The 49882-nt window shown below is 67.5% G+C and carries 35 protein-coding genes; 15 read left to right on the forward strand and 20 right to left on the reverse strand.

Annotated features, from left to right (window positions below):
- The coding region (locus M4578_RS14070) for a ParB/RepB/Spo0J family partition protein (protein ID WP_258093917.1) at nucleotides 1–1036 on the reverse strand (1036 nt) is incomplete at its 3' end.
- Nucleotides 1033–2337, reverse strand: coding sequence for an AAA family ATPase (locus tag M4578_RS14075; protein ID WP_258093918.1), 1305 nt, complete (start codon nucleotides 2335–2337; stop codon nucleotides 1033–1035). The genes M4578_RS14070 and M4578_RS14075, both read right to left, overlap by 4 nt.
- Nucleotides 2338–2890: 553 nt before the next feature.
- On the opposite strand from M4578_RS14075, the gene M4578_RS14080 reads away from it, so the two are divergent.
- Nucleotides 2891–3577 (forward strand): hypothetical protein, encoded by a 687-nt coding sequence (locus M4578_RS14080; protein ID WP_258093919.1) that lies wholly within the window; start codon nucleotides 2891–2893, stop codon nucleotides 3575–3577.
- Nucleotides 3578–3581: 4 nt separating this feature from the next.
- Here M4578_RS14080 and M4578_RS14085 read toward each other — a convergent pair whose 3' ends face one another.
- The 7 genes from M4578_RS14085 to M4578_RS14115 all read right to left on the reverse strand — a co-directional run bounded on the left by M4578_RS14085 (nucleotide 3582) and on the right by M4578_RS14115 (nucleotide 17433).
- A complete protein-coding gene (locus M4578_RS14085) occupies nucleotides 3582–4253 on the reverse strand; it encodes a Crp/Fnr family transcriptional regulator (protein WP_258093920.1) in 672 nt (223 codons plus the stop codon).
- Complete coding sequence (locus M4578_RS14090; RefSeq protein ID WP_258093921.1) at nucleotides 4250–5263, reverse strand: hypothetical protein; 1014 nt, start codon at nucleotides 5261–5263, stop codon at nucleotides 4250–4252. The genes M4578_RS14085 and M4578_RS14090 overlap by 4 nt, the downstream gene beginning before the upstream one ends.
- Nucleotides 5260–5775, reverse strand: a complete 516-nt coding sequence (locus M4578_RS14095) for a (2Fe-2S)-binding protein (RefSeq protein WP_258093922.1) — start codon at nucleotides 5773–5775, stop codon at nucleotides 5260–5262. Before M4578_RS14095 ends, M4578_RS14090 begins: the two co-directional genes overlap by 4 nt.
- Nucleotides 5772–8558, reverse strand: coding sequence for a xanthine dehydrogenase family protein molybdopterin-binding subunit (locus M4578_RS14100; RefSeq protein ID WP_258093923.1), 2787 nt, complete (start codon nucleotides 8556–8558; stop codon nucleotides 5772–5774). Before M4578_RS14100 ends, M4578_RS14095 begins: the two co-directional genes overlap by 4 nt.
- Before the next feature lie 154 nt (nucleotides 8559–8712).
- Complete coding sequence (locus M4578_RS14105; RefSeq protein WP_258093924.1) at nucleotides 8713–9732, reverse strand: hypothetical protein; 1020 nt, start codon at nucleotides 9730–9732, stop codon at nucleotides 8713–8715.
- A 21-nt stretch (nucleotides 9733–9753) separates the two neighbouring features.
- On the reverse strand, nucleotides 9754–10302 hold the full coding sequence (locus M4578_RS14110) for a hypothetical protein (protein WP_258093925.1): 549 nt from the start codon (nucleotides 10300–10302) through the stop codon (nucleotides 9754–9756).
- Between the two features lie 30 nt (nucleotides 10303–10332).
- Nucleotides 10333–17433, reverse strand: a complete 7101-nt coding sequence (locus tag M4578_RS14115; protein ID WP_258093926.1) for a LamG-like jellyroll fold domain-containing protein — start codon at nucleotides 17431–17433, stop codon at nucleotides 10333–10335.
- A gap of 486 nt (nucleotides 17434–17919) precedes the next feature.
- Here M4578_RS14115 and M4578_RS14120 point away from each other — a divergent pair, with 486 nt between their 5' ends.
- The 3 genes from M4578_RS14120 (at nucleotide 17920) to M4578_RS14130 (ending at nucleotide 19567) form a co-directional block, all read left to right on the forward strand.
- Nucleotides 17920–18159 (forward strand): type II toxin-antitoxin system ParD family antitoxin, encoded by a 240-nt coding sequence (locus tag M4578_RS14120; RefSeq protein ID WP_258093927.1) that lies wholly within the window; start codon nucleotides 17920–17922, stop codon nucleotides 18157–18159.
- On the forward strand, nucleotides 18160–18459 hold the full coding sequence (locus M4578_RS14125) for a type II toxin-antitoxin system RelE/ParE family toxin (RefSeq protein WP_258093928.1): 300 nt from the start codon (nucleotides 18160–18162) through the stop codon (nucleotides 18457–18459).
- A gap of 181 nt (nucleotides 18460–18640) precedes the next feature.
- Complete coding sequence (locus tag M4578_RS14130; protein ID WP_258093929.1) at nucleotides 18641–19567, forward strand: dihydrodipicolinate synthase family protein; 927 nt, start codon at nucleotides 18641–18643, stop codon at nucleotides 19565–19567.
- A 93-nt stretch (nucleotides 19568–19660) separates the two neighbouring features.
- Here M4578_RS14130 and M4578_RS14135 read toward each other — a convergent pair whose 3' ends face one another.
- The 4 genes from M4578_RS14135 to M4578_RS14150 form a co-directional block, all read right to left on the reverse strand.
- Nucleotides 19661–20449 (reverse strand): SDR family oxidoreductase, encoded by a 789-nt coding sequence (locus M4578_RS14135; RefSeq protein WP_258093930.1) that lies wholly within the window; start codon nucleotides 20447–20449, stop codon nucleotides 19661–19663.
- Between the two features lie 23 nt (nucleotides 20450–20472).
- Nucleotides 20473–21825 (reverse strand): dihydroorotase, encoded by a 1353-nt coding sequence (locus M4578_RS14140; RefSeq protein WP_258093931.1) that lies wholly within the window; start codon nucleotides 21823–21825, stop codon nucleotides 20473–20475.
- Between the two features lie 31 nt (nucleotides 21826–21856).
- Entirely contained in the window at nucleotides 21857–22513 is a 657-nt protein-coding gene (locus tag M4578_RS14145; protein WP_258093932.1) for an aspartate/glutamate racemase family protein, read from the reverse strand.
- A 120-nt stretch (nucleotides 22514–22633) separates the two neighbouring features.
- The gene (locus tag M4578_RS14150; protein WP_258093933.1) at nucleotides 22634–23350 is read right to left on the reverse strand and encodes a GntR family transcriptional regulator; all 717 of its coding nucleotides are present in this window, start codon (nucleotides 23348–23350) and stop codon (nucleotides 22634–22636) included.
- Between the two features lie 259 nt (nucleotides 23351–23609).
- Between M4578_RS14150 and M4578_RS14155 the strand changes: the two genes are divergently transcribed.
- From M4578_RS14155 to M4578_RS14190, 8 genes are all read left to right on the forward strand, one after another.
- A complete protein-coding gene (locus M4578_RS14155) occupies nucleotides 23610–23987 on the forward strand; it encodes a hypothetical protein (RefSeq protein WP_258093934.1) in 378 nt (125 codons plus the stop codon).
- 10 nt (nucleotides 23988–23997) lie between these two features.
- Nucleotides 23998–24864 (forward strand): creatininase family protein, encoded by an 867-nt coding sequence (locus M4578_RS14160; RefSeq protein WP_258093935.1) that lies wholly within the window; start codon nucleotides 23998–24000, stop codon nucleotides 24862–24864.
- 10 nt (nucleotides 24865–24874) lie between these two features.
- On the forward strand, nucleotides 24875–26179 hold the full coding sequence (locus tag M4578_RS14165; RefSeq protein ID WP_258093936.1) for an NAD(P)/FAD-dependent oxidoreductase: 1305 nt from the start codon (nucleotides 24875–24877) through the stop codon (nucleotides 26177–26179).
- A gap of 33 nt (nucleotides 26180–26212) precedes the next feature.
- On the forward strand, nucleotides 26213–27802 hold the full coding sequence (locus tag M4578_RS14170) for a gamma-glutamyltransferase family protein (protein WP_476748715.1): 1590 nt from the start codon (nucleotides 26213–26215) through the stop codon (nucleotides 27800–27802).
- A 468-nt stretch (nucleotides 27803–28270) separates the two neighbouring features.
- Nucleotides 28271–29857, forward strand: a complete 1587-nt coding sequence (locus tag M4578_RS14175; RefSeq protein WP_258093937.1) for an FAD-dependent oxidoreductase — start codon at nucleotides 28271–28273, stop codon at nucleotides 29855–29857.
- Between the two features lie 131 nt (nucleotides 29858–29988).
- Nucleotides 29989–30873: an ABC transporter substrate-binding protein gene (locus M4578_RS14180; RefSeq protein ID WP_258093938.1), complete on the forward strand. Its 885-nt coding sequence runs from the start codon at nucleotides 29989–29991 to the stop codon at nucleotides 30871–30873.
- Nucleotides 30874–30953: 80 nt separating this feature from the next.
- Nucleotides 30954–31904 (forward strand): amino acid ABC transporter permease, encoded by a 951-nt coding sequence (locus tag M4578_RS14185; protein ID WP_258093939.1) that lies wholly within the window; start codon nucleotides 30954–30956, stop codon nucleotides 31902–31904.
- Complete coding sequence (locus M4578_RS14190; protein WP_274705633.1) at nucleotides 31901–32665, forward strand: amino acid ABC transporter ATP-binding protein; 765 nt, start codon at nucleotides 31901–31903, stop codon at nucleotides 32663–32665. Before M4578_RS14185 ends, M4578_RS14190 begins: the two co-directional genes overlap by 4 nt.
- A gap of 17 nt (nucleotides 32666–32682) precedes the next feature.
- Here the strand turns inward: M4578_RS14190 and M4578_RS14195 are convergent, their stop codons facing one another.
- Nucleotides 32683–33219 (reverse strand): carboxymuconolactone decarboxylase family protein, encoded by a 537-nt coding sequence (locus M4578_RS14195; protein ID WP_258093940.1) that lies wholly within the window; start codon nucleotides 33217–33219, stop codon nucleotides 32683–32685.
- Between the two features lie 152 nt (nucleotides 33220–33371).
- Nucleotides 33372–37556 carry an ExeM/NucH family extracellular endonuclease gene (locus M4578_RS14200; protein ID WP_258093941.1) on the reverse strand — a complete coding sequence of 1395 codons (4185 nt, stop codon included), beginning with the start codon at nucleotides 37554–37556 and terminating at the stop codon, nucleotides 33372–33374.
- A 289-nt stretch (nucleotides 37557–37845) separates the two neighbouring features.
- Between M4578_RS14200 and M4578_RS14205 the strand changes: the two genes are divergently transcribed.
- Entirely contained in the window at nucleotides 37846–40140 is a 2295-nt protein-coding gene (locus tag M4578_RS14205; protein WP_258093942.1) for a hypothetical protein, read from the forward strand.
- A 4-nt stretch (nucleotides 40141–40144) separates the two neighbouring features.
- Here M4578_RS14205 and M4578_RS14210 read toward each other — a convergent pair whose 3' ends face one another.
- Nucleotides 40145–41362 carry an MFS transporter gene (locus M4578_RS14210; RefSeq protein WP_258093943.1) on the reverse strand — a complete coding sequence of 406 codons (1218 nt, stop codon included), beginning with the start codon at nucleotides 41360–41362 and terminating at the stop codon, nucleotides 40145–40147.
- A 256-nt stretch (nucleotides 41363–41618) separates the two neighbouring features.
- Here M4578_RS14210 and M4578_RS14215 point away from each other — a divergent pair, with 256 nt between their 5' ends.
- Complete coding sequence (locus M4578_RS14215) at nucleotides 41619–43793, forward strand: DEAD/DEAH box helicase (protein WP_258093944.1); 2175 nt, start codon at nucleotides 41619–41621, stop codon at nucleotides 43791–43793.
- 12 nt (nucleotides 43794–43805) lie between these two features.
- On the opposite strand, the gene nadC is transcribed toward M4578_RS14215, so the two are convergent.
- From nadC to nadA, 3 genes are read right to left on the reverse strand one after another with little or no spacing between them, the layout of a single operon-like run.
- The gene (gene nadC / locus M4578_RS14220; RefSeq protein WP_258093945.1) at nucleotides 43806–44654 is read right to left on the reverse strand and encodes a carboxylating nicotinate-nucleotide diphosphorylase; all 849 of its coding nucleotides are present in this window, start codon (nucleotides 44652–44654) and stop codon (nucleotides 43806–43808) included.
- A complete protein-coding gene (locus M4578_RS14225; RefSeq protein WP_258093946.1) occupies nucleotides 44654–46216 on the reverse strand; it encodes an L-aspartate oxidase in 1563 nt (520 codons plus the stop codon). Before M4578_RS14225 ends, nadC begins: the two co-directional genes overlap by 1 nt.
- Before the next feature lie 4 nt (nucleotides 46217–46220).
- A complete protein-coding gene (gene nadA / locus M4578_RS14230; RefSeq protein WP_258093947.1) occupies nucleotides 46221–47273 on the reverse strand; it encodes a quinolinate synthase NadA in 1053 nt (350 codons plus the stop codon).
- Between the two features lie 224 nt (nucleotides 47274–47497).
- Between nadA and ggt the strand changes: the two genes are divergently transcribed.
- Nucleotides 47498–49291 (forward strand): gamma-glutamyltransferase, encoded by a 1794-nt coding sequence (gene ggt / locus M4578_RS14235; protein ID WP_258093948.1) that lies wholly within the window; start codon nucleotides 47498–47500, stop codon nucleotides 49289–49291.
- A 21-nt stretch (nucleotides 49292–49312) separates the two neighbouring features.
- Here ggt and M4578_RS14240 read toward each other — a convergent pair.
- Nucleotides 49313–49882 (reverse strand): AAA-type ATPase lid domain-containing protein (locus M4578_RS14240; RefSeq protein ID WP_274705634.1); only part of this gene is annotated, 570 nt, incomplete at its 5' end.

A 49882-nucleotide genomic window follows, 5' to 3' on the forward strand; every position in this document is an offset into this window, starting at 1 on the left:
GCCGGTGCCGGTCGATGCTCGAGAAATCGCGCTCCATCAGCAGCTCCACCTTCCCGTCGCGCGCGGCACAGCGCACTGTCCCCGCGGGGACAGTGCAGCGCAGCACCGTCTTGGCGGCGCTGTCGGCGCTCTTGCCCGGGCTGCGTTCGGCCTTGCGCTCGGGCTTCGGCTCGGGCGTCAGCAGCGCCTGAAGCTGCGCCAGCTCCCCCTCGGCATCCGTGGCCGGCGCCGCGACAAGCGCCGCCCGCAGCCGTTCGGCAAAGCCCCCGCCGGCGCCGATCTCGCGCACCAGATCGAGCCCCAGCTTGCGCGGGATCGCCTCCGGGTGGCGCAGCAGATCGCCGACCGTATCCAGCAGCGTCGCGAAATGCCGGATGTAGCTGCGCTTCTGCCGCCCCGCCGAGGCATAGAGCAGCGCCACCGCCCCCTCGACATCATCGACACCGGTCTGCGGATCGCGCGCAAAGTTCAGTGCAAGCTGCGCCATCTCGGCAAAGGACACGCCGCGCCGCACGAGGTTCTCATCGACCATGCGCCGATACAGCCCCTCCAGCGCCTCGCCGCTGGCCACCAGACCGGCGGGGATCCGGGCAAAGGCCTCGTCCCCGGTCTCGGCATAAAGCTCGCGAAACGCGGTCAGCCGGCGAAACCCCTGAACCAGCTCGAACCCGTCGCCCGCCGGCTCCACCCGGATCGGATTCGACAGCCCGATCTCGCGGATCGACGCCTTGAGCTCGCCGATCTCCGGATCGGGCGCCTGGCTGCGGTCGCGCGTCAGCTTGTCGGTGCGGATCGCGTCGAGCGGCACCAGATCGGTGATCAGCCCCGCCCGTTTCAGCCGCACATGCTCATGCGCCAGCCGGTCGTTCTCTTCCCGGATCGCCTGTTCCGCTGCGGCGCGCTCGCGCAGCGCATCGGCATTCTCGCTGATGGCCGCCGCCATCGGCCCGCGCCGCGCCCCCGAGACCCGCCCGCCGGTATAGCTGCCATCCGCCGTGGCCGGAAAGTCGATGTCGAATCCGCGTTTCTTGCTCATGCCTCATCCTCCAGCGCGCTCCAGGCCTCCAGCGCGTGGCCCCGGAACTCCTCATACGCCCGGTCGAACGACGCCCTTGCCCGGCGCCATGTCTCGCGGGTCATCTCGCGATAGTCGATCTCGTAGATCGAGCTGAGGAACCGGCCCGATTGCTCGACGGCGCGGGTCATCTCGATCGGGTGCTCCGTCACCCTGTCCCCCCAAACCTTTTCAAACGCCGAACGCATCGCGCGGTGCAGATCGTTGCCCGGCTCATAACGGGTCAGCAGGAAGCGGATGTCGTGGAACACCTTCGGCAATTGCAGCGTCCCCGCGGGGACAACCCCCTCGAAGCCGCTGAGATCGGCGAGCGCCTCAGAGAGCTGACCGATGAAGGAGGTGGTGGAATCGTATTCCCAATAGCCCGGGCCAGAGGGGATATAGAGCATGTCGGCGGCGAAGACCGCATTCATGCTCTGATACCCGATGGCCGGCGGACAATCGAAGATCACCATGTCATAGGCATCGACCGGCAGCGCATCGAGATAGCGCGACACGGCGGCAAAGAACGACCATTCCGGATTCAGGTGCCGGTATTGCGCACTGGCGAATTCGACAAAGGCGGCGTTGGCGCAGGAGGGCACCACGTCGATCGTCGGCCAGCTTGTGGGCTTGATGAAATCGGCGACCCGCAGGTCGCGCAGCCCCATGCCGGTGATCGCCTCGGGCAGCCGCCGCTGGGGCAGGGCAGAGCCGCTTTCAGCCCCCTGCGCGGCGGCGTTCATGCGCTCGGTCTCGCGGATGAGGTCGCGCGCCATGATCCCCCAAACGGTGTATTCCTCGGTTACGTCGCTGAGGCCCATGGAATGGCTCAGCGTCGCCTGCGGATCGAAATCGACGCAAAGCACCCGGTATCCGTCAAGCGCGGCGGCATGGGCGAAATGCAGCGCCACGGTGGATTTGCCGGCGCCGCCCTTGAAATTCGCGATGGCGGTGCGGAAGGCGCGTTTGCCGGCAGGGCGGGGCGGCATCAGGCTCTTGCGGTTGACCTTGAGCCGGCGGCGGATCTCGTTGATCTCTTCCAGCGCATACCAGCGCTGGCGGCCATCCTCTTCCACCAGCCCCTGAGGCAGCGTGGCATCCGCCGCCATCCGGCCGCGCAGCGTGGACTGGTTCACCTTCAGGATCAGCTCGGCCACCTCCCAACTGGAAAAGCGGCGGAGGGTCTTGGTCATCTCCGGCGAAAAGGTCTGCTGCCGGATATAGCCCTGCATCTTGAGCGACTGCGCCTGCAGTCGCGACAGGTCTTCATGCGTGTACATCTTGCCTCCTGTCCCCGCGGGGACGCTCCGTTATATGTCCCGACCGGGACAGGGATCCGTCCTTCTCTTGCACCGAACGCCGGCGCTACGGGACGTAAATTTCTCACAGCTTCGTTTTTACGATGGATTTGCGTTCGCTGCAAAACGAATTATCCTCAAGAGAGGATTTTTACGTCCGCAGGAAAAACCCGCGCGCTCAAGGCGCTAAAGCGCCCTGACAAACGCCAGGCGATTCGCGGGGCCCCTGCGCAGAGCCCGAAAATAATGCGGGACAGATCCGCCGCCGACCCCACATATTGGGGGACATTTTTGACAGAATAGGGGACAGCTAATATGTCCCCCAATACCAGACTACCGATTTTTTCTTTCAGATTTTGGATCGGAACCGGACGCTTTTCCGGCAATGCTTGACAGAATCGTTTCTCCGGACGCTAATAGGCGAAGATCGGGAAAGAACGCTGAGAAACAGTGGCGCCGATTCACAGGGCCGCCAAAGAGCCCGTATATTCGAGGCAGTCCCCGCGGGGACGGACAGATGCAAGGGGCAGCGGCAATGCTTGCCATGAAACCGGTCGGGCGCAATGCCGCGGCCCTGAAATACGACCTGCTCACGGTGATGGGGGCATATGCGCTTGCGCAGGACAAGGGGCGGCAGCGTCTCGTCCTGCGGCTGATGACGCTGGTCACCGCCCGCTACAACTGGGCTCGCGACGAACTTGCGGTCGGCCAGCGCGAAATCGCGCGGCTCTGGCAGGTCGATGAACGCACCGTGAAACGCGAGATGGCCAAGCTGCGGGCCATGGGCTGGCTGCGGGTCACGCGCCAGGGCGCGCGGGGGCGGGTCACCGAATACAGTCTCTGTATCGCCCGGATTCTCGAAGACGGGCGCAACCGTTGGGCGGATGTCGGGCCCGATCTGGTGCAGCGGCTCGACGGCAGCGCCGCAGAGCCGGACCCCAAGGTCGTGCCGCTGCCGCTCAAGGGCAGGGCAGAGCCGCCGGATCTGTCGGAAGGGACGGAATGGGCGCTGGCCAAGGGGATGCTGCATGCCGAGGATCCGGCGCGCTACACGGCCTGGATCGCCGGGCTGGAGCGCCGCGGACGGGACGGGGGGCGGTTGTCGCTCATCGCGCCGTCGCGCTTCCATGCGACCTATGTGGCGACCCACCTGACCGCCTGGGTGCTTGCCGCCGCGCAGGCGGTGGATGCCGGCGTGGCGGAGCTTGTGGTGGAATGGTGACGTCTCAGCGGATCGGATGCCGCCGGTCGTCCGACAGCGCCTCGGGGCGCAGCACCCGGACCTCGCCCTTGCGGATGTCGATGATCCCCTCGTCGCGCAGACGGCCCAGCGACTTGTTCATGGTCTGACGCGAGCAGCCGACCATCTCTGCCAGATGCGCCTGGCTGGCCTTGATCCGGTCGCTGCCGTCGCAAAGCTGGCGCAGCCGCGAACAGATCTTCTGATCGACCGACTGGTGCTGATCCATCGCCTTGAACTGGTTGTCCCGCGCCATGCGGATGGTGAAGACCGCCGCGAGGTTGCGGATGAACACCGGCTGGGTGAGGAACTCGTAAAGCAGAGGCGTCGGGCAGAACAGCAGCGTGGTGACGGGCAGCGCGGTGCAGGTGGCCACGCAGTCCATGCCCGAGGTCGCCTCGATCTCGCCGACCACATCGCCTGGGCCGACATGGCAGAGGATCGTATGTTCGCCGTTGCGGCCCCGATGCGAGACATCGACCCGGCCATGGGCGACCAGGAACATGCCCGTGGGGCGCTTGCCCTGGGTCAGAATGTCTTCGGTGCGCTGGATCACCCGCACCGAACACTGGTTCAGAAAGGACATCTTCTTTTCGGTCGGCAGATCCGCAAGGATCTTTGCCTTCATCAGATGTGGGTAGCTGACCGAATTTTTCATTTCTCGGAAAAACCGTCGAGATAGGATCGGATCGGTGTCAGCGCGCAGATCTCCTGCGTCGGGTCCGCGCAGCAGGATTGGACCATGGCCGAGGATTGCGCATAGATCACGTTCCAGGCGTCTTCTGTCTGGCCGAATTCCGGCGGCATGGCGTGGCTGAGCGGATAGGCGGCGGCCTGGACATCGGCGCCGGCGGGGGTTGCGAGCCCGGTCATCCAGGCGGCGAGCTGGCCGCAGGAGCCGGGTTTTTCGGCGCTCGGGTCGGGCGGGTTCAGCAGGCCGGAGCCGATGCGGTGGCAGCCGGTGCAGGTGCTGTCGCGCATGTTCATTGCCTGCGTCGGCCAGGCGGCAAAGCCGAAGCCGGGATCGACATGGCCATAGGGGCCGAACGGATTCACCGGCACATGCGCCCAGACCTGCCCGACAAAGGGCGAATACATGAACGGGTCGTTATCGTGGCAATTGCCGCAGCCATCGGCGACGACGCTTTCGGGTGTCTCCCAGAAGCTGGCATCGACCGCGTCGGTGGGGGAGGGCACGGCGACGCCGCTCACCGTCTCGCCGGGCGCCGCCTTGGCCTGGAACCAGCAGGTGGCGCCGCTGGCGGGGTTGTGGGCGATGACGTCGATCTCGTCATAGTCGGTGCTGCCCTCGGCGCGGTATTTTTTCTGCCGGCACATGACCGAGATCTGTGCGGTCTCGGTGGACAGGTTCAGGATCCGCGAAAACGGCACGCATTGCCCGTCGGAGCCCGCGCCATTGTCGAGCAGGGCAGGGCGGTCGCAGGTGGCGGGGGCGCGATCGGTGACCGCCATGCCGTCGACGGTGACCGGCACGGTCACGCCCTCGGCGCAGTCGAAAGACGGGATCGCCGCAATGTCGGCCGTGCAGCTCTGGCCATAGATCTGCGAGGCGCTTTGCGCGGCGGCGGGATCCGGCGCGGTCAGAAAGGTGACGGCCAGCGGTGTGACGGCGGCGAGGGCAAGGGCGGCGACGGCGAAACGGTTCACAGCTCGGCCCCTCCGGCATTGGCGGCGAGCGCCAGCGGTTTCAGCGCCTCGAAATAGCGGACATAGCCGGTGCAGCGGCAGATATGCGAACCGATCGCCTCCATCATGGCGCCGTCGATCTCATCCTCGGGGATCGGCTGGGCGCGCAGCCCGTCGAGAAAGATCCGCGCCGCCATCACGAAGCCGGGGGTGCAATAGCCGCATTGAAAGGCGAAATTGTCGAGGAACGCCTGTTGCACCGGGTCCGGAACGCCCCCGTTCGCGACGGATTCGATGGTCGAGACCTCCGAGCCGTCGAGTGTGCCGAGCGCGGTGGAGCAGCTGATCACCGGCGAGGGGGCGGGGTTGGGCGGTTTGCTGACCTGCACGGTGCAGGCCCGGCAAACCCCTATGCCGCAACAGAATTTCGTGCCGGTAAGGTTCAGGTCGTCATGCAGGAAGTCGATGAGCCTATCGCCCGAACGGCTGTCGTCGAGCTGATAGGCGGTGCCGTTGACGGTGATGGCGATCATTGTCCCAGACCCTCCAGGATTTTCGCGGGCGTGATCGGCAGCGAGGTAAAGCGCTTGCCGGTGGCGTCGCGCAGGGCGTTCGAGATCGCCGGCGGTACCGAGCACATGACCGCTTCGGCGATGCCGCGCCCGGCGGGCGCCTCTTCCTGCGGCGGGGGCAGGGCGATGAGCTGCTGGCCGCGCGCGCCCGGCGTGTAATCGGTGCGCAGCGGTACGTCCTGCGCCCGGGCGAGGTGATAGCGGTTGAGGTTCCACATGCCGTTGGCGGGGCCCTCCATGCCGGGTGGCATGTCTTCGAGCAGCGTGTAGCTGATCGCCATGGCGACGCCGCCCTGGCTCTGGCCCGAGACAAGCTGCGGGACGTGGATTTGCCCGGCGTTCAGCACGCTCAGCACGTTCTCGACCTGCACCGTGCCGCTGGAGGTGTCGACAGTGAGCTCGACGACATTGACGCAGGGCGCCCAGACATAGCGCGAATAGCGTTTGCTGGCACTGTCGGGGCCCACGGTGTCCTGCCTTGTGACCGGGACCGGGGCGCTGCCGTCGGGCGGGTAGAAGGCCAGCCCGTCCAGTTGCAGCGACAGGAACCCGGCGGGGGTGGGGAAGCTGGCCTCGGCCCAGCTATCCTGGAAATAGGCATGACCAAGCGTGCCGACGGGCAGTTTGCGGGCATAGATTGTCTCGGCGAGCTGGGCGAGGGGCAGGGGGGGCACCCCGCCGGCGTTGCGCACCAGCGCGCCCTCCTGCCAGGAGACATCGGCCGGGGTCAGCCGCGCGCCGCCCCAGATCAGCGCGGCGGCGGGCAGGATCGCGCCCTGGAACAGCGCCTGCGCGGCCTGTTGCACGGTGTGGACCTGATGCAGCGCGGTGAGGCAGGCCGAGGAGGAGCCCACCGATTTCGCCGTCCAGTTCGGGTTGTCCCAGCGCTGGCCCTCGGGGTCGCTGGTGGTGAGCCCGGTCATGCCGAAAAGCGTGTAGCAGCCCATATCCACCTGCGCCGCATTGGCGCCGAGGATCGGGCCGATCACGACGCCCAGCGTGGTGGCAGAGCCGTTGCCCATATCCACCGCGTCGGATTGCACGGTCAGGCTGCCGTCGCGGTTCAGCAGCACCGAGGCGACCATGCCGTCGCCCGAGGTGCCATAGGCCTGCAAGGACAGCGCCAGCCCGGTGCCATAGGTCAGCCCGCGCGCCGCATAGTCCTGCCGGATCGTCTCGCGCTCGGCCCAGAGCGGCTGGCTGCGTGTGATCTCCAGCATCTCGGCGAGGCTCAGGCTCTGTTCCACCGGGCCGCCGACCACGGTGGTGTCGCCCTCGGTGAGCAGGTTGGCGGCGCGCAGCTCCAGCGGATCCCAGCCCTGCGTGGCGGCGAGATCGTCGAGCGCGGTCTCGAAGGCGAAAAACGCCTGCGGCCCGCCGAAGCCGCGCTGCGAGCCGCCGGAGACGTTCTGGGTGTGGACCGCCTCGGCATAGATATTTGCCATCGGGATCGTGTAGGAGCCGCCGGCGCAAAGGGCGCCCAGCGAGGCGACATAGGGGCTGAGATTGCGCCGCCCGCCGCCGTCGAAGGTCAGCGTCATCTGCACCGATTGCAGGCGCATGTCGGGGTCGGCGGCCAGCTCGCCCGTCAGATCGGCGCCGTGGCGTTTCAGCCCGACGCGGAACTGGTCGAAGCGGTCATGCGCCAGCCGCACCGGGTTGCCGCCGGAATAGGCCCCGGCGAGCGCCAGCATCAGCGAAAACGGCGAACTGTCGCGCCCGCCGAAGCCGCCGCCGGGATAGCAGCTTGTCAGGTTCACCGCCTTGAGCGGGAAGGGCGCGTCGGTGCTATCATACATCGACAGGATATTGGCGATGTCGCCATCGGGCGATTGCGTGCCCAGCACCAGATGCATGGTGTCGAGCCCGGTGTCGATCCAGACCAGCCCGGCCTCGGGCTCCATGAACATCGGGTCCATGGCGCGCATCTCGGCGCTGAAGGGCTGGCGGATGAGGGTGGGGTCGGCGGCGAGCGTGTCGTTGATCCTGTCCTGCCATTGCGGCACCTGCGCCATGTAGGTGTCGGGGTCGGCGGTGGCATAGCTGAACTGGTCGCCGTATTTCACATAGGTGGTCTGCGGCGAGAAGGCGCTGCCGAGCGGCGGGCCGTCCTGATTGCCCGCGCCGTAGCGCTGATAGGCGGGGTCGTTGAAGGCCATGGCCCGGCGCGCGGCGCGGTAGCCGGCGAGGCTGTCGAAGAGCAGCAGCGCCACCGCCTGGCCGAGAAAATTGGGCACGTTGCCCGGCACCACGATCAGATCGAAGAGCAGCTCGTCGGGGAGGTTGAAACTGCCCACATCGCCGCCGCTGTTGCGCGCCTTGAGCCGCGCGGCGCGTTCCTCGGCGATGCGGTCGTCGATATGCAGGTCGCGGTTGAGATTGAGCTGCGGCGCGCGCATGGCCGGGCTGAGCTCGTTGCCCAGAACCACCCGGGTCGGCTGTGCTTCGGGGGGCAGCGAGGAGAGGTCGATCCCCTCGAAGGCCCGGTCGGTGGTCAGCGCGGCGAGATAGAGCGCATACCATTGCGTGGCCGGCCAGCCGGGCATGTCGCGGGCGTTGAAATCGCGGGCATAGACCTTTTGCCCGGTCACCTTGGCCAGCCCGTCGATGCGCTGGCTGGCGACGCCCGGCACCGGCGAGCCGTCGGTGCCGATGTCGGCGGGCCCCGAGGTGGCCGCCGGGGAGGGCAGGGGCACCCCCATCACCGTGAGCGCGACCGCACTGCCGGTGGATGTCAGGAACATGCGTCGTGTGACCGCCGCGCCCCCTGCTGGTGATCGAAGCGTCATCTTGTCCCTCCCCGGCGCAACCGGTTGGAAAACCGGTGCAAAAACACAACCAAAAGGCGTTATTTTGTTAGTATTGACGCCTTTCGGTTGTGCGTCAAGTTCCCTTGCGTCAGCTTGGTTCGACGTCCGGCATGATGGTCTTGACCGAGCCGACGGTCACCAGCCGGACCGGCCCGCCGCGGCTGGACATCCGGGTTCTGCCGGTGGCCGGATCGGTCGCGTCCACCCCCAGATGATAGAGCGGATCGCCGTCTTCCTGCACCAGCTCGCCACGGATCTCGACCGAGGGAATGGCGTCGGGCGGGATGCCCGACCAGTCGCTGCCGAAGGTCAGCGTATAGTTGAACATCGTCACCCATTGTGCCGGGATTTCGAGATCGGTCCAGGCATATTTGAAATTGTTGTCCTGGGTGTTGGAGTCGCTGTGCGACAGCGCCATGCCGTCGAGCGGCGTGCCGGAGGAGATGGTGTAGCTGCTGCCCTTGGGAATGTTGCTGAACACCACCGCAAGATCGACCGTGGCGCCTTCGGAGCCCTGATCGTAGCGCGCCTGCGACACGACCTGAGGCACGTTGCCCCGGATCATCTGCACGTTGCGCTGCGCGATATTGGCGTTGTTCGACATCACCTCGGCAAGACTGTTGATGTTGTTGACCCCCGAGACGGGGTTGCCGTGATCGGGCGTCGCGGCGACGGCGACCAGGCAATAGTGGTCCGACACGTTGGGCGGCACCCAGGTGAAGGGATCGGTCGAGGCGCCGATGGCGCCGGCCTCGATGGTGAAGGGCGGGTTCTTGTCGCCGGCCGAGGTGGCGAGCTGGTTCTGTTCCCACAGATAGGGGTAGAGCAGGATATTGGGCTCGGCGAAGAACAGGTTCCAGTTCCCTTCGAGCGTGGCGTCGGTGTAGTTCTTGCCGCGCACATAGAGATAGTTGGGCAGCCCGATATAGAGCGAGTTGGGATAGGATTGCCCGTAATTCGCCGGATCCTCCAGAAAGGCCGGATCCTCGTAAGGCGTGGTGCCGGAAATCAGGATGTCGGGCGAATTCGACGAGGCGCTGCGCGGGGTGGTGCCGTCTTCGCTCGTGGTGCAGCGCACGACGATTCCGGGCCAGGTTTCTTGTGCCATGGGTGTGTCCTCCGTAGGGGCTTAGCTGAGGGTGAGTTCGGTCTTTTCGAGCAGGGTCTTCTTGACCGGGCCGCCGCTGCCGCCCTCGATCTTCGACAGCGCGACGGTGATGTCGGAGCCGCGCGACAGCTCGCCGGGCTTGGCGATCCAGAGCATCACGTCGAGGGTGATCTCGGTCGGGTCCAGATTGGTGGTCGAAGAGCCGATCAGGCTGGAGCCGGTGACGTTCTGCCGCGAGATCGACAGCGACGGGACGGAGCTGGCCACCTGCGCCTCGGTCTCGACCGGGATGTCATTGTAGCGCAATTCCAGATCGAGCTCGTCGAAGCTGACATCGCTGGAGAAGAGTAGCGACAGCTTGACCGAGGGCGGGTCTTCGGCCTGCGGGTCGCTGACGATGGTCAGCGCGTCATAGCTCTTGCCGTCGCTGGTTTCCTTCTGCGCGATCTCATAGCCCGAGAGGCCGGAGAGGGTGGTGTAGGAGACCACGGTTCCCACCGCGCCGCCAAGGGTCATGGTGAGCCCGGAGCAAAGCCCGGTGATCACCATACTGGTTTCGTCTTTCAGCATAACATCTTCCTCCTGTTGCGTTTTCTGGGGTTAACTCTGGGCGTAGGCCGCCGCCTCATAGGCCGAGAGCATGTAGTCGAGCAGGTCGACCCGAAGCTCGGCCAACTCGATGAATTCCTCCGATCCGTACTCCTGCGCCTTGGCGTAGAAGCTCTCCCACCAGGGGATGAGATCCTTGAGCACGCCGGGGGTGGCGCGGCTGCCCAGAACCGCGTCGATGGCGGTGCCGATCTCGAGCGGGGTGGGGGCGGGGTTCGGGACGAACTTGTTGACGATGGCCATCAGCCAGTAGTTCGACGGCACGTTCGCGGGCGGCGTGATCGTCGGGCTGGTGGTGTCGTCCTTGACCGGCTGGAACGGCGCGGGAACGCGGCTCACATAGGTGGTGCGGTAGAGAATCCGCCAGGGTTGCGTCGGATCGCCGAGCGCCTCGCGCATGGCGCTGGCCGCCGCCGTGGTGCCGTTGTTGAGCCAGTTGGGATCGACCACCTGGTTCAGCGCGGTAAAGTTCTCGGCCGCCGGCGCCAGCAGGAAGGCCATGTAGCGGTAGGCATCGACCTTGCCGGGGGCGGGCGTCTTCTCGTAGCCCTTGAAGAGCAATGTGCCATTGGCGTCCGTTTCCATGATCGGGGCCGAGAGGAACTCGGTCGGCGACACGGTGCAGGCGAGGCTGAAGGCGTTGGACGCGCTGGCGGATTTGGTCGCGGTCATCGACCAGGTGTTGCCGAGCAGCACGTCGGCTTCGAGGTAGAACCCGCCGAAGGGCGTGCCGATATCGGCGGAGAAGTCGATGCCGCCCGCGACGGTCAGAGAGCTGGCGCCGGTATAGGTCTCGGAATAGCTGTTGGCGACCGACTGCTCTTCCTTGCGCAGCCCGCCGCCGGCGGACCAGACGTAGTTGTTGCAGAGGCTGCGCTGGTTGGTCTTGTCACCGAAGTTGAAGGCGGGGTTTTCGCCCAGCTCGTCCTTGACCCGGCCCAGCGAGCCGATGACGCGGTATTTGTCGGTGCTGAACTGATCGTAATAGGCGGCGAGCTGCTGCTCCTGCTTTTCGATCCGGCGTTTCAGCGCATAGGCTTCGACCGGCTTGAAATAGCTGCCGCGCTCGGCGTTGGCGTTGGGATAATCGGGGTCGTTGACCAGCCCCACCTTGCCGTCGAGCGTGCCGTTCTTGACGTATTTCGGGTTGATCGGGAAGTCGATGATATTGGTATCGACCGGGATCGTCTCGTTCGGGATGAGCTGATAGCCCACCGGCGTCTGGGTGCCCTTGAGCGCCATCATGTAGAGATCCGCCGTGGCCGATTTCACGATCGCCGCGCCGAGGTTGTTCTGGATGTAGCGCCGCCCGACCACCGGGTTGAGGATATTGTCCTCCGGCTCCCAGGTGCCGGAAGGCGTGAGCGAGGCGGTGAGCGCCTGTGTCTGCGAATGGCTCTGGCCCACGCTATCGGTATGGCCGAGATCGCCGCCGACCTTGGCCTTGAGGCCGATCTTGAGCTTGTTTTCGAGAACCTCCGTCTCGGCCTCGGCGCCGACGCCGACCGAGGTGCCGGTCTTGGTGACCTGATAGACCCCGCCCTTGATGTTGAATTCGCCCTTGAAGGTCGAGCCCTGGCTGGCGCTGAACGACCAGGTCTTGGTCTCGCTTTCCACATAGGCGACGGTGCTGGTGGTGGAGTAGAGCCGCGCCGGGCCGCCCATGTCGCCCCACCAATAGGCCAGCGTCTGGTTCTCGCTGGGCAGCGGCGGGCCGCCCTCGATATAGCCGACGATGCTGGGCTTGCTCTGCACCTGACCGACGAAGATCGTGTCGAGATCGCCGACCTTGTAGCCGGTCTGAAGCTCGGTATTGCCGACATCGGTGAGGTAGAAATACCCCCGCATCATCACCGAATAGACCGCGCCATAGGCGTCTGTCTGGAGGCTCGCGTATTCCACGACCGAGGGTTGCCCGGCGATCTGCGCGCTGTGGTAATCCACCGCGCCGTCAAGCGCGTTGACCACATATTCCGCCTCGTTCTGGATCGGCGCCGCGTCAGGCGACCAGACCGGCGGCCTGGCCTTGGGCAGCAGGCTGCCGTTATTGCCCTTGCCGGTCATGTCGTAGAGCACGCCGCCCGAACCGGCATCGACCATCCAATAGGCGTTGAGCCCCGCTTCCTGCCCGCCGAGCGGGGTGTTGTTGCTCTCGTCGATCTGGGTGCCGGTGAGCCGGATCGAGAACAGCCGGATGTCGTCGAACTGCCCGGTGAAGGGCAGGGTGAGGCTGCCCTCGGCCAGCGCGCCGCCGATGGTCATCTGGCTGTCGCCATAGTCGCCCAGATCGGCGGCGGTCTTGCGCTGCGGCAGGCTGGCGCCGCCATCAACCCAGATCTCGGCGCTGGCCACGTCCTGCCAGAGCGCCCAGAGCTGGTTCGAGCTCAGCACCATGTCGTTGTCGCCGACCGCATCCTTGGCGACGGTGCCGCTCTGCTCGTCGAAATCCCAGCTTGCGGTGAGCCCGTCGCGGCTGGCGGGCAGGGTGTGGAAGGCGTTGACGCGGGCAATCTCGGCGCTGTTGAGCGTCCGGCCCCAGACCCGCACATGCGAGACCTTGCCGATGAACTCGAAGGTCTGGGCGCCGCCGATGCCGAGATAAAAGGCGCTGTCCGCATTGGTGATCGAAACCGGCTGGTCGAGATCCTCGACATTGTTTTCCGCCGCGAGCTGGCCATCGACATAGATCGACGCCTTGATGAAGTATCTCTGCGCGACATATTCGGTGCTGCCCTTGTCGTTGGGCACGGTGCCGGTGGTGAAGTTCACCGCGACATAAGAGGATTTGCCGGCGGCGATGGCGGTTTTCACCGAATGGTCGAAGAGGGTGGGGGGCAGCCGGTAATCGCTGCTTTCCTGCGACAGATGCACGGTCAGCGAGACCTGCCCCAGCGTGGTCACGGCAAGCGAGTAGCTGCCGGGTTTTTCCAGGATGATCTGCTTGTTGTTGACCGTGTCGGGCGCGACCCAGGCTTCGAGCGCGAAGGAGGGGCCGGGGTTGAAGGCGTCGCCATCGGCGACCGTGCCGGAATTGGCGCCGTCGAGCGCCAGCCCCCAGCCCTGTTTCGAGCTGAGCGCCACATGGGTCCAGTCCTTGACGATGCGGTTGGAGACCAGCACGTAATCGTTGCGCCCGGCATAGGGCACGTCGAAGGCGCCCGCCGCGTCCCAGGCGGGGTTGGCGGGGTTGATGATCTTGGTGTCGTAATCCGGGCCGGAGGCGGCGGAGTTCATGATCTGCGTGCCGGCGCCCTCGGCGAGATTCCAGCGGATGCCGAGCTGCGGGTCGTTGTCGGGGAAACCGTAGAGCACGCTCTCCCGCACCTCCTTGTCGGAGAGCGCGCGCTGCCAGAAGGCGACGCCGTTCAGCGTGGCCTGCATGCCGCCGCCGGTGTTCGAGCCCACGGTGAGCGCGCCGAGCGGATCGGCAAAACCGTTCTCGGCCTCGACGGTGACCGGGGCGCCGTCGCCGACATAGAGCTTGAGCGCGACCTTGCCTGCGCCGATGTCCTTGACCGAGAGCGTGACGCAGCTCCATTTCTTGGCGGGCAGGGTGCCCGCCGAGGTGACGGTGGCCTTGCCGCCGAGGAAGCTGAGCTCGGCCTTGCCGATCGGGGTCACCGAGAGGGTGAGGAAGGTGGCGCCGCCGCGCACCGCCGAGACCATGAGAACCTGGCCGCTGGCCGTGTCGCTGGCCGGTTTGACATAGGTCTGCAGCGTCAGATCGGGGCCGGTGAAGTTGAACGAGGCGCCGAGATAGGTGTCGGTGCCGGTGATCAGCCCCGGCCCCTGCTGCGTGCCCATCATGTATTGCACCGGCAGGTCGGGATGGTTCAGCGTGCCGGTCTCGTTATAGGTGAGCAGCCGCGAGGTCTCGCCGCGTGTCGTGGCGTCGGGTTTCAGCCAGCCCTCGACGGTTAGGTCGCTGTCGATGGCCAGTTGCAGCGCCGGTGTGTAACTCTTGTCGATGTCGAAACCGACATAGCTGGCGGATCTGGCCGCGTTTTGCAGGCTGAACTGCGGCACGACGCGCATCCAGCCGCCATTGATGCCGGGCATCAGTACCGGGGCCTGCCCCTTGGTATAGCTCGCCGTGTCCGAGAGCCGCCCGAGCCCGCCATTGGTCGGCGGATCGGCGATCACCGCGCCAAAGAGCCGCGAGCCGGTGACGCTGGTTGTGTCGCTGTCGGTGACAAGCTCGGCCTTCTGGATCGCGGCGGCCCCGGTTTTCTCCAGCGGTGCGATGGTCGAAGCGTCGTAATGCAGCCCCTGATAGAGCGCGCGCAGCAGCCCGGCATAGGCGAGTGGCGAACTGGGCGCGTCGGCGGTGGCGTTCAGCACCGAGGCCGTCAGCCCGTTGGTGAGCGCATAGATCTGCGGGACGATCTTGTCGGTGTAATCCTTGGGGTAGCTATACCCCTTGTCGTCGCCGTTCAGCACGCGGGCGAAAGCGGTCTGGTCACGCGGCACGTCGGGCAGTTTGTACCCGGCGATCTCGACATCGCAGCGGTCGCTGGCCTTGCCCGCGCTGACCTTGGCAGAGAAATCCTTGAGCGTGTCGCGGACGAAGATCACCACATGCGCCATCGCGTCGTCGGAGCGGGTCAGCGCCACCGGCAGGGCAAAGGCGCGGGTGCCGGGCGTTTCCACCTTGCTGTAATCGTAGCTGTCGGAGCGGCCCGAGAGCACATCGGTGACGCCGCGCGCGGTGCTGGGCATGTCGGGCCAGCGATGGGTGAGCGTGGCGTCCTCGGCCCAGTTCGGCGGCGCCGAGGAGGTGAAGGTGAGCGTCGCGAGATCGGGTTTGCTGCCCTCTTCGACGGTGGCCGAGCCGAGGGTAAGGGGCAGCCCCGGCACCGAGGTGAAGAGGAAATAGCCGTCCTGCGCCTGGGTGGCGGCGAGTACCGAAAGCGTGGTGCCGGTATAGTCGTAGAAGGGCCGCGACTGGTTCAGCACCGCCTGATCGTCGGGGTTGCCCGCGCCCGCGCCGTTCCAGATCCGCGAGAAGGGCTCGATGGAGCGGGGCAGGCCGGTCCAGACCTCGCTGCCGACGCCCTCGGGGCCGGTCACCGTCACGTCGCAGAGCAGCGGCGAGACCGCCGAGGCCGTCACCTTGATGGCGCTGTCGTTCATGTAGGTGCCGACGCGGTGGGCGACGAAGTTCAGAAAGCCGGTCTGCGAATTGTCGGGCGCGGCCAGCACGGTGGTGGAGACATGGCTCCAGTCCTCGCTGGGGATGTTGCGGTAGAGCGCGACATTCTCGCGGGCGAGCGCCATCGGCGCGCCCTCGGCCCAGTCGGTGGACCAGTCGGTGTAAAAGGTCGCGCGGGCGGAACGGGTGGAATATTGCGCCACCGAGAGCAGGTCGTCCTTGCCCCGGTAATAGAGATGCAGCAGCCCGTCCGAACCGTCGATCAGGCAGGCGGGATCCTTGGGCGCGATGAAATCGGCGAGCCCCACGTAGTAGCTGAGCCCCGCCGCATCGACATGGAAGGCGCCGTTTGTGTTGATGCTCACGGGGGCTGTGGAGGGCTCGGGCTTGGGCCCGTAGACCGCGGCGGTCAGCCCGTTGGAGATCATGTTGGGGGTGGTCGGCGGGGTGGAGCTGTAATCCACCGCATTGCTGGGCAGGTCGAGCACATCCGCGCCACCCACCGCGATGCGGATGCGGTTGAGCGCGCCCTCATAGCCGGTGCTGGCGCCGCCGATGGTGGTGACGGGCGCGCCGGTGGGCTCGGCCCCGGCGGTGCAGGCGGTGAGCGGCACGGGGTTGTCGTTGACGGTGAGGGTGAAGGGGTTGGCGCCCATGCCGGAATAGGCAACCGTGATCTCGGACCAGGTTTGCGGGAAAAGCACCTGATGCAGACTGTGGCAGCTTACGGCGGCGGTGCCGTCGCCAAAGCCGATCTCCAGCTTGCCGCCATCGACCACTTTCACATAGGGCGCGGCGGTTTTCGGATCGGCCGCCGGATCGCCGCCGAGGATGGTGAGCCCGTCGCTCAGCATGCGGGGCGCGGCCATGAAGCCCATCTCGTAAGGGCCCGCGATGGCCAAGGGGTTGTCGCCCTCGCCCGCCACCAGATCGAGATAGGAGCCGGTGGTGAAGACCAGATCGAATTCGGCGGGCACGATCGCATCGGCAAGGATCGCTTCGTTCAGCGCCGCCATGGTGCCCGCATTGCCGATGGCGCTGTCGATGGTGACGGTCTCGGTCTCGTCGTTGAGGGTCACCGGCAGGGTCAGCATCACCCGCGAGGCGCGTTTCACCCCGATGCTGGAACCGTCCGACTGCACCACCTTTTCGTGTTTCACGAAAAGCGCGGCACGGGGCGGCCCGGCGAGGGGGAGTGGATCGGCCTCCTTTTCGGGGATCACGGTGAAGCTGGAATCCGGCGCGATGCCGTAATTCTCGCCGAGCGCCTTGCCGGTGATGTCGAACAGCCCGTCGCTGCTGGGCGGGAAGTTGAAGAGATTGATCGTCGTGCCGTCGGGCGCCAGCGTCCAGAACTGCCAGGCCAGGGTTTCCGAGCCGGTGACCGGCAGCAGCGCCACGTCGAAATTGCCATCGGCCACCGCATCGACCATGGACAGTTCCAGCGCCGGTTCGAAGAAGGGCTGACCGTCAGCGTCGAGATATTCCTGCGTGTCGGATTTATCGAGCGGCACGTCCTGCTTGTGGCTGCGCATGAAGCGCACTTCCCAGGCGGGGTTGAGCGTGTAGCTCACCGTCTTCTGGTTCGAGCCGCTGCCGGTCTTGAGCAGGCGGAAGCGGTTCACATAGAGCGTGCCGCGCGCCGATTGCTGCACGATGGAGATGTATTTCTGATCGGTCACCACGCGGAAGGGCGCGGTCGAGGGCTGTATGGTCTCGGCATCGGCCAGCACGGTGATCAGCCCCATGCCCACCTGCCGCACCTGATCGGGGAAGCTCAGCCTGGTGAAGCCGGTCCAGTCGAGCGCGGCGCTGTCCGGGTCGGTGCCGGGGCCGAGTACGTTGAAATAGATGTCGGGACTGTCGCTGCCCGCGACCCGACCGAAGACAACGACGATACCCTGAAAATTGAGCGAAACGAGTTGGTCGAATTGCAGCATTGTGACCTCCCTGGGGCGACTGCGTTTTTTGATTTGATGCAATCTTGGGTAGAACGATTTTCCCGCTCAACGGCGGAGCCGGGCCGAGTGTCGGCGGTTTGACATTCAGCATTTCGGGGGCTGCGTGGGGGCGGGTGCCGGGGCCGGCTGGAAGGGGCCGGGAAAGCCGAGCGCTTTCAAGCTGCCGTTGCGTCATTCGCGGGGGTGGCGGGCGGGTGCGGCCGGGGGTGCGCGGCGGCAGGGCGCAATGCGCAAAATCTGTCGCCAAGGCGACATCGGTGCGGGAAACGGGCCCGTAAGCCGGGTGCGACTCCCACGTGTTTCGGCAGAATCGGAGGGTGTTCCAGAGTGGCGCGGTTCCACTAAGATCAAGTTTTTAATAAATAAAGGCCGAAATATGGCGACCTTCCCCGGAATGTGCCTGCGGGGCGCGGTGCTGTTGTGCGGTTTCTTGACAAACTTTGCCAAGGGGCGCAGAGTCCAAGCATGGCAACGATGAATGTTTCTCTTCCCGACCCGATGAAATCCTGGGTCGAGGCGCGCACCCGCGATGGGCGCTACAGCAATGTGAGCGATTATGTGCGCGACCTGATCCGCCGCGACCAGTCGCGGCAGCAGGCCGTGGAAGAGATTCAGGCGCTCATCGACGAAGGGCTTGAAAGCGGCACGCCGCAGCCCTTCGATATGGCAGCATTCATCGAGAGCAAGACAACCGGAACGCGATAAGTGATCCGACAGGTCAGGCTTCGCCCGCGCGCGATCGGGGATCTCGATGCGATCTGGTCCTATGGTGTCGCGCGCTGGGGGGCGGCGCAGGCCGCCGGCTATCTGACCGGGCTCGACGCGACGTTCCGCCTGCTGGCGGAGTTTCCGGAGATGGCCCGGATGCGCCGCGAGTTCGCACCGCCGGCGCGGATTCATCCCTATCGGGACCATCTGATCCTCTACCGGGAGGAGGAGCGGTTTATCGACGTGCTGCGCCTCCCCTCCGGCCGCAGCAACTGGGCCGAGTTTCTCGCCGAATAGGGCGGCGGGCCGTTGCGCGTGCGGCCCGGCTTGCGAAGGGTGTCATGCATTTTGGTATTGCATGTGATATTTCAGAAGTATTCTAATGGGTGTGCCTGCTCTCCGGCGCGCCGCGCGGGATCGGGCTGGGTCGATGGGCCATGGCGGTCCCGGCGGGATGCGGCGACGGAAGGGGCGAGCGATGATTGATAACCGGACCCGGGGGGTCTTTGTGATTTCGGCGACGCCGTTCACCGAGGATGGCGCGCTGGATCTGGACAGCGCGCGGCGGCTGACCGAGTTCTATCTTGAAAAAGGCGCCTCGGGGCTGACGGTTCTGGGAATGATGGGCGAGGCGGCCAAGCTGACGCCCGAGGAAAGCCTCGCCTTTCTCGACACGGTGCTGGAGGTCGTCGCGGGCCGGGTGCCGGTGGTGGTGGGCGTGTCGGCGCCGGGCCTTGTGGCGCTGCGGGCGCTGGCGCATGAGGCGCTGGCGCGGGGGGCCGCCGGGGTGATGGTGGCGCCGACGCCCAATCTGCGCACCGATCAGCAGATCGCGGGCTATTACGATCTGGTCTGCGAGGCGCTGGGGCCGGAGGTGCCCATCGTGTTGCAGGACTTCCCGCTGGCGCTGGGGGTGCAGTTCTCGGTCGATTGCCTGGTGCGGATCTTTGCGGCGCATCCGCAGATCGTCATGCTCAAGCACGAGGATTGGCCGGGGCTGGCCAAGCTGGGGCGGCTGCGCGCGCTCGAGGCCGAGGGCAAGGCGCCGCATGTGTCGATCCTCGTGGGCAATGGCGGGCTGTTCCTGCCGCAAGAGATGGCGCGGGGCGCCGACGGGGCGATGACGGGCTATGCCTATCCCGAGATGCTGGTGCAGGTGGTCGCGGGGGTGACCTCGGGCAAGCGCGATGCGGTCGAGGATGTGTTCGACGCGCATCTGCCGCTGATCCGGCTGGAAACCCAGCCGGGGCTGGGGCTGGCCTTCCGCAAGGAGGTGCTGTTCCGGCGCGGGGCCATCGCATCGCCCTTCGTGCGCCGCCCCGGTCCGAAACTCGACGCTGAAGACATGGCCGAGCTCGACCGCACGCTGGCGCGGCTCGACCGGCGGCTGGCGGCGCTGGCCTGAGCCGCAGCGCAAAAAAGGCGGCCCGTTTGAGGGGCCGCCAGGTGTGCCGGGCGCGGCAAGGGATCACCGCGCCGCAGGAGCGGGGAAGGGCGGTCAGATCGCCCGGATCATGCCGCCGTCGCAGCGGAACTTCGCGCCGGTCACATAGCTGGCGGGGGCGCTGACGAGGAAGGCGGCCACGGCGGCGAATTCCGCCACCGTGCCGTAGCGGCCCATGGGGATCGTGGCGCGCGAGGCGGTGGCGATCTCCTCCACGCTCTTGCCCTGGCGTTTGGCTGCCGCCGCGTCGAGCTCATCGACCCGGGTCGTGTGGATGCGGCCCGGCAGCAGGATGTTCGCGGTCACCCCGTCGGCGGCGACCTCGGAGGCGAGCGTCTTGGACCAGCCGAGCAGCGCGGCGCGCAGCGTGTTCGACATGCCGAGATTGGGGATCGGCTGTTCCACCCCCGAGGAGGTGAGCGTCAGGATCCGGCCCCAGCCCTGCGCGCGCATGCCCGGCAGCGCGGCGTTGGTCATGGCGATCACCCGCTCGACCATCAGGGCGAAGGCGTCGGTCCAGGCGGCGCCGTCGGTGGCGGTGATCGGGCCGGGGGCCGGCCCGCCGGTGTTGTTGACCAGAATGTCGATGCCGCCGAGCCTGTCCATCGCCGCCGCGTGCAGCGTTGCCACCGCATCGGGCGCGGCCATGTCGGCCACCGCGAAATCCGCCTTGCCGGGGCCTGCCGCGGTGAGCCGCGCCGCCTCGGCGGCCAGCGCCCCGGCGTTGCGCCCGGTCAGCAGCACATGCGCGCCCTCGGCCACCAGCGCCTCGGCGATGCCGAGCCCCAGCCCGCGCGACGAGGCAAGCACCAGCGCGCGTTTCTCCGTGATCCCGAGATCCATGAGTCTTGTCCTTCCTGTTCTGTCTAGCGGCGCGGAACGAAGCGCCCGCTGCCCGGGGCGGAGAGGATGGTCTGGCCGTCCCAGACAATCTCGCCGCGCCGCAGGGTGGTGGCGACCGAGACGGCAAAGGTCTCGCCGTCATAGGGGCTCCAGTTCAGCCCGTCGCGGGTCTGCGAGGCATCGAAGCGCGTGTCGCCGCGTTTGAGAACCACGAGATCGGCATCGGCGCCGGGGGCGATCACGCCCTTGCGCGGCGCCAGCCCGAAGAACTCGGCGGGCTTGCGGCACATGTAATCGACCAGCCGCCGCACCGCGCCCGCCGCGCCATAGCGCTGCGCGGCATCGGTGTAGAACGAGGGCCCCAGCGTTTCGAGCCCGGGAATGCCCGCGCCTGCGTCGAAGATCGAGGGCACCAGCTTGTTGTCGATGGGCCAGCTCGAATGATCCGAGGAGATGAGCGCCGGAAGCCCGTCTTCGCAGGCCTGCCAAAGCCCGTCGATCACGCCGCTGCGGATCGGCGGCGAGACCTTCATCCGCGCGCCGAGCCGTGCCACGTCGCGCGTGGCGTCGAAATGCAGGTAATGCACGCAAAGCTCGCCCGTCGCCCGGACGCCGCGCGCGGCATAGTCGGCGACCATCTCGAAGCCGCGCGGCGAGGAAAGGTGCACGATATGCACATGCGCGCCGGTGGCGGCGCCCAGCTCCATGAACTGCGCGGTGGCGGCCAGCTCGGCCACCTCGGGGCGCGCGGGCTCGTGGTATTCTGGCGTGATCTGCCCCGCCGCCTTGTGGCGCGCGATCGTTGCGCGGACGATCTCCTGATCCTCGTTGTGCAGCCCGACGGGCAGGCCGGTGGGCCGCGAGGCGGTCAGGATGTCGAGGATCTCGTCGGCGGGGAGGCGGGGAAAGCGCACCGGGTGGCTTTCGATGAGCGAGAGCTTGAAGGCACAGACCCCGGCCTCGGCCAGCGGCGCCATCTCGGCGGTGCCCTGACCGGGGGCAACGGTGGCGTAAAGCGCCACGTCGCAATGGGAATGGCTGTGCGCCGCCGCGATCTTGGCGTCGAGCCGGGCCATCGTGTTCAGCGGATCGGGGTTGTCATAGGGCATGTCCACCATGGTGGTGATGCCGCCCGCCAGCGCCGATTGCGAGGTCGCGGCAAAGCCCGGCAGGCCCTTGTAGCTCGTGGCATGGGTCTGTCCGTCGACAAGGCCCGGAATGATCCAGTCGGTGCCCGCGTCGATCACACGGGCGGCGGCGGGCGCGGGGCCTGTGCCCACGGCCGAGATGGTCTCGCCGGTGACGGCGATCCAGCCGTGATCGAGGATGCGGTCGGGCAGCACCAGCGCGCCCATGAGTAGCAGATCGTAGGTCATGTGGTCCTGTCGGGTCTGAAGCGCGGAACGGTCATGCGGGATAGGCGAGGGTCAAAAGCGCCTGCGCGCGCAGGACGCCCGCCTGCACCGGGTCGATCACCGGCAGGCCCAGCCGGGCCTCGATCTCGGCGCGGTAGAGGCCCATCGAGGCGCAGCCGAGGATCAGCGCGCGGGCGCCGTCGAGGTCGCGCAGCTCGGTGCCGATTTCGGTGATCCGGTCGAGCGCGCGGTCCTGCTGGCCCATCTCGGTCACGCCCATGTCGAGCGACCGGTCGCCCGCCAGGAAGCGCGTGTATCCCAGGGCCTCGATGGCGATGCGGTGCCGGTCGACAGAGGCGGCGACGATCGAGACCACGCCGAAGGGCCGGCCAAGCTGAACCGCCTCGCCATAGGCGGCCTCGGCGATGCCGACGACCGGCGCGCCAAGCGTGGCGCGCGCCCGGGCGAGCCCCGGATCGGAGAAGCAGCCGATGACATAGGCGTCGGCATCTTCGCGCCCGAGCCGGTCGAGAAGCGGGCCGGTCACCGCGTCGATGTCCGCCTGGCTTTCGATGCCCGCCGGCGCGCCTTCGAGCGTGCCGAAGACCGGCTCGGCCCAAAGCCCGTTGCGGATGAGCGCCACCGACCGCGCCATGGCGCCGGTCACGGATACCGAGCTGTTGGGGTTGAGGAGGAAGATGCGTTTCACCGGATGCGACTCTGATATGATTGCGTGATTCTTAAAAGTATTATTAAAGATATATCACAAAGATTGCCAAGCGTTTCCGCAGCGCCTGCGGCGGAAAATCCCGGAGCGGAGGCGGGGCGCCTAGAGAGAGACCGTTCCGAAGCTGGGGCTGCTGGCCAGCGTCGTGATCAGCCCTTTCCGGGTCACATCGTTGTGGCGGATCATGATCTGCCGCGCCGCCTCGGGGTCGCGGCTGGCGAGCACATCGACGATTTCCTTGTGCTCTTCGTTGGTTTCGGTGTTCACGTCGCGCAGTGTTGCGCCGAGATAGAAGAAGCGTTCCAGCTCGTCGATCTGGCGTTCGAGCATCTGATAGAGCCGTTCATTGCGCGAGGCGCGGGCGATGGCCAGGTGAAAGCGCCGGTTATTGGCGATGAAATCCGCCAGCGTGGTCTGTGCGGTCACATCGTAATTCGATGCCGCCAGCTCGCCGAGGGCGGCGAGTTCTTCATCGGTGATCCGGGTGGTTGCCATCTCGGCGGCGCCGGCTTCGAGAATGGTGCGCACGTCGAACAGCTCGTTCATGTCGCCGAAGGTGATCGGGGCGACCTGATAACCCCGGCGCGGAAAGGTGCGGATCAGCCCGTCGAGCCGCAGTGCCGCCAACGCCTCGCGCACCGGTGTCTTGGAGACGTCGAAGCGCGCGGCCAGTTCGGCCTCGGAGAGATCGGCCCCCGGCTTGAGCGTGCAGCTCAGGATCTCGCGGCGGAGCTGGGCGTAGACCTTTTCGGTCAGCGATTGCCGCTTGGGCCTGGTCTTGCCCGCGCCGCGGGGCGCGCTTTGTGCGATCTCGTTCAAAGGCGCCATCTCCCTGTGCCGCTTATCAGATGTACTTTCTGATATATCATAGTGACGCAATTTTCAAACAGATAGATCGGGCTGTCGCGGCGGCGCGCCTTCGAAATGGGCAGGCGCGAGATTCTTGTCCGGCAGCGACGCATGGCGGCTGGACATCCGCTTTTGAATATCTCAGATATTTTACAGAAATATCTATTTTCCGCCCGCAGCGGGGTCCGTCCCCGGCCGATGCGGCGATCTGTGCAGGAAAGGACATCCCATGGCGAAGGCGCTTGAAGACACCATCCAGTGGTCCCGGCAGGAAGACGTGCCGCTGACCTGGGTGCATGAGGGCAAGGAGTTCTCGCACCGTCTGATCACCAAGAAGCAGAACGGCTGCTCCTTCTCGTTCCACATCACCACCTACATGCCGCATTTCGACGTGATGGTGGAAGGCAAGGGCGAGAACCAGGTGGTGCTGTACTGCCTGCACGGCTGGTCGCGGCAGATCATCGAGGAGACCGGCGAAGAGCGGATCTTCAAGCAGGGCGATGCGATGTATCTGCCCAAGACCTACCGCTACCGCCATATCATCGGCGAGGCGGGGCTGGTTGTCGCGGTCTGCGCCAACCCGTCCAAAGAACACGGCGACATGTGACCCCGCGCCGATGACCCCGAACGACGACATGCCCCGTCTCTGGCCCCGTCTCTGGCAGGATCTGACCCGCGCCGAACTGGCCGCGCTGCGCGATCGCGGCGCGCTGGTGGTGGTGCCCACGGGCGCCACCGAGCAACATGCCGACCACCTGCCGGTGGGCGCCGATACGGCGCTGGCCGCGGGGGCGGCCGCGCTGGCGGCGGCGCGCTGTCGCGGCACCGATGTGGTGGTGGCGCCGCCGCTGGGTTTCGGATTTTCGCCGCATCATTCCGCCTGGGCGGGCACGCTGTCGCTGCGGCTCGGCACCTATCTCGCGGTGCTGCGCGACCTTGCGCTGTCGGTGCTCGAAACCGGCTTCCCCCGCGTGCTCTTCGTCAACGGGCATGGCGGCAACGAGGCGCCGCTGCGGGCGCTGGTGACCGAGTTGGTGACCGATGGCCACGCGGTGGGCATGGTGAGTTATTTCTCCCCCGCCGAGCCGGACTGGCGGCCGATGCTGAAAGGCGGGCTCGCCCGCGTGGGGCATGCCTGCGAATACGAGACGGCGGTGATGCTGGCGCTGCCCGACACCGGGACAGAGGCCCGTGCGCGCATAGGAGCCGCGGCGGCGGATCTGCCGCCCCGCTGCGTGCAGCCCTGGATGGCGGAGGGGGCGGAGGACGATCCGGTCACCGCCGCCGGGGCGGGCTGGCCGCCGGTCTTTCAACTGGGCGATTGCGGCTATTACGGCGACCCGGCGGCGGCCGATCCCGCCTCGGGGGCGGCGCTGCTCGAGGTGACGGTGGCGCGGCTGGCGGCGTTTTACACCGCCTTTGCGCAGGCGCCGCTGCGGGTGGGCGCGCGGAGCGGGCTGGCGCCGGTCGCGGGCGCGGCATGAGGAGGCTCTGATGGTGGGAGATACCTTTTCCCAATCGCTGTGGTCGGCGATCACGCCGCCCGGCCCCGACCTGCCCGCGCTGGCCGGCGAGGAGGTCGCGGATATCGTGCTGGTGGGTGCGGGTTATCTGGGCCTGAACACCGCGCTGACGCTGGCCGCCGAAGGGGTTTCGGTGGTGCTGATCGAGGCGCAGGAGCCGGGCTTCGGCGCTTCGGGGCGCAACACCGGCTTTGTGGTGCCGACGCTCAAGAAAGCGCTGTCGCCCGCCAATGTCGTGGCGAGCTTCGGCAAGGCGCGGGGCGAGGCGTTTTCGCGGATGATCGGCGGATCGGGAGAGCGGCTGTTTTCGCTGGTGCAGCGCCTGGGCATTCCCGATGCCGAGCAGACCGGCTGGTTGCAGCCGGCGCATAGCCGCGCCGCGCTCGAGTCGAACCGGGCGCAGGTGGCGGAATGGCAGGCGCTGGGGTTCGATGTGCGGCTGCTGGGGCGGGGCGAGACCCGCGCGATGACCGGTATGCCGGGCTATCACGGGGCGATGTATATTCCGACCGGCGGGCAGGTGAACCCGCTGGCCTATGCGCGCGGCCTGACGCGGGCCTGTCTGGCGGCGGGGGTGCGGATCTTTGCGCGCTCGGCGGTGACCGGGATCGCGCCGGCGCCGGGCGGGGGCTGGCGCCTGCGCAGCGCCGGCGGTCAGGTGACCGCGCGCGAGGTGGTGCTGACCACCAATGCCATGGTGGGCCCGCTGTGCCGCAAGGTGGATGCGTCGATCATCCCGACGCGCAGCTTTCAGATCGCCACGCAGCGCTTCGATGCCGAGATGCAGGCGCGAATCCTGCCCGCGCGGGCGCCGGTGGCCGACACCCGCCGCCATCTCTTTGCCGCGCGCTGGTCGCCGGACGGGCGCATCGTCGGCGGCGGGCTGGTCTATCCCGGGCCCGGGCGCATGGCGCGGACCCGCCGCCGTTTCGAGCGCCGTTTCGCGCGCTTTCTGCCCGAGCTGGGCGCGGTGCGCGCCGAATATGCCTGGACCGGGACCGTCTCGGTGACGCTCGACGGGCTGCCCCGGCTTTACCGGCTGGGCGAGGGGCTTTGGGCGCCCATCGCCTGCAATGGCCGGGGGGTGGCGCTGACCACCGCTTTCGGCCACGAGCTGGGTCGCTTCCTGGCGGGCCGGACCAGCGCCGAGGATTTCGTCGTGCCGATCACGCAGCCCGATCCGGTGCCGCTGCGGGCCTTTGCCACGCTGGGGCCCTATCTGTGGTTGCCCTGGAGCGAATTTCGTGACCGGATCGAAACCGAAACGCCGGCCTGAGCCGGCCCGAGACCGCAAGACGAAGAGCTGCCCGTGATCGACCCGACCCTGCCTTACCCCTCCATCCGCCAGCCCGTGATGGGCGACAGCGCCATCGCCACCTCGCAGCCGCTGGCGGCGCAGGCGGGGATGGCCATGCTGATTGCCGGGGGCACCGCCGTGGATGCGGCGATTGCCGCCGCCATGGCGCTGACCGTGGTCGAGCCCACCGGCTGCGGTCTGGGCTCCGATGGCTATGCGATGGTCTGGGACGGGGCGCGGCTGCACGGGCTCAACGCCTCGGGCCGGGCGCCGGCGGGCTGGACGCCCGAGCGCTTTGCCGGGCGGGCGCAGATGCCGCAACGCGGCTGGGATGCGGTGACGGTGCCCGGGGCGGTCTCGGCCTGGATCGCGCTCTGGCGCCGCTTCGGCACGCTGCCGCTGGAGCAGATCGCGGCGCCTGCGATCCGCTTTGCCGAGGAGGGGTTTCCGGTCAGCCCGGTGATTGCGCAGCTCTGGGCCAACGGTGCGGCGCAGCTTGGCGATCAGCCCGGCTTTGCCGCGTGTTTCCTGCCCGGGGGGCGGGCGCCGAACGCCGGGGAACGGATGCGTCTGCCGGGCCATGCCGCGACGCTGCGGCGGATCGTCGAGACCGAGGGCGAGGCCTTCTATCGGGGCGACATCGCCGCCCGCATCGCCACCGCGGCGGCGGCGAATGGCGCGGTTCTGAGCGCGGAGGATCTGGCGGAGCATGTGCCCGAATGGGTTACGCCGCTTGCGACGCGCTTCGGCGATCACATGCTCCACGAGCTGCCGCCGAACGGGCAGGGGCTCGGGGCACTGATCGCCCTGGGCGTGCTCGACCGCTGCAACTGGCATGCGGGCGGTCCCGACGATCCGGCCACGCTGCATCTGGCCATCGAGGCGGTGAAGCTGGGGCTGGCAGACGCTTACGCACATATCACCGATATCGGCCATATGCGCCATGCGCCCGAAGCCTTCCTGACGCCGGATTATCTTGCCGGCCGCGCCGCGCTGGTCGATCCGGCGCGCGCCGGCGATCCGGGCCATGGCACGCCGGCGCCCGGGGGCACGGTCTATCTGGCGGCGGCGGATCGCGACGGGCGCATGGTGTCCTTCATCCAGTCCAATTTCATGGGGTTCGGGTCGGGCGCGGTGGTGCCGGAGGCCGGGATCTCGATGCAGAACCGGGGCGCGGGGTTCTCGCTCGACCCGGAGCATGTGAACATCGTGGCGCCGCGCAAGAAGCCGTTCCAGACCATCATCCCCTGTTTCGCCACCGATCTGACGGGGCAGCCGGTTCTGTCCTTCGGCGTGATGGGCGGCCCGATGCAGGCGCAGGGCCATCTTCAGATGGCGCTGCGGGTGCTGGGTTTCGGGCAGAACCCGCAAGCCGCCGCCGACGCGCCGCGCTGGCGGGTGACCGAGGGGCGGGGGCTCGCCATCGAGAGCGATTTCGACCCTGTGCTGGCCGAAAAGCTGGCCGCGCTTGGCCATCAGGTTCATCGTGAAAGCCCCGATGCGGTGTTCGGCTTCGGCGGCGCGCAGCTCGTGTTGCGCAGCGGGGCGGGCTATGTCGCGGGGTCCGACCCGCGCAAGGACGGGCTGGCGCTGGCCTTCTGATCGCGGCCCGAAAACCCACGCTCCGCACCGGATACGGCCGCCCCTCGGGGCGGCCGTTTTGCGATTCCCGGGCACCGCTGCGGACGGGAAAGCTGTGCCCGTCCCATTGGCCCGCTGCCCGATTTTTCACCGCTCCGCGGAAAACTTCGCTCTGGATTATATCTTATTCCGGCGAACAGATACTCCTAAGAAATATTCTGTGATATTTTTAATTGACACTCAGAAATATCTGCGAAATCTGAAAGCTGTAGACACTTTTGAAAGGTTCCGGAACGTGCTGCATCGCCGCTGCCATATGCCGACTGACGCCCTTTGGTTCGGGCTGCGGAGCGCCGGCGGCCGGGGCTGTTTCCGGAGCGCGCGGGCGCAGGCCGGGGTGGCTTGCGCGGGGGCCTGCGGGGCCCCGTCTCGCGCGCAGACCCCGGCGCCGCTTTGGGGTGGACTTGCAGAATGACCGAAGGAAAGAGCATGAGCGCGACCGAAGATCCCAGCCCCAAACGTGACGGCCTGTTCCGGCGCACGGCCCTGTCGCTGCTGCCGCCGACGGCGGGGATCGACGCGGTGCCGCTCGCCGATGCGGCGGCGCGGCTGGAGGCGCTGGAGCGACAGGTCCAGCGCGACCTGCGCTATCTCGATTATCCGATGGAGCGCTGGGTGAGCCCGCGCGAGACCGACGCGGGCGAGCATATCTGGGATGTGGTCGTCGTCGGCGCGGGGCAGGGCGGTCTGGCGCTGACCTTCGGCCTGCGCCGCGAGAAGGTCGACAACGTCATCGCGCTCGACCGCGCGCCCGAGGGCCGCGAGGGGCCTTGGATCACCTATGCGCGCATGCTGACGCTGCGTTCGCCCAAACACGTGACGGGCCCCGATCTGGGGGTGGCCTCGCTGACGCCGCAGGCCTGGTATGTCGCCACCTATGGCGAGACGGCCTGGGAGCAGCTCGGGAAATGGCCGCGCGGGGCCTGGCAGGATTACCTGATCTGGTATCGCAAGGTACTCGACCTGCCGGTGCGCAACGGCACAGAGGTGACCGGGCTCGACCCCGAGGGCGAGATGGTCCGGGTGCGCGGCCACGACGTTGCCACCGGTGCTCCGCTGAGCTGGCTGGCGCGCAAGGTGGTGCTGTCGACCGGCATCGAGGGCAACGGCGCCTGGCAATTGCCGAACCTGCCCTTCGACGATATTCCGCCCGAGCGGTTCATGCACACCAACTGGGAATACGATCTGGGGAAGGTGCGGGGCAAACGGGTCGCGGTGCTGGGCGCGGGGGCTTCGGCCTTCGACACCGCCGCCTCGGCGCTGGAGCTGGGCGCGGCGGAGGTGCATCAGTTCGTGCGCCGCAAGCGGGTGCCCGACGTGAACCCGTTCCGGCTGATGGAGCGCGCCGGGTTCCTGCACCATTTCGCCGATATGACCGACGCCCGCCGCTGGCGCTGGATGATGGCGATCACCGGCAATGGCCAGCCGCCGACGCAGGACGGGGTGAACCGCTGCACCGCCCATGACAGCTATGCCATCACCACCGGGGTCGTCTGGACCAATCTTCGGATGATCGGCGACGAGGTCGAGATCACGCTCAGCGACGGCAGCCGCTATCTCTGCGATTTCCTCGTTTTGGGCACCGGCTATACCATCGACCTGACCCAGCGCCCCGAGCTGGCGCCCTTTGCCGACAAGATCCGGCTGTGGCGCGACGCGTTCGAGCCGCCCGAGGCCGACCAGGGCGACGCGGTCGAGACCTATCCCTATCTTTCCGGAGATCTGTCCTTTCAGGAGAAGGTGCCGGGCACCGCGCCGTTCCTGAAGCACATCCACAACTTCACCTACATGGCGACCGCCAGCGTGGGCTATTCCGGCGCCTCGCTGACCGGAATGAAATACGGAATCCAACGGTTGCTGGACGGGATCACCTCGTTCCTCTGGCTGGCGGAGGCCGATTATTATCTCGGAGAGATCGAGGCCTATTCGGATCTGGATCTGGATACGGACGCTCTTGAACGGGTGCGCGCGCGGACCGAACGGTCTCAGGAGACCCAGAAGGATTTCGCGCAGTAACAGCCGGGGCGTCCGGCACGGTCGGGCGCTCTGATCACCAGACGGACGGGCGCATCCCCGCGATGCGGCCCCAAATCCAACCAGAACCGGCGCATCGCAGAGCGGGCGCCGCACCAACAGGAGTTTGCCCAATGAAACCCACCGTCACCCGGGCCACCGCCGCCCTCATCTGCGCTGCCGCGCTCGCCGCTCCGCTACAGGCGGACGAGGCGATCAACGCCACCGTCGAGACAGACCCGGCGCTGCACGCGCTGCTGCCCGAGGCGATCCGCGAGGCGGGGATGATCAAGGTCGGCACCGATGCCCGTCACGCGCCCTGCGATTTCATGGAAGAGGACAACGTCACCTTCACCGGCTGGGAAGAGGATTACCGTCAGGCGCTCGGCAAGAAGATGGGCATCAAGCTGGAACCGACTTCCATCGCTTTCGAGGGGCTGATCCCCGGGGTGCAGAGCGGCCGGTTCGACATGGCGATGCAATGTATCTCGGACACGCCGGCGCGCGAGGAAATCGTCGATTTCGTGAATGTCTCGATCTCGACCAACGGCATCTTCGCTCCGGAGGCCAGCGGCGTGACCGAAGATCCGCTGACGCTTTGCGGCCTGACCAGCGGCGCCCAGACCGGCACCACCTATGGCAACACGGTGATGACCGTGCTGTCGCCCTATTGCGAGGAGAACGGCCAGGAGCCCATCGCGCTTCAGGAGTTCAAGTCGCAGGACGCGACCATTCTCGCGCTGCTTTCCGGCCGGGTCGATTTCCTGGTCAACGACGCATCCTCGGCGGCCTTCATCATGGAGAAATCCGATGCGCCGCTCAAGGTCGTGATCCCCGACATCCTGCCGCGCTGGATCAATGGCATCGTGGTGCAGAAGGGCAATGACGAGCTGGCGCAGGCGCTGCTTGCGGGGGCCAAGGCGATCCTCGAGGATGGCACCTATGACAAGGTGATGGAGAAATGGGGCCTGACCCATATCATCCTGCGCGAACCGGGCATCAACACCGCCGGCAAGTGACCGAGACCGGGACGGGAAGGCGCTGGCCCTCCCGTCCCGACGAGTCCCCCTGCTCAATACCGGAAAGCGGACATTGCCGAATGACCACAGAACGCGTGAATGGCGCCGATATGGCTGATCCTGCCCCCCGAAGATCCCTGTTCCGCGCGCTGCTCGAGGGCCGCACCCGCAGGGAGGTGGCGGCAGAGGGCACGCCCGAGGCGCCGGTGGTGGTGTCCGGGCCGAAATGGGGCGACCGGGTCGGGCTGGCGGCGGTGCTGCTGGTCGGGCTGCTCATCCTCCAGGAAGTGATCCGCAACCCGAACTTCAAATGGCATGTGGTCTTTGACTACCTGTTCGAACCTACCGTCCTGCGCGGGCTGGGGCTGACGATCTGGCTGACGGTCGCGGCGATGGCGATCGGCATCGCGCTGGCGGTGATCCTCGCGGTGATGCGCATGGCGCCGCAGCTCTGGCTGCGGCTGCCGGCGGTGACCTATCTGTGGTTCTTTCGCGGCACGCCGCTGCTGGTGCAGCTCATCTTCTGGTACAACCTTGCCTTTCTCTTTCCCGAGATCACCATTCGCATCCCCTTCGGTCCGGTGCTCTATTCCGGCTCGGCGAACGATCTGATCACGCCCTATACCGCCGCGCTGCTGGGGCTGGCGCTGAACGAGGGCGCCTATATGGCCGAGATCGTGCGTTCGGGCATCATGTCGGTCGACAAGGGCCAGCAGGAGGCGGCGCGCGCGCTGGGGATGACCAACAGCCGGATCCTGTGGCGGATCGTGCTGCCGCAGGCGGTGCGCATCATCATCCCGCCGACCGGCAACCAGACCATTGGGATGCTGAAGATGACCGCGCTGGTCAGCGTCATCGCCATGTACGATCTGCTTTACGCGGTGCAGACCATCTCCTCGCGCACCTTCGACACCATTCCCATGCTGATCGTGGCCTGTCTGTGGTATCTGCTGCTGACCTCGGTGATGACCTTCCTACAGGGCCGGCTTGAGAAACGGTTCGAGCCCAAGGGCGAAGGAGCCAGACCATGAGCGTTCCGATGGTGGAGGCGACCCGCGTCAGCAAGTCCTTTGGCACGGTCGAGGTGCTGAAAGGCATCGACCTGACGGTTGCACGCGGTGAGGTGATGTGCCTGATCGGGCCGTCGGGCTCGGGCAAATCGACCTTTCTGCGCTGCATCAACCATCTGGAAAAGCTCAATGCCGGGCTGATCAAGGTCGATGGCGAACTGGTCGGCTACAGCCGCAGCGGCAACACGCTGCGCGAATTGCCGAGCCGCGAGATCGCCGCGCGGCGGGCGCAGATCGGCATGGTGTTCCAGCGGTTCAACCTGTTCAGCCATATGACCGCGCTGGAAAATGTCGCCGAGGCGCCGGTCGGCGTGCTGAAACGCCCCAAGGCCGAGGTGCGCGACGAGGCCGAGGCGCTGCTGCGCCGCGTGGGTCTTGGCGACCGGCTGCACGCCTATCCGCACCAGCTTTCGGGCGGTCAGCAGCAGCGCGTCGCCATCGCGCGGGCGCTGGCGATGAAACCGAAGCTGATGCTCTTCGACGAACCGACCTCGGCGCTCGATCCCGAGCTGGTGGGCGAAGTGCTGGAGGTGGTGCGCCAGCTTGCGGGGCAGGGCATGACGATGATCCTGGTGACCCATGAGATGAGCTTTGCCGAAGAGGTGGCGGACAAGGTCGTCTTCATGGATGGCGGCCGGGTTGTCGAGGCCGCGCGCCCCGAGATCCTGTTCCGCAGCCCCCGGCATGCGCGCACCCGCGAATTCCTGACCCGCGTCCTGTAGCGGCGGGCGCCGCCCGGCTAGAGCGGCGCCGCGGCCATCTCCGCGGCGATGGCGTCGTCGATGGGGGTGTCGTAGCTCATCAGAAGATAGCCCAGAACCGAATAGAACCCGACGGTCGCGATCAGATCGAACACCGCCTCGCGCCCCAGCGCGGCGGCCAGCTCGGCATCGAGCTCGGGCGGCAGGCGCCGCTGGTCGATCAGCGCATCGACGGCCCGGGCGATCAGCCCGTCCTCGCCCTCGGGCATGTCCCGCAGCGCCGCGATGCGCGCGTCGGAAAAACCCAGCTTGCGGGCGCGGGAGACGTGATGCGCCCATTCATAGGCCGACCCGAACCGGTGCGCCGTGCGCAGGATCACCACTTCGCTGCGGTCGAGCCCCAGCGCGCTGTCGAGCACGATATGTTTGCGCAGCGGCGCCCAGGCGGCGAGCAGCGCCGGGTGATGCGCCATCACGCGATAGACGTTGAGCTTGCCGGCGAAACCGTCGCGCAGGGCCAGCGCCGCCTCGGGCCAGTCCGCGTCGGACAGCGGTTGCGGAAGGGGGTGGGTCATGTCGGTCTCCTGCGGCAGTCGGTGCCCGGAGATCCTAGCGCGGCGCGGTGCCTAAGCGAAAGCCCGTGCCCCGCAAAAGGCGGGGCCGCCCGGGTGCGATGCCCGGGCGGCCCCTTGTCGAGAGAGAGAGAGAGAGAGAGAGAGAGAAGGGATCAGCCGAGGATCGAGAAGAAGTTCAGCCCGATGATCAGCGGATCGTGGTCCGAGCTGCCGAAGAGGCCGGCGTCGTAGAAGCCGCTGTCCTTGTAGCTTTCGTCATAGTTCAGCAGATCGGGCTCGTCGGCGTTGATATGCCATTCGGTCGCCCCGGTGACCGAGGCGGCGAGCTGGCTGTCGGCAAAGCCCTGGTCCAGCGTGCCCTGCTGCCCGTCGAAGACATAGGAATAGGCCGTGTCCTGACCGATGAAGGCGTCGATGAGATCGGTGAAGCCGGCATCGTCGTCGAGATACTGGACCGGATCCTCCTCGGCATAGGAGTTCATGTCGCCCAGCAGGATCACATTGCTCACGCCGCCGTTGTATTCGGTGGTGACCCACTCCGACAGCTCCATCGCCGCATCGGTGCGCGCCGCGTTCCAGAAGCCCTGACCGTTGCCCTGATCAAAGTTCGGATCGGCATAGAGCGCATCCAGATCGGCCTGGGTGATCGCCGTGCCGCCGCCGGCCAGATAGGCTTCGGCCGCCTCGGCCAGCGCCACCAGGCCGCTGTCGCCCTTCGATTTGAAATGCGAGGAGACGACGGTGAAGGTCTCGCCGCTGAGGTGATCGACGAAGGTTGCCGCGACCGAGGGGCGGTTGAGCTGGTCGTAGGCGTTGAAATTGTGGCCGATGGCAGTTGCGATGGCGCTTGCGAGCGCGACGGTGGTCGCGGCCGAGCTTTCCTCGAAGACGATGTAATCGCTGTAGAGCAGCGTCACCGCGTCGGTGTCGTAGACGATTCCGGTGGTGATGGCGTCCTCGCCGATAAAGCCGCCGCTGCCGGTGGGATCGACAAAGGCGAAATTGGCGTTGGCATCCTCGGCGTTGATCAGCTCGACCAGCGTGCCGATGGCCGATCCGGCGCCCGAGCCGTTGTTCTCGATCTCCTGTAGCGCCAGCACCTCGGCGCCGGTGCCGAGAATGCCCGCCACCAGCTTGTCGGCCTGGCGGTCGAATTCCGAGGCGGTGTCGGCGCCGCGCGGTTCGAGATCGCCGTCCGGCCCGGTCAGCGCGCCGTTGTCCAGCGTGGTGAAGAAATTGAGCACGTTATACGACGCCACCTGAAGCGTGCCGCCCACATCCGCCGGTGTCGTCTCGCGCGCGCCGGAATTGGTGCTTTCGTCGATCTCCAGCGTTTCGGAAGCGAACACGGTCCAGTCTCCGAAGGCGAAGGTCAGCACGCCCTCGACGGTGCCGGTGATCTCGGCGCCGAGCCGCACGGTGCTGAGCGAGAAATCATCGCCCACATCCAGATAGCCGTTGCCGTTGTCGCCGGCGCCGCCCGGCAGGAACGCGAAGGCGTCGGGGTTCTGTGCCGAGCTGCCGTCGTCGATCAGCAGCGCGGCATTGGCGTTGGCCTCGGCAAGCTGCGCGATCTCGGCGGCTTCGGTCTGCGCGTCGTAAAGCTGGGTGGGCTGGGTCTGGGTTCCGGCGGAAATCTTGATCTGCCCGTAGCGGTCGAGGTTGTAATTCTCGATGATGGTCAGCGCCTCGGAGGTGCCGGTGGCGACCGAAACCTGCATCCCCTCGACGGCCTCGTAATTCTGCGCGGTGTCGGGCGACAGCAGGATCGTGGCGGCGGTGGGCAGCGGTATGCCCGAGCCCAGCACCGTCACATCGCTGACCGAGGTCAGCTCGGTCAGCCCGCTATATTCGGCCACAAGCCCCGTCGCCTGGACCAGATCGCCCACGGCGACCGTCGGCGCGCTGCCGGTGTAGATGAACAGACCTTCCGAGGTCGCGGCATCGCCATCGGCATCCGCGTCCTCTTCCTGAAGGAAGAAACCGCTGTCGGTGACATAGGTCACGACCGCCTCGACGGTGACCTCGGTGCCTTGCAGGGCGCTTTCCTCGCCGCTGCCCTGAACCACGCTGATGAGGGTGATCTCGGCCGGGGCGGTATCGTTGCCCGCCACCGGCTCGAAGATCGCCACATTGTCGATATAGAGGCTTTCGGAGCTGGAATTGCTGTCGAGCTCGACCACAAGCTGCGCGCTGTCGATGGCGGCGCCCAGCTCGGCGGTGAGGGTCATCCAGGCGCCCTCGATCCCCATGTCGTCGATGTCCTGCCCGGTGCTGTCGAGCAGCGACACGGTGCCCTGATCGGTCAGCACATAGATATTGACGAGATCGTCGGCCTCCCAGCCGGTCGATTGCAGAAAGGCGTCGAGCGAGACCGTGACGGCGCCCACATCGCTCAGGTCCACCGCGTCGAAGGTCATGCGCAGCAGACCGTCGGCATCCTGCATCTCGTAGCCCTGCGCGCCATCGGTATAGGCGCCGACGGTGCCGGCGAAATTCTGCACGCCGATGTAATCGCCATCCGAGATGCCGACATCGCCGCGGGTGTTGATCCAGGTGAGATCGTAGCCCAGCAGGCCGTCGCTGGCCGCGGTGCTGTCGACCGAGGCCTGACCCGGATTGTTGGTGAGATCGACCTCGGCGCCCATCGCGACAAGACCGCCATCCGCCGCCGCGTTGACATATTGGCGGCCGACCGCCTCGGTTTCGAAGCTCTGGGTGATCGAGAACAGCTCTTCGATGGCGATGTTATCGACGAAAAGCGATTCCGCCGAGGCGTTGCTGTCGAGTTCCACAATCAGCGTCGCCTCGGTCACCGAGGCGTCGAGCACCGTCTCGAACCGCGTCCAGGCGCCCTCGACGCCAAGGTCGTCGATGTCCTCGCCGGTGCTGTCGAACAGCGTGACGATGCCCTGATCGGTCTCGACCAGGATGCGGGCCAGATCGTCGGTCTCCCAGCTTGTGGACTGGAAGAACGCATCGAGCGAGACGCGCACGTCGCCGGTGTTCGACAGGTTCACGGTCTGGAAGGTCAGCCGCAACAGCCCGTCCGCGTCTTGCAGCTCATAGCCCTGGCTGCCGTCGGTGTAGGCGCCGACGGTGCCGGTGAAGGTTTGCACGCCGATATAATCGCCGTCCGAGATGCCGACATCGCCACGGGTGTTGACCCAGGTCAGATCGTAGCCCAGCCCGCCGGCGACGGTGCTGTCGACCGTGGCCTGGCCCGGGTTGTTGGTCAGATCGACCTCTTCGCCAAGCGCGAGCCCGCTGCCGTCGGCGCTGTCGTTCTCGTATTGCGACCCGGCGGCGGCGGTTTCGAAGCTCTCGTAGATGCGCAGCAGACCCTCGTCCATATCGGCCACGGCGAGGCTGAGCCCGGCGCTGTCCGAGGCCCCCGAAGGGTCGGTCACGGTGACGGAGATGTCGAAGACATTGTCGCCATCGGCATCGGCGGGGATCTCGAAATCCGGGGCGGTCACAAAGCTCAGCGCGCCGGTGGCGGGGTCGATGGCAAAGAGCGCCGCATCGGCCCCCGACAGCGCAAAGGTCAGCGCATCGCCATCGACATCGCTGGCCGAAAGGCCGGCATCGACGAGCAGCGTGCCCTCGGCGACGGTGATCTGGCTCGGGGCGCTCAGCACCGGGGCGTCGTTGCGGCCGGTGATCGTGACGGTGACGGTGGCTGTATCGGTGCCGCCCTTGCCGTCATCGACCACGTAGGTGAAGCTGTCCTGTGCGGTCTCGCCCTCGGCAAGCGCGTCGAACAGCGTGCCCGGATCGTACTGCACGACCGTGCCGTCAAAGCTCAGCGCGGCGCCGGCTGTGGAGTTGGCCGAGACCGAGACGAGGGTGACCGTGTCGCCGTCGAACTCGCGGTCATTGGCCAGCAGATCGGCGGCATCGAGGCTCAGCACGTCGTTTTCCCCGGTCACGGCGCTGTCGTCGCGGGCGAGGACCGCGTTGTTGGTGCCGTCGAGATGCAGCGTGTAATCGTCCGACGCAAAATAGAGCGCCTCGATGCCGATCAGCGTATCGGTGCCGGTTTCGGGGGCGCTGGCTAGCGCTTTGACGGCAATCGGGCCGAAGCCGAACGGCCCGGTCCGGATCAGGTAATCGTCGATCCCGCCGGCATAGGCGGCGACATCGGAGCCGGGGCCGCCGATCAGCAGATCGCCCGACCCGCCGCCGTTCAGCGTATCGTCGCCCTTCAGACCGATCAGGATGTCGCGGCGATCCGTGCCCGTCAGCGAATCCGCCCCACGGGTTCCGAGCGAGTCGTTGTGCGGGGTCCGGCGCGCGTTGGAGGCATTGCCTGCGGTGAGGGCTCTGAACATCATGTCGGGGATCTCCGAATCCAAAAAAGAAACTCTTGGGGCGGGTGTGTCCGTTGACTGTAACCACCGTATGACGTGTGGCGGTCCGGCGACGTGGGGTCACCTGCGGCCTTGGGCCGGGGCCGTGGTCAAAGCGGTGGCATCGCCCGAAACGCGGCGCTTTTCATCCCCGTGGCCCATCGGGCGCCGCGCGGCTCACAGGAGGCTTGACCGGCCGCTCCGGGCTGGCGAAGTTGTCGTAAGGGCAAGTGCCGCCGGCGGCGGGCTCGCGGTAGAGGGGTAGGGGGTGACGATGGACGGTTTGAGAAACGCGGTGCGGGCCATCGTGGATCATCTTATCGCGCGGGGGGTTCTGCTGGGCTTTGCGCTGGTGCTGTTTCTCGTCGCCACCCATGACAATCTTCAGATCCGCGCCTTCTTCACGGAATCGGCGGGAACGGTCGACCGGCTGGCGGCGACCATCGGCGCGGCGCTGACGGCGCTCGCCCATTTCGCCATCCGCCGCGACACGCCCCTGCGCCATGCGGAGCGGGTCGATCTGGGGCTGCATCTGCTGCCGCCCGCGATCATCGGGTTCCTGCCGCCCTGGGGCGGGGGAAACTGGCTGGCGCCGGCGGTCGTGCTGGCGGTTGAACTGGTCGTGCTGCTGGCGATTGCGCGGCGGACGGAGCATGTCCGCCAGGCCGCCACCGACCGTCTGCTGGGTATGGTCATCGGCGTGTTCATCGTCTGTTATGCGCTCTTCAGCGTGTTTCGGGTCGATCTGCCGCGCGATCTGGGGGCGGTTGCGCTGGTGGCGCTGTTCCTGGGCCTGCTGTCGGTGCTGATCGACCTGCTCACGCGGCGGCGCCGGCTGTTTGTCGCGGTGCTGGCGGCAATCGGGCTGAGCCTTGGCACCCACGAGCTTCAACACGAGGCGCAATACCGTCCGATGCAGCCGGATGCGGGGGCCGAATACGCCGGGGCCGACCCGTTTGCGCTCTGGCTCTTCGACCGGCCCGATGCCGCCTATTACCGCGAGAACGATCTGCCCTATCCGGTCTTCCTCGTCGCCTCCGAGGGCGGGGGCGGCTATGCCATGGCCCATGCGTTCAGCTTTCTCAGCAAGATGGGCGCGCGCTGCCCGAATTTCGGCCAGCACCTCTTTGCGCTGGTCGGCGTGTCCGGCGGGCAGATCGGCAACACGCTTTACCACGCCAATATGGACGTGCCGCAGACCGATCGGGTAAGCGCCTGCGGCGACAGCGCGCCGGCCTCAAACAGCGCTTATCTCTCGACCGACCATCTCTCGCCGCTTCTCGCGCATCTGCTCTTCGTCGAGATCCCGCGCAAGCTGCTGTTTCTCGGTGCCGCCGAACCGGGGCGCAGCCATGTGCTGCTGGAGAGCTTTAACAAGACCTCCGACGCCTATGCGCCGGTGCCCGACGTGGCCTATGACGAGCATTTCTGGCGCTTTGCGCCGGATCACGACATGTTCGCTTACCGGCTGAGCGGCAAACCCGCGCTCGTTTCGGTCACGGTGAATGTCCAGACCGGCAACCGCTTCGTGTTCTCGCCGTTCCGCTTCACGACCCGGGGGGAAAGCTATCTCGATCTCTTCCAGGCTTCGGGGGATCTGGAAGAGGCCCGGCAAAAGCTCGTCGCGCCGTCGCTGGGCAGCGCCGCGCTCGCCTCGGCGAGCTTTCCCTGGGTCACGCCGAGCCTGCGGTTCTCGTGGGAGCGCGCCTTTAACGAATATCTCGACAATCCGCCCGACACGTCCGAAGAGGACTACCGCACCGACGGGCCGCCGCAATCGGGTTCGGTCAACCTGGTCGATGGCGGGTATTTCGAGAACACCGGCGCCGAGACGGTGTCGGAGATCCTCGCCTCGATCGGACGCGAGGACAACACGGTCATGTTGCAGCGCGATGGGATCAACCAGGGCGACGGGCTGCATTGGTACGGTGTCGATAGCGATTACGCGCACCGGGCCCTTCCGGATGTCGGGGATTGCGAGTTTCTGGAAGGCCGTCCGCTCCAGTCGCTGCACGACAATGCGGTCTGGACCCCCTGCGAGATGCCCTATTTCCTGATCACGGTGCTGGTGCGCAACAGCGCGCCCGAGCCGGCCAGCGGCGGGCCGCAATCCTTTCTGACCGATCCGATCAAGACCCTGCTGCAAAGCCGGGGCGCGCGCGGCGGGCTGGCCATCGCCACGCTCGAGGAACGGCGCTGCGGCTTTTTCGAGGGCAGCGCCTGCGCGGCCCAGTTGGACGCGGTGGGCAGCGGCGATCCCAATCCGCAGATCTATGCGGGCATCTTCCAGTCGCGGGTGGACAGCGCCGCGATGGCGCTGCCGCTGGGATGGGCGATGCCGCAGCACCGCATGCAGGCCATCGAAAACGTGGTCGTGCCGGAGGAAGAGGTCTGCGCGCGCTTTCTCAACGATTTCGGCGAGCTGGATTTCACGACCCCCTACAGCGACGCCGCGCCATACCCGCCCGAGCTCGACCTGCTGGTCAAGCGCAACTGCGCGCATCTGCGCCAGATGGCGCTGTTCTTCGATGCCGATGCGCTGCGGGAGGCGCTGGCCTGGCGGCCCTGAACGCCTAGCGCAGCCGCAAGCGGAACAGCCCGTAGATCAGCAGACAGACGCTGCCCGCTGAGGCCACGAGGAAGGGCGCGCGCAGCGCCGCCTCGCGGCCCATGTCCGGCTCCAGAAGCGCCACAACCGCCCCGCCCGCAAGCGCCCCGAGCGGCATCGAGCCCCAGCCGAAGAAGCGGTAGATGCTGTTGACCCGGCCCAGCAGCGCCGGCGGAATTCGCCGCTGCCGCCAGGAAACGGTGATGACGTTCCAGAGCATCGCGGCGCTCATCACGACAAACAGGGCCGGCGCCATGACGAGGCCGCTGCCGCTCAGCCCGATCGCGCCATAGCCCAGGGCCCAGGTCGCCATGGAGAGGTAGAGGCAGCGCTGCACGCCCAGAAGCCGCGTCAGATGCGGTGCCGTCAGGCTGCCGGTGATCGCTCCGGCCGCCGCCACCGACAGCACCACGCCGAAGGCCGCTGCCGACAGTTCCAGCACCTCCTGCGCAAAAAGCACCTGCACGGTGATCGTCATCGTCGCGAGGAAATTCGCGGCCCCCAACACCACCGCCAGCCGTAGCAGCGCCCTGTCGTCGCGCATGAAGGCGATGCCCTCGGCCATGGCCTTGAAGAATCGCGCTTGCACCGGGATCTCGGGTTTCAGCGCGATCAGCCAGACCAGCCCCGCCGCCAGCACCAGCGCCGCCACATCGAGCCCGAAGGGCAGGCCGATCCCCGCGGCGATCAGCACGCCCGCCAGCGGCGGGCCGATGAACTGCCCGGTGAGCTGCTCGGCGCTCCAGAGCTGCCCGTTGGCCGCTTCGAGATCCTCGGGCGCCACCAGGGCGGGCAGGATCGTCTGCGCGGCATTGTCCCGCAGCACCTCTGCCGAACCGAGTAGAAAGGCCAGCCCCGCCAGCGCCCAGACCGCGCCGGGCACCGGCTCGCCCAGGGCCAGCAGGAGGATCGCCGTCACGATGCTCGCGCGCAGCAGGTCCGCCCGCGCGATCAGCTTGCGCCGGTCGGTGCGGTCGATGATCACCCCGGCGGGCAGCGCGAAGAGCAGCCAGGGCAGACGCCCCGCCGCCGCGACGGCGGCGATCGCCACCGGATCGCGGGTCATCAGCGTGGCAAGCCAGGGCAGTGCCAGCACGATCATCCCGTCGCCGAGATTGGTGAGCGCGCCGGCGGCGAACAGCAGGCGGTAGTTCCGGTTCCGAAGCAGCAGAGGCGCGGCCATGGTATGATCCCTCGTGGTGTCGCGTCAGGGTGGCGGCGATCCGCGGGCAAGGTCAATGCCCGACCGCGCGGCAGACGGGGCGGTGCCGATGATCGCCCGCAAGGTGCCGCCGCTGCGGGCAGGCTGCCGCTTTGCGGCACAATCGCCGGGGCGCCCCGCGATTTTCGCCATATACTTCCTTCGGGAAGGCCGCTATAGACGCGGATCGCCCACGGCCCCGCTGGCCGCCCTTGGCACTATCCCGGATCTTTCGCCCATGATTACGCCCCTGACCGATGCGCTTGCCGAGCGCGGTTTCGACACTCTCACGCCTGTGCAGGAGGCGGTGATCGCCCCGGAGCTGGCCAGCTCGGACCTGCTGGTCTCGGCGCAGACCGGCTCGGGCAAGACCGTGGGCTTCGGCCTGGCCATCGCCCCCACGCTGCTGGGGGAAGAGGACCGTTTCGGCCCCGCCGCCGCCCCTCTGGCGCTGATCATCGCGCCGACCCGCGAGCTGGCCTTTCAGGTGATGCGCGAACTCTCCTGGCTTTACGCGAAAACCGGCGCCGTCGTCGCCTCCTGCGTCGGCGGCATGGACACGCGCACCGAACGGCGCGCGCTGGAGCGTGGCGCGCATATCGTCGTCGGCACGCCGGGGCGTCTGCGCGACCACATCGAACGCGGCGCGCTCGATCTCGGCGAACTGCGCGCGGTGGTGCTGGACGAGGCCGACGAGATGCTCGACCTGGGTTTCCGCGAGGATCTGGAATTCATGCTCGGCGAGGCGCCGGAGGACCGGCGCACGCTGCTGTTCTCGGCCACCGTGCCGCCGATGATCGTCAAGCTCGCGCAGCAGTATCAGCGCGATGCGCAGCGGGTCAGCACGCTCAGCACCACCGACCAGCACGCCGACATTTCCTATCAGGCGCTGCGCGTGGCCGATGCCGACCGCGATCACGCCATCTTCAACCTGCTGCGCTTTCACGGCGATCAAAGCGCCATCGTTTTCGCCAACACCCGCGCGGCGGTGAACCACCTGACCGCGCGGATGGCCAATCGCGGCCTTGCCACCGTCAGCCTTTCGGGCGAGCTGAGCCAGGCCGAGCGCAGCCATGCGCTTCAGGCGATGCGCGACGGGCGGGCGCGGGTCTGCGTCGCCACCGATGTGGCGGCGCGCGGCATCGACCTGCCCAACCTGAGCCTCGTCATCCATGCGGAGCTGCCCAGCAACACCGAAAGCCTGCTGCACCGTTCGGGCCGCACCGGCCGCGCCGGACGCAAGGGCATGTCGGCGCTGATCGTGCCGCCGAAAGCAGTCAAAAAGGCCGAGCGCCTGCTGAAATGGGCCAAGATCACCGCCGAATGGACCCTGCCGCCCTCGGCCGAGGATGTCCGCCGGAAGGATGAGGAGCGGCTGCTGAGCGATCCGCTCTGGGACGACGCGCCGAGCGAGGAAGAGGCCGCCTTTGCGGAACGGCTGCTGGCGCTTCACAGCCCCGACCGCATCGCCGCCGCCTATCTGCGGCTTTATCAGACGCGCCACGCGGCGCCGGAAGAGCTGATGTCGCCCGATGCCGCGCCCGCGCGGCGCGAAAAGCGCGAATTCGGTCCCAGCCGCTGGGTGAAACTCTCGGTCGGGCGCAACGAGCGGGCCGAGGCGCGCTGGCTGCTGCCGCTGCTCTGCCGCGCCGGAAATCTGGACAAATCCGCCATCGGTGCGATCCGCGTGCAGGACGCGGAAACCTATGTCGAGCTGGCCGAGGCCCGCGTCGACGGCTTTCTTTCTTCGTTGGGGGCGGAGGGCACGCTGGAAGACGGAATCACCGTGCAGCCGATGGACGGCGCGCCCGAATGGACGCCCCAGCCGCGTGGCGGCAAGCCGGGCGGCGACCGCCCCCGCAAGCCAAGGGAGGCGCAGACCAGCGAGCGCCCGCAGCGGGCGGCGCGCCCGCCGAAGCCCGAGGGCGTCGCAGACGCGCCGCGCCACGCCACGCCCACTGAGCCCAGGGAAGAGCGCAACCCGCCGCGTGCGGATTCCTTCAAACCGGCCCGCAAGCCGCGTGAGGAGTCTCCCGTCCCGGCGGATCGTCCGCGCCCGCGCCGCGATGACAGGTCCGACAGCGACGCGCCTCACCGCAAGGCCGGCCCCGGCAAACCCAAGGGCAAAGGGGCCCCTTACAAGGCTCAGGACGGCAAGCCGAAGGGCAAGGGCGCGCCCTACAAGGCCTATGACGGGAAACCCAAAGGCAAAGGCGCACCCTCGAAAGCGCAGGACGGCAAACCGGGGCAGAAGCCCGGCAAGCCCATGGGCAAGCCGAAGGCCGCCCCGACCGACGCGCGCGACAGCTCGAAACGCTTCACGCCGCCGGGGCAGAAGCCTTCGGCGCGCAAGCCCCGCAAGCCGGGCGCTCCGCGCCCCGGCGGCAACGACGCGCCGCGCCGCAAACCCTGAGCGCGCGGCGCCTTAGAAATCGAGACCGAGGTCCAGCGTCCGTGCCGAATGCGTCAGCGCCCCGGCAGAGATGTAATCGACCCCGGTCTCGGCCACCTCGGCGATGCGCTCCAGCCGCATATTGCCCGATGCCTCAAGGCAGACCCGCCCGGCGGTGAGGCGCACCGCCTCGCCGATCGTGGCCGTGTCCATGTTGTCGAGCATCACCACATCGGCGCCACCCTCGTCGAGCACCTCGCGCAGCTGGTCCAGCGTATCGACCTCGATCTCGACCCGCACCATATGCGAGGCCTGCGCCTTGATCCGCTGCAACACCGGGCGCACGCCGCCCGCCGCCGCGATGTGGTTGTCTTTCACCAGAATCGCATCGGAGAGCGAAAAGCGGTGATTGAAGCCGCCGCCATGCAGCACCGCCTGTTTCTCGACGACGCGCAGCCCCGGCGTGGTCTTGCGGGTGCAGGTGATGCGCGTCTTGCTGCCCTCGGTCTCGGCGACGAAAGCGGCGGTCATGGTGGCGATGCCCGAAAGCCGTCCGGCAAAGTTCAGCGCCACGCGCTCGGCCGAGAGGATCGCGGCGGCATCGCCTTCGATCTCCATCAGCACATCGCCCGGCGCGATCCGGGCGCCATCGGGTTTGTGCTGGGTCAGGGAAAGGCTCGGGTCGATCAGGTGAAAGGCGATGCGGGCAATCTGCATGCCCGAGACCACGCCCGGTTCGCGTGCCCGGATCCGGGCGCTGTAGCGGGTGCCCTCGGAGATCACGGTACGGGTGGTCAGATCGCCATAGGTGCCCAGATCCTCCATCAGCGCGGCGCGGACCAGCGGGTCGAGGATCATGTCGGGCAGCGGGGGGAGGGTCATCACGCGGGGTCCTTTTGCAGCGTGTCACGGAGGGCCAGCGCCGCATCCAGCGTCATGCGGCTGCGCTGGCCGGTCTCGCCGGTGCTGTGCGGCGTATCCGTTCGGAAATGGGCGCCACGGCTTTCGCGGCGGGTGAGGGCGGCGGCAGCGATCAGCGTCGCCGTGGCGGTCATGTTGCGCAACGCGGGGCTGCCGGGCTGCGCCGCCTCGACGGCGGCGATCTCGCGCAGCGCTGCCTGCATGCCCGCCTCGGTGCGAACCACGCCGACCCCGGCGGTCATCGCGCGGCGCAGCCGGGTCACAAGCTGCGGGTCGGGCAGCGTACCGGGGGCGGCGGCGGGCAGGGTCAGAGCGGGCGCCTCGGCGATGCCGCCCAGCTCCGCCGCGATGTCGGCGGCGCAGCGGCGGGCATAGACCAGCGCCTCCAGCAGCCCGTTCGAGGCGAGCCGGTTGGCGCCGTGCAGCCCGGTGGAGGCCACCTCGCCACAGGCCCAGAGCCCGGCGAGAGAGCTGCGCCCGGCGGCATCGGTCGCGACCCCGCCCATATGGTAATGCGCTGCGGCGGCCACCGGAATGGGGTCTGTCACCGGATCTATCCCGGCCTTGGCGCAGGCCTCGGCGACCGCCGGGAACTCGGCGGTCAGACGGGGGCCGAGCGCTTCGCGGGTGTCGAGCATCGGGCGCAGCCCGGCCTGGCTTTGCGCATAGACGGCGCGGGCCACCACATCGCGGGGGGCCAGCTCCATATCCGGGTGTTCGCCCCGCATGAAGCGCTGCCCCAGCCGGTTGATCAGCACCGCGCCCTCGCCGCGCAGCGCCTCGGTCGCGAGCGGCGCGGGATCGAGACCGATGTCCATGGCGGTGGGGTGGAACTGCACGAATTCCATATCCGCCATCATCGCGCCCACGCGCGCGGCCATGCCCGCGCCCTCGCCCCGGATCCGCGCCGGATTGGTGGTCAAGGCATAAAGCCCGCCGGAGCCCCCCGCCGCCAGCAGACAGGCCGGCGCCGACAGCAGCACCGGCGCCCCGCCAGCGGCGGGTGCCACCTCGACGCCGGTCACCCGGCCCGCCTCGGCGCGCAGCCCGGTGGCGGCATAGCCTTCAAGCACCTGCACCGACGGGGTGAGCCGCAGTTGCGCCACCAGCGCGCGCATGATCTCGGCCCCGGCCTGATCGCCACGCACCCGCACGACGCGGGCAAAACCATGCGCCGCCTCGCGCGAGAGCAGATAGGCCCCGGCGCTGTCACGGTCGAAAGGCGCGCCGATTTCCGTCAGCGCGAGGATATGGTCGCGCGCCTCCTGCGTGACCGAGCGGGCGACCTGTGGATCGACGATCCCCGCGCCCGCGCGCAGCGTGTCGGCGGCATGCGCCTCGGGGCTGTCGGGCTGCGCCATGGCGGCGGCGACGCCGCCCTGCGCCCAGGCCGAGCTGGCGCCCTGCCCCACCGGATCGGGAGAGACCAGCAGCACAGGGCGCGGCGCCAGCGCCAGCGCGGCATAAAGCGCCGCCAGACCGGCGCCCAGAATGACCACCCGGCCGGTGGAAACCTGCTGCATGATCTCAGGCGCTCAGACGCCGCGACATGTCGATCATCCGCTGCACCGCCTGCCGCGCACCCTCGGCCACCTCCGGGTCGACCTCGACCGCGCCTTCCATGCTGTGCAGCGACCAGAGCACCTTTTCCAAGGTGATCTTTTTCATATAGGGGCACATGTTGCAGGGCCCCACGAACTCCACCCCCGGCAGCGCGTCCGAGATGTTCGACGCCATCGAGCATTCGGTGACCAGCAGCGCCTTTTCCGGCAGCTCGCGGGTGACATAGTCGATGATGCCGCTGGTCGAGCCGGAGAAATCCGCCTCGGCCACCACATCGGGCGGGCATTCGGGGTGCGCGATGATGCGCGTGTCGGGGTTCCAGCCGCGGAAGTCGCGCAGCTCCTGCGCGGTGAACTGCTCGTGCACGATGCAGGAGCCGTCGTACCAGACGATGTTTTTCTCCGGCACCTGCTTGGCCACGTTCTGCGCGAGATATTTGTCCGGCGTCATGATCACCGTCTGCGCCTCCAGCCCGGCAACGATCTGCGCGGCGTTGGACGAGGTGCAGCAGATGTCCGAGGCGGCCTTCACCGCGGCGGAGGTGTTCACATAGGTGACCACCGGCGCGCCGGGATAGCGGCGGCGCATCTCGGCGATTCCCTCGGGCGTGATGCTTTCCGCCAGCGAACAGCCCGCCTCCATATCGGGGATCAGCACCGTCTTGGCCGGGTTCAGGATCTTGGAGGTTTCGGCCATGAAATGCACCCCGCATTGCACGATCACATCCGCCTCGACCCTGGTCGCCTCGATGGCGAGCTGAAGGCTGTCGCCCACCACGTCGGCAATGCCGTGATAGATCTGCGGCGTCATGTAATTATGCGCGAGGATCACGGCGTTACGCTCTGTCTTGAGCCGGTTGATCGCCTCGACATAGGGGGCGTGGATCGCCCAGTCGGCGGGCGAGATCACCCGGTTCATGCGCGCGTAAAGCGCGCTCTGCCGCTCGGCGGCGGCGGGCGAGGGTGCGAGATCGTAGTGCTCTCCGAGCGCGGCGGCGATGGCGGTCTGGTCGAGCATGAGCGGGTCTTTCCTCCGGGTCTGCGGCCTAATCGTTTGTATGAAAACGATAAATCGTTACGAGGCCGAAGAGCGTGCATAAACCGGCCTTGACCGAAGGGCAACTGTCTTCGTCCCCCGGTGCGCCGGGAGGCCGGTTTCCGCATCCTGTCGGCGTGGCGATGACCCCGGGGGTCCGGCGTGCTAGGCTCGCGTTCAGATTGTGTTCGCAGAGAGAGATGCCGATGACCCGACTATCCCTTCTGGCCGCCGTTGCGGGCCTTGTCGCGCTGCCGGTTTTCGCGCAGGAGGCGGCGGATGCCGTCGCGCCGGAAACCCGCACGGAGCCCGCCGCCGCCTTTGCCGGCCTGTCCGATGCGGCGCAGGCCGCGCTTGCGGCCAAGCAGGCCGGTATGCCGACCGAAGCCGCGCAATGGATGGTTGCGGTTGCCAACCCGCTGGCGGCGGAGGCGGGGGCCAAGGTGCTGCGGGCGGGCGGCACGGCGGCGGATGCGATGGTTGCCGTGCAGGCGGTTCTGGGTCTGGTCGAGCCGCAATCCTCGGGGCTGGGCGGCGGTGCCTTCCTGGTCTGGTACGATGCCGCAAGCGGCGAGATCACGACTCTGGACGGGCGCGAGACCGCGCCTCTGGCCGCTGACCCCCGGCAATTCCAGGACGCGGCGGGGACGCCGCTGAAGTTCTTCGATGCGGTGGTCGGCGGGCTGTCGGTCGGCACACCGGGCACGCCCGCGCTGATGGAAGCGGCGCAGCGGCGCTGGGGCCGTGCGAATTGGGCGGGGCTCTTCGACGATGCGATCGCGCTGGCCGAGGACGGGTTCACGGTCTCGCCGCGTCTGGCCGGGCTGGTGGCCGGCGATGCCGAACGGTTGCAGCGCTTCCCCGCGACCGCTGCCTATTTCTTTCCCAGCGGCACCGCCATCGCGGCGGGCGACAGGCTGACCAACGCGCCTTATGCCGAGGTGCTGCGCAGGATCGCGGCGGGCGGGGCGGATGCTTTCTACACCGGCGAGATCGCCGAGGATCTGGTCGCCACCGTGCGCGGCGCCGAGGGCAATCCCGGGCGGCTCTCGACCGCCGATCTGGCGCTTTACCGGGTGATCGAACGGCCCGCGGTCTGCGCGGAGTATCGCGCGCACGATGTCTGCGGCATGGGCCCGCCTTCGTCGGGGGCGCTGACCGTGGGGCAGATCCTGGGCATGCTCGACAGCTACGACCTGGCCGCGCTCGGGCCGCAAAGCCCCGAGGCCTGGCGGCTGATCGGCGATGCCTCGCGGCTCGCCTTCGCCGATCGCGGTCGCTATATGGCGGACAGCGATTTTGTGCCGGTGCCGGTGAAGGGGCTGGTCGCGCCGGACTATCTGCGCGATCGCGCCACGCTGCTTTCGGGCGACGACGCGCTGCCCGAGACCGCCCCGGGCAAGCCGGAATGGGATCACGCGATGCGGCTCGCCGATGACGAGAGCATCGAGTTTCCCTCGACCTCGCATATCTCCATCGTCGATGCGGCGGGCAACGCGCTGTCGATGACCACGACCATCGAGAACGGCTTCGGCTCGCGGCTCATGACCCATGGCTTCCTGCTCAACAACGAGCTGACGGATTTCTCCTTTCGCAGCCACAGCGATGGCGTGCCCATCGCCAACCGGATCGAGCCGGGCAAGCGGCCGCGCTCGTCCATGGCACCCACCATCGTGCTGAAGGACGGTGCGCCGGTGCTGGTGATCGGCAGCCCCGGCGGCAGCCGCATCATCGGCTATGTGGCGCAGGGGATCATCGCGCATCTCGATTGGGGCATGGATGTGCAGCAGGCGGTGGCGATGCCGCACCTGGTGAACCGCTTCGGGTCCTACGATCTGGAAGAGGGCACAGCGGCCGCCGATCTGGCCGATCCGCTGGGCGCATTGGGCTATGAGGTGAGCACCCGCGCGCTGAACTCGGGCCTGCATGCGATCTCCCTGGGCGCAAGCCTGAAGGGCGGTGCGGATCCGCGCCGCGAGGGCATCGCCCTCGGCGAGTAAGGGCGCCGGGGCCGGACCCGCTCAGGCTCTGGTCAGATGCTTGTAGATCGTGGTGCGTGACATGCCGAGCGCCCGCGCCGCGGCGGTCACGTTGCCGCCGTGCCGGTCCACGGCGCGGCGGATCACATGGCATTGCTGTTCCTTCCACGGCACGCCTGCGCATTGTGCGCAGGTCTCGTGGGCCTCGCCCTCGGGGGCGCTGTCGGGCAGCAGCCCGTCGAGATCTTCGCTGCGCAGCGTGCCCGCGTCGCTGCGCAGCGCCGCCTGGGTGACCACCGCGCGCAGCTCGGTCACGTTGCCGGGCCAGTCATAGGCGCAGAGCCGGGGCACGATCCCGTCCTCCAGGCGCATCCCGGGGCGGACCGATTGTGCGAACCGCAGCGCCAGCGCGCCGATGTCGCTGCGCGCGCGCAGCGGCGGCAGATCCAGGCGCAGCCCGCCGAGGCGGTAGCGCAGCGCCGGCAGAAGCCGGCCCTCGCGCATCGCGGCATCGAGATCTTCGGGAAGGTCTGAAAAACCTCGCGCTCTGAGGGGTTTGGTATAGACTTTGCGGGACGAAGAAGGAAGCCCCATCATGCCCAAGCAGCCCGC

It is taken from the genome of Salipiger pentaromativorans, assembly GCF_024721115.1.
GTDB classification, from domain to species: domain Bacteria; phylum Pseudomonadota; class Alphaproteobacteria; order Rhodobacterales; family Rhodobacteraceae; genus Salipiger; species Salipiger pentaromativorans.

Excerpts from the sequence above, each read along its gene's own strand:
- M4578_RS14180 (WP_258093938.1), top strand. The coding sequence starts at position 29,989 with ATGAAACCCACCGTCACCCGGGCCACCGCCGCCCTCATCTGCGCTGCC.
- M4578_RS14210 (WP_258093943.1), bottom strand. The coding sequence starts at position 41,362 with ATGGCCGCGCCTCTGCTGCTTCGGAACCGGAACTACCGCCTGCTGTTC.
- M4578_RS14135 (WP_258093930.1), bottom strand. The coding sequence starts at position 20,449 with ATGGATCTCGGGATCACGGAGAAACGCGCGCTGGTGCTTGCCTCGTCG.
- M4578_RS14115 (WP_258093926.1), bottom strand. The coding sequence starts at position 17,433 with ATGCTGCAATTCGACCAACTCGTTTCGCTCAATTTTCAGGGTATCGTC.
- nadC (WP_258093945.1), bottom strand. The coding sequence starts at position 44,654 with ATGACCCTCCCCCCGCTGCCCGACATGATCCTCGACCCGCTGGTCCGC.
- M4578_RS14215 (WP_258093944.1), top strand. The coding sequence starts at position 41,619 with ATGATTACGCCCCTGACCGATGCGCTTGCCGAGCGCGGTTTCGACACT.
- M4578_RS14225 (WP_258093946.1), bottom strand. The coding sequence starts at position 46,216 with ATGCAGCAGGTTTCCACCGGCCGGGTGGTCATTCTGGGCGCCGGTCTG.
- M4578_RS14140 (WP_258093931.1), bottom strand. The coding sequence starts at position 21,825 with ATGACCTACGATCTGCTACTCATGGGCGCGCTGGTGCTGCCCGACCGC.
- M4578_RS14165 (WP_258093936.1), top strand. The coding sequence starts at position 24,875 with ATGGTGGGAGATACCTTTTCCCAATCGCTGTGGTCGGCGATCACGCCG.
- M4578_RS14100 (WP_258093923.1), bottom strand. The coding sequence starts at position 8,558 with ATGTTCCTGACATCCACCGGCAGTGCGGTCGCGCTCACGGTGATGGGG.
- ggt (WP_258093948.1), top strand. The coding sequence starts at position 47,498 with ATGACCCGACTATCCCTTCTGGCCGCCGTTGCGGGCCTTGTCGCGCTG.
- M4578_RS14120 (WP_258093927.1), top strand. The coding sequence starts at position 17,920 with ATGGCAACGATGAATGTTTCTCTTCCCGACCCGATGAAATCCTGGGTC.
- nadA (WP_258093947.1), bottom strand. The coding sequence starts at position 47,273 with ATGCTCGACCAGACCGCCATCGCCGCCGCGCTCGGAGAGCACTACGAT.
- M4578_RS14075 (WP_258093918.1), bottom strand. The coding sequence starts at position 2,337 with ATGTACACGCATGAAGACCTGTCGCGACTGCAGGCGCAGTCGCTCAAG.
- M4578_RS14160 (WP_258093935.1), top strand. The coding sequence starts at position 23,998 with ATGACCCCGAACGACGACATGCCCCGTCTCTGGCCCCGTCTCTGGCAG.
- M4578_RS14110 (WP_258093925.1), bottom strand. The coding sequence starts at position 10,302 with ATGCTGAAAGACGAAACCAGTATGGTGATCACCGGGCTTTGCTCCGGG.
- M4578_RS14185 (WP_258093939.1), top strand. The coding sequence starts at position 30,954 with ATGACCACAGAACGCGTGAATGGCGCCGATATGGCTGATCCTGCCCCC.
- M4578_RS14155 (WP_258093934.1), top strand. The coding sequence starts at position 23,610 with ATGGCGAAGGCGCTTGAAGACACCATCCAGTGGTCCCGGCAGGAAGAC.
- M4578_RS14205 (WP_258093942.1), top strand. The coding sequence starts at position 37,846 with ATGGACGGTTTGAGAAACGCGGTGCGGGCCATCGTGGATCATCTTATC.
- M4578_RS14085 (WP_258093920.1), bottom strand. The coding sequence starts at position 4,253 with ATGAAAAATTCGGTCAGCTACCCACATCTGATGAAGGCAAAGATCCTT.
- M4578_RS14130 (WP_258093929.1), top strand. The coding sequence starts at position 18,641 with ATGATTGATAACCGGACCCGGGGGGTCTTTGTGATTTCGGCGACGCCG.
- M4578_RS14175 (WP_258093937.1), top strand. The coding sequence starts at position 28,271 with ATGAGCGCGACCGAAGATCCCAGCCCCAAACGTGACGGCCTGTTCCGG.
- M4578_RS14095 (WP_258093922.1), bottom strand. The coding sequence starts at position 5,775 with ATGATCGCCATCACCGTCAACGGCACCGCCTATCAGCTCGACGACAGC.
- M4578_RS14190 (WP_274705633.1), top strand. The coding sequence starts at position 31,901 with ATGAGCGTTCCGATGGTGGAGGCGACCCGCGTCAGCAAGTCCTTTGGC.
- M4578_RS14195 (WP_258093940.1), bottom strand. The coding sequence starts at position 33,219 with ATGACCCACCCCCTTCCGCAACCGCTGTCCGACGCGGACTGGCCCGAG.
- M4578_RS14200 (WP_258093941.1), bottom strand. The coding sequence starts at position 37,556 with ATGATGTTCAGAGCCCTCACCGCAGGCAATGCCTCCAACGCGCGCCGG.
- M4578_RS14080 (WP_258093919.1), top strand. The coding sequence starts at position 2,891 with ATGCTTGCCATGAAACCGGTCGGGCGCAATGCCGCGGCCCTGAAATAC.
- M4578_RS14105 (WP_258093924.1), bottom strand. The coding sequence starts at position 9,732 with ATGGCACAAGAAACCTGGCCCGGAATCGTCGTGCGCTGCACCACGAGC.